We start from the raw sequence: 56919 nt of genomic DNA on the forward strand, positions 1-56919 counted from the left end.
TTAAGTCATTATTCTAATTCACTATTGTTAAACCAAAGAGGTCATGGTTTTGGACAAATTTCTCACCTTGGAGAGTTTGTCCTTTTTTGATCATATGCATAACTTTTATTCCAGTAATCACTTTTTTAGCTGTTTGCAATGATTTTAATCTAAGCATATTAGGGTGCCGCTCCATGTACAGCAAGCTAATATTTTGAAGTATCCCACATCGTGTGCAATTGAAAGGCTTGGTGCTGTACAAGAAGGTGTATTGCGAAATGAGAGACAATTGCCAAACGGTTATGTAAGAGATGCAGTTGTATATAGTATTATTGCAAGTGAATGGCCGGTTATAAAAGAACAACTATTACAAAAACTAGCTGCATATAAATAAGGAACTATGGTCAAATATATAAAACCGAGATACTCCCATTTTTTCGGTTTGAGGGTATCTTGTTTTGGTTCTGTTGCAAAGTTTTTCGAATTGAACTAAACTGTAGGGAAAATGAGATAAGGAGAACGATGCATGGGTTATTTCAAAGGAAAACAATTTTAAAAGGATGTTATTTTAGTAGCCGTCGGCTATTATTGTCGTTTTTCTTTAAGTTATCGTGATGTATCTGAACTTTTGGGAGAACGTGGAATATCGGTTCATCCTACAACCATCAGGTGTTGGGTTCATGAATAGAAACCATTCATGCTATATCTAAACGAAACCGCAGTTTACAGCCAAACTGCGGTTTTTCAACGTACAAGGAACTACATAAATTATTAGTCACTGCCTAAATGGTTCCCCCTCATTTATCAATACCTGTTTCTGCTTTTAAAAACTTTGCAACAGAACCACTCATCCTGAATCGATAGATTCATACAAAAACGCCATCCTTTCTGTATATTTCTACAAAAAGAATAGCGTTTTTTTCGTTTTATGGATACATTTTTTAGCTTGCTGGCGATGGGGTATCGTCACATCGCTATCAAGCTAAGAAAATACAACTACCCCCAGAACGAAAAAATAAACAAAATTCCCATGGACACCTATGAAAAGATGAAATTTCCGCTTTAGGAGCACTTTAAAATGTTAATTTGATGGGCCCCTAGAAGACATTACATTCATTTCTGTTGGCTTTATTAATTCTTTGGTAGTATTTGCAATGGAGTTCATGTTATCACAAAGATAAAAGACATGTTGTATATTTTAGAATTGACATGACATTATATTATTTTTATACTGTTAGTAACATATTACTGTTAACGACAGTATAATGTTATTAACAGTAATGTTATTAATGTTATGATGACAAAAAATATTTTTTACATTTAATCTAGGAGGTTAGATATTTTATGAAACATACAGGGAGACATACAGGTGCTTTTCTTTTGCTGTTTTTAACAGAGGGAGATAGTTATGGAGGGAAACTTCTGCAGAAATGTGAGGAAGAACTTCCCATCAATCCAATTGATAGTGCCATCATATATCGTACACTCAAAAAATTAGAAACAGAAGGTGCTGTTGAATCTTATTTGGACACATCTGATCAAGATAAGCCGAGAAAGATGTACAAAATTACTACAGTGGGAAAAAAACAATTAGAAGAGTTTCAAATAGATATTGAAGAAAAAATTAAAAATTTATCATTTTTCTTAAATAAATTCGAAAAATGGAAGGGGTATAATCATGATTAATGGTACTATCCTTTACACTATAGCTATTATTCTTACCAGTATTTCTTTTATAAAAGATCGAAATAAAACAAAAGATGCTCTATTAAAGTCATGGAAAATGTTTCGTAATCTTATACCTTCCATGCTATCAATTATGCTTTTCGTTGGACTATCACTATCTATATTAACGCCTTCCTTCATTTCTTCCATCATTGGGGAAGAATCTGGATTCATCGGTATTGTTTATTCAGCAATAATTGGCTCTGTTGCACTCATTCCAAGCTTTGTTGTATTTCCTCTTGGAAATACATTGGTCCAAAATGGTGCGGGCCTCCCTCAAGTTGCGGTATTAATGTCTACATTAATGTCAGTAGGAATCACAACTTTACCGATGGAACAAAAGATATTTGGGCGAAGTTTTGCTTATTCTCGTAATGCGTTTGCATTGTTAATGTCTCTCATATTCTCGTATATTATTTGGATGGTGATGGTATGAATGAATTAAAAAGGTATCGTTTCTTTTTCATTTTACTATTGGGACTCATTATATTGACTTTTATAAACCAATCGTTGGGATGGAACGCATTTCAATTAACAGGAAAAAGTATTTTAGATATGCTGTTTCTACTTCCTCCTGTCTTAATATTCGTAGGGTTGTTTGACCAGTGGGTGAAGAAAGAAACATTAATTAAATATATGGGAGAAAAATCTGGAATCTATGGCATCTTATTCTCCCTATTATTAGGAGGAATTGCAGCCGGTCCCCTCTACGTAGCTTTTCCCATTGCGGCACTTTTATTAAAAAAAGGAGCGAGCATACGGTACATTGTATTTTTTTTAGGAGTTTGGACAACCGCAAAATTACCGGTTATTGTATATGAATTTGCCTCATTTGGAGTTGAATTTACACTCATTCACATTTGTTTTGGTTTATTCTTTTTCTATTTAATGGGTGTTATTTTTGAGAAATTTTATGACCATCGACAATTGTTAAAGTATGATATAACTAAAGAAATTTAGATTTAGATCAATAAGTCTTTAAGCTCCTCAATCCCAAATTCTTTTGTAACTGTAGATTTTAAATAGCATTTAATCAAAAATTCTTTATAAACCAGCAGTTTAAGATAGGATAGGGGTCACCTTACATCGCAATCAAGTTAAGAAATTGATTGCTCTCGCTATTTAATTTTATGTAATCGGAGAATTTTGATTAACGTTCTATTGAAGGGGTACCGACCCACATCTATCAACTTAAGAAAAGTAAACACCCTAAAAAGAAAGAATGTGCTTTTTTTGTTACAAATGAACACAAAATTTCGTTCTATGAGCGCTATAAATTTTTAGGTTGATGGAGATGGGCTAGTACCGCATGGCCATCAACCTAAGAAAAGTAATCACCCCAAAAACGAAAAAAAGAGCTGACTTCTCAAAGTAACTAACTGTAGAGAAAGAAACTTTTCAATTTGGGGGTACTTCAAAAGTTTAGCTTGATGGGCATGGGGTTTCCCCCTAATACTATTTTTTTAAAAAGACACATTTACCATTACTATAGTTACCTATAAGTAACCTACGCACATGAAAGTGCATCATTGTCTTTTTACATAAACATAGATACACTTTTAATATAATAAACAACTGAGAAGATTAAGGAGTGTTATACTTGGCAGAATTATTACAAGGTAAAAATGCTTTAATTACAGGAGCAGGTAGAGGGATTGGTCGTGCTGTAGCGATCGCATTAGCGAAAGAAGGCGTAAATGTAGGTCTATTAGCTCGTTCAGAAGAAAACTTAAAAGCTGTAGCGAAAGAAGTAGAAGCAGAAGGCGTAAAAGCTATAATTGCGACTGCTGATGTATCTTCGTATGAAGAGGTAACGGCTGCAATTGAAACGTTAAAAAATGGTTTAGGATCTATCGATATTTTAATTAATAATGCTGGTATTTCTAAGTTTGGTAAGTTTTTAGAACTAGAAGTTGCTGATTGGGAAAAAATCATTCAAGTGAACTTAATGGGTGTATACTATGCAACTCGTGCCGCTTTACCGAGCATGATTGAACAACAATCTGGTGATATTATTAATATTTCATCTACAGCAGGACAAAAAGGTGCACCTGTAACAAGTGCATACAGTGCTTCCAAATTTGGTGTTCTTGGTTTAACAGAATCGTTAGCGATGGAAGTTCGTAAACATAACATTCGTGTAACAGCTTTAACACCAAGTACAGTAGCGACAGATATGGCGGTAGATTTAGGGTTAACTGATGGAAATCCTGATAAAGTAATGCAAGCAGAAGACATTGCAGAATTTATCGTAGCACAGCTGAAATTAAATAAACGTACATTTATTAAATCTGCTGGACTTTGGTCTACTAATCCGTAAGGGCTAAATTTATAAGCAAAGAAGGGATATCTATTCTGTAATGGAGTGGGTGTCCCTTCTTTATTTTTTATGTATGAAACAGAATTTTCGGTATAATTAAATGTGAATGGTAGAAAAGCATTAAAAACTTGAAGGGATGGTATTTCCATGAGTACGATTGAGAAATGGACGGCTGTTGATCAATATATGAGTGATTGTATTAATACCAAAAGATTCTACATTAGAAGAAGTTCTTCAAGCAAACGCGGTAGCTAATTTGCCGGCACATGATGTATCGCGAACTCAAGGGAAGTTTTTACAACTATTAGTACAAATTCAAGGAGCTCGTAATATTTTAGAAATTGGTACTCTAGGTGGATATAGCACAATATGGCTTGCAAGGGCATTGCCATCAGGAGGACGAATTGTTACATTAGAAGCAAGTGAAAAGCATGCTGAAATTGCTCGTAGTAATATTGAATGTGCCAATTTGAGTGATAGTATTGAAATACGAGTAGGATTAGCTTTAGATTCTTTACAGCAAATAGAAAACGAGAAGTATGAACCGCTTGATTTTATTTTCGTAGATGCTGATAAACAAAATAATCCTGCTTATTTTGGATGGGCACTGAAACTATCACGCCCTGGTACTGTAATTATTGGGGATAACGTAGTACGTGAAGGAGAAGTGATTGACAATACTAGTAGTGATCCTCGTGTACAAGGGATACGTCGTTTCTATTAATAGCTGCTGAGCCACGTGTAAGTGCTACAGCGCTTCAAACGGTAGGAAGTAAAGGGTACGATGGATTTGTAATGGCAGTCGTAAAAGAATGATGTAAGGAGACAAAAGGGATGAAAAAGAAGTTTCAAAAATTATAACGTGTATCGTGTGTAGCGTATGTAGCTCGTGGACCTCCAACATACATAGCACCATATATATATTAAAAAATTGGAGGTTATAAGTAGATGAGAACTGAAAGAGAAATGCTAGACTTAATTATAAATACAGCAAAAGAGGATGAAAGAATTCGAGCTGTCATCATGAATGGATCACGTGTAAATCCACATGTGAAAAGAGACTGTTTTCAAGACTATGATATTATTTATGTTGTAAAAGATATACAATCTTTTACGTCTAATCATAATTGGACTCATAGATTTGGAGAAATAATGATCGTACAAATGCCGGAAGAAATGTCATTAGTTCCAGCAGATGGAGACGGGAAATTTCCGTATTTAATGCAGTTCATGGATGGGAATCGTATTGATTTAACGCTAGTTCCAGTGAATTTAATAAATAAGTTCGTTGGACAAGATAGTTTAAGTAAACTGCTTCTTGATAAAGATGATTGTATTGAAGAATTTCAATCATCAAGCGATAAGGATTACTTAATAAAAAAGCCTACAGAAAAAGAGTTTTTGGATTGCTGTAATGAATTTTGGTGGTGCAGTACAAACGTAGGGAAAGGACTATGGAGAGAAGAACTTTCTTATGTGAAAGGGATGCTTGAAGGTCCAGTACGAGATATGTTAATCATAATGCTAGAATGGCATATTGGTATGAAAACAGACTTTACAGTTAATGCAGGGAAGTTTGGTAAGCATTTTGAGCAATATGTTGACAAAGGTATGTGGGAGCAATTTAAAAGGACATTTTCAAATGCAGAATATGAAAACATTTGGCAGTCATTCTTTGTAATGGGAGATCTGTTTAGGAAAGTTGCGAACGAATTTGCTAACACTTATGGTTATCAATATCCGCAAGATGATGATGACAAAGTGACGAGCTATTTAAAACATGTGAAGGCTTTGCCGAAAGAGAGTACAACGATATATTAATTTTATAAAGTAGTAAGACTGTCCTAATTACGGACAGTCTTATTTTTGTTCAGGAATAAGAATTTCTCTAACAAAGTGCATATAAACGACATATGAAATTTTAGGGAGGTTTTTTATCATGTGTTATTTTTATATACCAGAAATTTTCGTTCCATTTCAATGGGGACTAGAACGAGATATTTCGTATGCTTATATGCCATATAACTCATTTTACTATGGAGACTATATAAGCACATTGCCATACGCATTAAATATCCTTCAAAATTATGAAGTCCAAATGAAAGAAGAGGAGCGGGGATCATGGACACCGTTTTCGTGGGTCGAAAAATATGCGTATGCATTTTCAGGACCATACAATAAAGCGGAAGTAGCTCTTACATTTGATGATGGACCAGATTTAGTATTTACACCAAAAATATTAGATAAGTTAAAAAAACATAATGTGAAAGCTACTTTTTTCCTTCTCGGCGAAAATGCAGAAAGGTACCCGAACGTAGTGAAGCGCATAGCGAATGAGGGGCATGTAATTGGTAATCATACGTATAATCATCCGAATTTAGCGAAAGTAAATGAGGCTGAGTACCGTAATCAAATTATAAAAACAGAAGAAATATTAAATCGTTTAGCTGGTTATGCACCGAAGTTTATACGTCCACCGTACGGTGAAATACTTGAAAATCAATTAAAGTGGGCGACAGAGCAAAATTTTATGATTGTACAGTGGAGTGTTGATACAGTTGATTGGAAAGGGGTAAGTGCTGATAACATTACAAATAATGTGTTAGGGAATTCATTCCCAGGTAGTGTCATACTTCAGCATTCAACTCCAGGCGGACATTTACAAGGATCTGTAGATGCGCTAGATAAAATCATTCCGCAGTTAAAAACGAAAGGAGCACGTTTTGTAACACTTCCAAGTATGTTTCAGACATCTAAAGAGAGAAAATAAGACTGTTAATAATTGGAATTCACAAAATTGTATAGTATAATGTAAGTGTAAGTTAGGAGGTGGATATAATTGATGTATGCACTAGTAAATATAGGAATGAGCATGTTGATTGGTGTTATATTTATACTTGCGGCACTTATTCTTCAAAAAAATCCACCGACAGATATTAACGCAGCATATGGTTACCGTACGAAACGATCTATGAAAAATAAGGAATTATGGGATGCGGGTAACAGGTATAGTGCAGAAGTGATGAAACAAAATGGATACATTATTATGTTAATTGGAAGTGTTATTAGTATACTATTTAGATATCCTCATACAACTTTAGTGATTATGGTTGTTATGCTGTTGTTAATCATTCACTTATTTATGCGAGTAGAGAAAAAATTGAAGATACTTGAACAATAATGAAAAAATATGACTCCCTAGTAATATAAACTGGGAGTCATATTTCATGTGCAAACTATTATTTTTTTAACAATTCTGTTCCTTGTTCTACAACAAATTCATAGTATTCAAGATCATACGGATAAATATCTTCAAATGTTATTGTTATCGGCCTACTGTTTAAAACAGAAATAGTCGTTAAAGATGAAATATTTCTTTTTAGTAGTTGCAGAAAAGAAGTTGCATGTACTTTCATCACATCGTCTACTTCTTCACCTGGTGCAAATGGAAGTGGGTTTATTACGTTGTGAAAATACATATGGCAAAACTCACGATCAATAAGATTTGAAATTTCATAATCTATTTTAAAGATACCTTTGTATGCTAAATCAGTAGTTTGAAAAGAAAGCCCCAATTCTTCTTCAATTTCACGTAGGCCACCCATTTGTACATCTTCATCATGCATAATGTGTCCAGCGGATGTAATATCCCATATACTCGGAGCTTCTTTTTTATTTTTAGAGCGTAATTGGAAATATAAGAACATATCCTCTTCATCTTTTTCTACAAACCAGCAATGAAATGTTTCGTGCCAATCACCGTCACGATGCACTTCATCACGTAATTTCTTTCCAAGTGTATTTCTTTCAGGATCAAATATTGTTAACCATTCTGTCATTTTAATTCCCCTTTCTGCAAATTTTATTATACAATATTTGTATTGAATTTTGGAAAAATAAAGAAAAAAGAGGTGGTTATAAGTGGAGATTGAGAGTAAGGAAATAAAATCAATAATTTCAACTGAGGAAGAATTACGACAAATATTGGGGCAACCTAGTGAACGTGCTTTGAAAAAAGTTATTTCATCACTTGATCATCATTGCGTAGATTTTCTGTCCAAATCTCCTTTTCTAGTATTGTCTACTGCAAATAAATTAGGAGAGTGCGATGCTTCACCGAGAGGAGACGCACCTGGATTTGTATATGTATTAAATCAAAATAAAATTGTGATTCCAGAAAGACCTGGTAATCGTCGTATAGACTCTATTTTAAATATTATTTCGAATCCAAATGTAGGGTTAATCTTTCTTATTCCTGGTCTTGGGGAGACACTCCGAATAAACGGCCGAGCATACATTACAAATGATGAAGAAATTTTGAAAGAAATGCAGGCGAATGGACGCAATCCGTTACTTGGAATTGTTGTTGAAATAGAAGAATGTTACATTCATTGTGCAAAAGCTTTTATTCGTTCTAATATGTGGGATCCAGAATCTTGGTTAAATAAAAAAGAGTTACCTTCAGCAGCAAAAATGTTACTAAAGCATGCGAAAGTGAATGCTTCAGAAGAAGACGTTGCACGTTCTTTAGAAGAAAGTTATAGGGAAAGATTGTATTGAAAAATTACTTTATAAATATAGTGTTAAAGTGTATAACTCTTTTTGTTTTAGAAAGAGATTCTAATATGAATATTGTTGGCTTGTATGTAATGAATATATGTGAGAGAGAATAAGTTCATTTTAGGTAATTTATTATCTTAAAATATAATAATGCATTCTCTTAAAAATAGTGAAGAAAAATAGGCTTGCTTTTTAAAATTTTCATAACTATAATAAATTAACAAATAGACATGAACGAAAAAGTAACGATAAGGACATGAGATTATTTTTACGGTTTACAGAGAGGGAAGCCGAGGCTGTGAGCTTCCTAACACGAGAAGTGATTTTACCACCTTTGAACTTCAATAGTGAACGAGTAATCTAGTAATTATTGACGGTATCAGCCGTTATCTGAACTTGAGCAATCTAGAAGGAAATCAGTCTAGGTTGGAACAAGGGTGGAACCACGAAAACACATTCGTCCCTTTACTAGGGATGGATGTGTTTTTTTTATAGGTTTTTAGATTGAAAATTTAAAATAATTAAAAAATATATTGATTTTGTTTTTTATGCGAGTATAATGAATTAACAAATAAACATGAACGAAAAAGTAACGATAAGGACATGAGATCATTTTTACGGTTTACAGAGAGGGAAGCCAAGGCTGTGAGCTTCCTAACACGAGAAATGATTTTACCACCTTTGAACTTCAATAGTGAACGAGTAATCTAGTAATTATTGACGGTATCAGCCGTTATCTGAACTTGAGCAATCTAGAAGGAAATCAGTCTAGGTTGGAACAAGGGTGGAACCACGAAAACACATTCGTCCCTTTACTAGGGATGAGTGTGTTTTTTTTATTACTTTGAAAGGAGGTGCTGTAACATGAAACGATTAGCATGTACGGGAATAACCACCACTTGCATGATTAAAAAGCATAGTAAGGTGATTGATAGGTGTAACAATTAAACTTTTTAGGAGGAGATTAGAAGATGAATAATGTTATTAATGTTGGGGTAATCGGTTTAGGTACAGTCGGAAGTGGTGTTGTTCATATTTTGAAAGAACATTATAAAAAAATCGCTCTTGATACAGGATATGAAGTGAAGGTAAAGACAGTCGTTGTACGTGATTTGGATAAAGAACGTGATGTTTGCATTGATGGAATCGTAGTAACAAGTAATGTCGATGAAGTTCTAAATGATTCAAATATTGATATTGTAGTAGAGGTAATGGGCGGAATTGAGGAAGCAAAACAGCATATTGTTAAGGCTTTACAAAATAAGAAGCATGTCGTAACAGCAAATAAAGATTTAATGGCTGTATACGGTACAGAGCTACTGCAGTTGGCGAATGAAAATAATTGTGATTTATGTTATGAAGCGAGTGTAGCGGGTGGGATTCCGGTGTTAAGAGGATTAACTGACGGGCTAGCTTCCGATCAAATTGAAAAAATAATGGGAATCGTAAATGGAACAACAAATTACATGTTAACAAAGATGAGTCAAAATGGATGGTCGTATGAAGAGGCTTTACAGGAAGCGCAAAAATTAGGGTTTGCGGAATCGGATCCGACAGCAGATGTAGATGGACTGGATGCGGCGAGAAAAGTAGCGATCCTTGCAAACTTAGGTTTTTCGATGAATGTTTCTCTAGATGATGTGCAAGTGAGAGGGATTCGAAAGGTCGAAAAAGAAGATTTAGAAATGGCCGAAAAGTTAGGATTTACTATGAAATTAATTGGCAAAGCGGAGAAGCAAGGATCAGCCATTCATTTAAGTGTAGAACCGACTTTATTACCAAGTCATCATCCATTATCGAATGTAAATAATGAATTCAATGCAGTGTATGTTCACGGTCAAGCGGTAGGGGAAGTGATGTTTTACGGACCAGGGGCTGGGAAGTTACCAACTGGTTCTGCTGTCGTAAGTGATATTATTTCAATCGTTAAAAGCATGAATCAAGTTCCGAAAAATAAAAGTGTGTTAAAAGAACCAGAGCCTTACGAATTACAAGGAGATGAAGAAGTAGTCTCGAAATATTTCTTACGTATCTCATTACGAGATGAGCCAGGGATGTTGCAAAAAATAACAGAATGTTTCGTTAATTATTCTGTAAGTTTAAAAGAGGTTATCCAATTACCTTTAAATCGAGAACTTGCAGAAGTCGTTGTTGTGACACATCGAACTTCAAAATATCAATTCGAACGAGTTTTAGGAGCGATAGAAGCTGTCGCAAGTGAAATAAACAGTTACTACATTATTGAGGAGGAAAAACAATATGTATAAAGGACTATTAAAACAATATGCTTCTTATTTACCAGTGAATGAAAATACACCTGATGTCAGTTTAATGGAAGGGAATACACCTCTTATTCCATTATTAAATATATCAAAGCAATTAGGGATTCAGTTATACGGGAAGTATGAAGGAGCGAACCCGACAGGGTCTTTTAAAGATCGTGGCATGGTAATGGCGGTTGCTAAGGCAAAAGAAGAAGGTTCGGAGGCAATCATTTGTGCATCGACAGGTAATACATCGGCATCGGCTGCAGCATACGCGGCACGCCTCGGAATGAAATGTATTATCGTAATCCCGGAAGGAAAGATTGCGCATGGGAAATTGGCGCAAGCAGTCGCTTATGGCGCCGAAATCATTTCAATAGAAGGAAATTTCGATGATGCACTTAAGGCTGTAAGAAATATTGCTGCAGAAGAGCCAATTACATTAGTTAACTCGGTGAATCCTTACCGAATTGAAGGGCAAAAAACAGCAGCATTTGAAATTTGTGACCAATTGCAAAGCGCACCAGATGTTCTAGCTATTCCTGTTGGGAATGCGGGAAATATTACAGCATACTGGAAAGGGTTCTGTGAATATGAGAAAGAAAAAGGCTATAAGAAGCCAAGAATTCACGGCTTTGAAGCGGAAGGAGCAGCTGCAATTGTAAAAGGACATGTAATTGAAGCACCTGAAACAATTGCAACAGCGATTCGTATTGGTAACCCGGCAAGTTGGTCGTATGCAGTAGAGGCTGCTGAGCAGTCTCATGGTGAAATAGATATGGTATCAGATGAGGAAATATTACATGCATATAGATTGTTAGCAAAAACGGAAGGAGTTTTCGCAGAACCAGGATCCAATGCTTCATTAGCAGGCGTAATTAAACATGTTCAATCTGGAAAAATCAAAAAGGGAGAAACAGTTGTTGCAGTATTAACTGGAAATGGTTTGAAAGATCCTGATATCGCTCTTTCTTCTAATAAATTAGACATTGCAAGTGTTGCAAATGATATAGAACAAATTAAAGATCATATTAAAGGGGTGATTATGTCGTGATACCATTAATCGTTCGTGTTCCTGCTAGTACAGCGAATGTTGGACCTGGATTTGATTCGGTTGGAATAGCTTTGTCATTGTATTTAGATGTGGTAGTAAAAGAAAAAACTGATAAATGGCAAGTAATCCATTCCTTTGAAGATTCAATTCCGACAGATGATAAAAATTTAATCGTTAGCACGGCATGTAAAGTATGTCCTTCTTTATCGCCCTATATAATAGAAGTTACTAGTAATATTCCTCTAACACGGGGGCTAGGAAGTAGCGCATCGGCGATTGTAGCAGGAATAGAGCTTGCGAATCAACTTGGTAATTTGAACTTAACAACTGATCAAAAAGTTCAAATTGCAACAAATTTTGAAGGGCATCCAGATAATGTTGCGGCTTCTATTTTAGGTGGAACTGTAATCGGAGCACTTGATGGAAAGAATGTTTCGGTTGTAAGAATTGAGAGTAAGGAATTAGGCGTAATTTCTCTTATTCCGAATGAGGAGCTAAATACGGATGAAAGTCGGTCTGTATTACCAGAGGTGTTTCCGTTTCATGAAGCAGTTAAGGCTAGTGCGATAAGTAACGTATTAGTAGCTGCGTTATGTCAAAAGCGGTGGGAAGTTGTAGGTGAAATGATGGAAAGAGATCATTTTCACGAGCCGTATCGTTTAGAACTCGTACCGTTATTACCATCAATTCGGAAATGTGCAAAAGAATTCGGAGCGTATGGCACAGCGCTTAGTGGTGCGGGACCATCTATATTTATTTTAACACCTTATGAGAAACGTCAAGAAATTGCTGAGCAATTAGCGAAAGTATTTACAGCTATGAAAGTTTGCGAGCTTGAAATCGATCATAAAGGGATTACTGTAAATAAGGAAGAACATATTGGATTATAAAGGAAGCTAGCAGCGCTAGCTTTTTTAAGTTATTGAGAATCTATTTTTAGCTGGAATTTTTCAGGAGAAATAATGTTTTAAAAAGAGAATATTAAATGAATATTAATTTTGTATAATTGAATAAAGAGCGATTTTGGAGGTGATTATATGAGTTCAGAAGAGTCACCAGAAGAAAAAAGAGAACGTATGAGACAAAGTGAATTAAAAAATAATCCTACCGGTTCTTTGAATGATGGACTCAACAGGGCGGAATCAGGTAACCCCGTTGATATGGCAGGTGGTATGAGTTGGAAAAGCACAGGAGTAATAATTTTAATACTAATTTTAGGATATATTATATACACTTACTTTTTCAGTTAAGAAAAGTTTGTTAAAGATTTGATTTGTTTGGTCTGAAAATTAGTGAGAATGAAAAAAGTACGTATTGTATTACATATTTTTTCTAAAGTAAATTTTGTTATATTCATGAAGTAATATTTAATATTACAAATAGAGCTAGCGATATGCTAGCTCTATTATTTTTTGCCACATTCCTGTAACAAAGCCCCTGTATATTCAGTGGTGGAGGTGCAGAAGATGAAAAAAATGATAGCGATATGTCTTCTTACAACTATGTCATTTTCGACTTTAGTCGGGTGTGATGTAAAAGATAATAATGCTGTACAAGAGTCTAAAATAAAAAAAACGACGTATAAAGATTTTACTTACGATGTAAATCCAGAGACTTTCACGTTAACTGTAGAACATGATGGTGTAAAGGAACAGGCATCACAACCGTTACCGAAAATGAAGGTGTCGAATGTAATAAAAGACAAAGATCGCACATCGTGGGAATATCCAGATCAAAAAGTAAAAGTAAACTTAGAAAAGATAAAAGATCATTTAAATATTGAAGTGGAATCGACTGGTGCAGAAAGCTTTACATGGCCGAAAGTACAAGCTGAAAATTATACACTTCCGTTATGGGAAGGTAAGCAAATTCCAAGTAATGATGAGAATTGGAAGAAGTTTTTAAAGGATGATGCATATTCATTTGCTGAATCATTTTCTATGAAGTTTTTTGCATTAAATGGTTCTAAATATTCGATTGTATATATCGTAAATAATATATTTAACAATGAATTGAAATTTCATTCGGACCCGAAAATAGGGTTTGATTTTATACATGAATTTCCGAGTATAAATAAAAATAAAACATATGGATTTCAGTTATATGTGACAAATAATGATGCAGTAAGCATTGCTAAACTGTATAAGGATAATATTGTTAAAAAAGGTGAATTTAAAACATTACAAGAAAAGGCTAGTAAAAATAAAGAAATCGAAAAACTATACGGAGCGGCTCATTTTTATTTTTGGAATCAAAATGGTTTATCAGAAAGTAACGTAAATTGGCCGAAGGTAAGAGAGCAAATAAATAGCCCTGTGTTTAGCCATATAAAAGGTCTCATTCAAAAAAATAGTTCAGAGCCCGAAGAACTGAATGTTTTTGAACAAGTAAGTAAACAAGATTTCATTGATAAGTATCAAAAAAATGTTATTTTACGCTATGTAAACGAAGCATTATCAATGAAGGAATTGTATAAAGAGGATGTTTTCCCGAAAGTTGATCAGGAAGCTAGTGCGTTTTTAAAGAAAGGTGTAGATCGCTTATCGAAGACAGAGCTGTATAGCTTAAATAAACATTTATTAAAGTCAGCGCTCGGTGATGCGATTGAAGAAGTAAGTAAATGGGGTAACGCAGATGGAACGGATATTATAAAGGAAATGAAAGGAGCAGGAATAGACAAAGCGTGGATTGGTCTACCGAACTGGGAACAAGGATATATGCAACCTAATTTTGTTACAGAAGCTAAGAAGTTGGGGTATTTAGTTGGTCCATATGATTCTTATCACTCTATTCATGAGAAAGGTGATAAAAATTGGAATACAGCTTCCTTTAATGATCCATCGTTATATGAAGAAGCAACTGTAACGAAGAAAAATGGAGAAAAAGTGCAAGGGTTTTTAGGTAGAGGTCGAAAACTAAATCCGACATTATCACTTCCTAGCGTAAAAGAGCGAATGAACGATATATTACAAAATGGCCCTAAATATAATTCATGGTTTATCGATTGTGATGCGACGGGTGAAATTTATGATGACTATTCAACGAAACATATCACGACACAAGAACAAGATTTAAAAGCAAGATTAAAACGAATGGACTATATTGCGCAAGAAAAAGGCATGGTAGTCGGCTCTGAGGGCGGAAATGATTTTGCAAGTAGTACGATTGCATTTGCTCATGGAATTGAAACGCCAGTTATTAAATGGGACGATGAGGATATGAGGCAAAACAAAACGAGCCCGTATTATGTTGGTGGATATTGGTCACCAAATCAAAATGTTCCAGAAAAATATGCAAAACAAGTACCGTTGAAAGAAGAATATAAACAAGTATATTTAAATCCAGTATATTCGGTACCGTTATATAAATTAGTATACAATGATTCCGTTATTACAACACATCACTGGGAATGGGGAAGTTTGAAAGTAAAAGATGAGGTAGGAAATCGTATGTTGTATGAGTTATTGTATAATGTTCCCCCGTTATACCATTTAGATGAAGTAGAGTGGAAGAAGCATAAAAAAGAAATTACACAACACTTGAAAGTTTGGAATGAAGTTCATGAAAAAGCAGTAAAAAAAGAGATGACGAACTTTGCATACCTGTCAGAAGATAAATTAGTACAATCTGCTTCATATGGAAAAGATATTAAAATCATTGTAAATTTCTCTAATGATGATGTGGAAATAGAAAAAACAAAAATAAAAGCAAAATCAGCTTTAATCATTAATAAAGGGAAGCAAATCATGTATACACCAACTTTTAGAAAATAGTATATATAAATTTAATGTTTAATTTTAATGAATAGTGACTTGCCAAAAATAAGCACTAGAGTATAATGTGAAATGGAATACATATTGGATCCATGAAGCAACCTTACAAAATTGTAAGGTAATTGAAAGGAAATTCAATATGAAGATTTATAGACTTACATTATACTAGGGAAAGAGAAAGAGAGGCGAATGGGTATGAGCTCTGAATTAGAACAAAATACGAGAAGTAATAAAAAGCGTTCTAAAAGAAAGTCAATAAAATGGTTCATTATAATTCCATTTTTCCTACTTATTTTTGGAGGAGTAGGATATGGATCGTTAATATATAACAAAGCAAAAGCAGTAGTAAGTGATGCATATGCAAAAATTGATAAATCATCAAAACGTGATAAAGAAGTTGAACCTTTAAAGGATAACATCTCAATTTTAATTATGGGTGTAGACGGAAGTGAAATGAGAAAAAGTCAATACGGTGAAGCTGTTCGAACAGATGCACTTTTATTAGCAACAATTAATAAAGATGATAAGTCTGTTAAGTTAGTAAGTATTCCGCGTGATTCACGTGTTTATATTCCATCTAGAAAGAAATTAGATAAAATTACTCATGCGCACGTATTTGGTGGTGTTGAAAGTACAAGAGATACAGTGGAAAGATTTTTAAATGTTCCAGTTGATTATTATGTGAAGTTTAACTTTGAATCATTCGTACAAATTGTCGATTCACTTGGTGGTATTGATATTGATGTACCAGTTACTTTCACAGAGCAAGATAGTAAAGACCAAGCAGGTATGATTCATTTAGAAAAAGGTTACCAACATTTAAATGGAGAGCAAGCACTTGCACTTGCAAGAACGCGTAAAATTGATAGCGATGCAATGCGTGGTCAAAGACAACAACTTGTAATTGAAGCAATTGCGAAAAAAGCAATGTCTGTTCAATCAATTAGCAAAATGGGATCTTTACTTGATGCAGTTGATAAAAATATGAAAACGAACTTAACATTTGACGATATGCTTGCTATTACGAAAAATATGGCAGGATCTAATTTGGAAATGGAAAAAATGCAAGTAGAAGGTACGGATAAACGTATTGGTGGTATTTATTATTACATTCCAAATGAAAAAAATGTGAAAGAGATTTCAAATAAGTTGAATCAGCATTTAGGTGTAACGCCAAAATCAGTTCGAAACGAATAATAAAAAAAGATTGGCTTTTGCCAATCTTTTTTTATCGGAATGGATTTGTAACTTTTCTGTAACGATTTTTTATTTTAGAGAAATTATACTCATATGTATGAGAATATTGGAGAAGCAAAAAGTAAAGAGAAATAATTAAAATCTGTAATAAGGAAAGATAGCAAATGCAGAAATGGATAAGCATTATGGGAATCGTCTTTATTTTGACTGGATGTAAAATGTCTGAAGCTCCAACAAGTTTAATGGGAGCTCCTGCCAATGAAAAGTGGATCAATGAACTAAAAGAGCAAATAGATAAAGATTTGCCTGTTAATTACCGGTTGCTTACTCCGATGTCTAATAAAGATAAACAGATGATTTGGTCAATGGATTTTAAACAAGATAATAAGAAAGAAGCCATCTTATTTTATAAATTGCCTAATGAAGATTATAGCGTATATTTAGCTGTATATGAGGAAATCGGAAATGGGTGGAAAATAAAGTCCACGCATAAATTTGATGGTGGAGATGTAGATATCGTTGAAGTCGGTGATTTTACAGGGAACGGGAAGCGAGAGTTATTAATTGGAATCTCTGTAAGTCGTGAATCGTTAGAACATGTTATGTATGTTTTTTCGGAAGAAAATGAAGATATGAAGGAGATATATAATCGGCGTTATACGAAGTTATTTATAGAGGATCTAAATAGAAATGGTCTTAATGATATAAGCCTTGTTACTTATGAAAAAGATGAGAAGTTGACAGTTGAGTTTATTGAACAGTTTAAGACAATATCAGAAGTTACATTTGATCCTTTTATAAATAGTATTCAAAGAATACAAATGGGACATATTTCTAAATCATTAAAGGCAATTGTAATTGATGCGGGAATTGGGGCTCATTCAGGTATAACCTATGTAGCAAAATTTAATAAGGATCATTATGAGGTACTACCTATAGAGGGGAAAGAAGATTTATTCAATGAATATGTTGTGGAAAGCAAAGATGTTAATAAAGACGGCATTATTGAATTTGCCCGTACCGTACGTCCAAAAGGTTGGGAAGATAAGTCATATGGTGATAGTCCGCTCTTTGAACGTTACATACAGTGGGGTGAAGATGGAACTAAACCTATAGAAGAAAGATATATCGATATAGAAAAAGGGTATTTTGTGAAAATTCCTGAAGAGTTAATAGGGAAAATTACTATCCCAGATCAGCAAAAGGAATCAAATGTTCAAAAGTTTTTGGATGCAAGTACAAATGAAATATGGCTTGAAGTCCATATTTTTAAGCGGAAAGAATGGTTCAAAATAAAAGAATTCGAGGCAGCGGTGAAAACGGCTTCTCACGTATATGCAGTACCGAAGCAACCAAAGTTTGAAAAAGTGAAAGCATATATAAAACCGCTAGCGGATTATCAACAAGAGTAGGGAGGTGGGAATTATGGCAACAATTTTAGTTTTAGAAGATGAAATAACAATCCGTAGTTTTATTGTCTTAAATTTGAAACGTGCTGGATTTTATGTATTAGAAGCTAGTACTGGCGAAGAAGCGTTACAGACTTTATGTGAACATACTGTTGATGTAGCGTTACTTGACGTAATGTTACCGGGGATTGATGGTTTTGAAGTTTGTAAAGCTATTCGGGAAGAAAATAAAAAAATTGGCATTATTATGTTAACTGCACGTGTACAAGATGGGGATATGGTACAAGGACTAGAAATTGGTGCAGATGATTATATTACAAAACCGTTTAGTCCAGTAGAATTAACTGCACGTATACAATCTTTATTAAGAAGAATAGAAGTACATGAAGAAAAAACGAATACAATCACGTCTGGTCCGTTTTCGTTAAATATCATAGAAGAAAGATTATATAAAGGTGGGCAGTTAGTTGATTTAACCCCTACAGAGTACATGATATTACAGTATTTAATGAATCAGTCTTCCAAGCCAGTTTCGCGTGATGAAATTTTAAATATGATTTGGGGGACCAATTACGTAGGCGAGACGAAAGTAGTAGATGTAAATATGAGACGGTTACGTCAAAAGATAGAATGTAATCCATCAGAACCTGAATTTATCCTTACTGTGTGGGGAAAAGGATATGTGTGGAAGGAAAGTATAAGATGAAACGGAAAGTGACTTTATATTTTATGACGGTCATTACACTTATGCTCATATTATTTGAAGTAGTATTTTCAGTCTCAATTTATCATTATTATTATAATGGTATTGTGCAATATATAGAATCTCATGCGAAGACGAGTACACGATTTTTCTCGGAATACAATTCACTATATTTTATTCGATTGCAAGAATATAGTGGCGACATAATTAGTAGTTTTCAATTAGAAGGAACGGAATTACAGTTAATTGATCGTAATGGTTCGCTTATACAATCTTCAAGTGGTGAAAAGGTAGAAGGTAAAATGAATATTCCACAATCTTTATTGGAAGGGGAAATGTATAATCAAGTTACTACTACGAAAGATAATGAAAAACAACTAGAAGTGTTAAGCCCACTTGTACATCAAGGACAAACTATCGGTGTTTTAAAATATACGACCGTTTTAAAACATGTGAATGCAAAGATTATTGAAATCATTATGTTTACTATTTCCGTAGGTATTGTTATTTCAGGGATTGTCTTCTTAATTAGTAGGCGCTTGGCAAATTCATTTGTTGAGCCAATTGAATCTATCATTCAGGCTTCTTCACAAATCGCAGAAGGAACAATGAAAAATAAAATTAAAGAAGATTATCCTGGTGAATTAGGTGAGTTAGCGCATAGCTTAAACTATATGTCTGATAAAATAGAAAAAGCAGAGAAGATGAAAAACGAATTTATTGCTTCTATTTCTCATGAAATACGAACGCCTTTAACAGGAATTAAAGGGTGGAGTGAGACGTTAAAAACAGTCGATCATTTAACGGAAGAAGAAATAAAGCAAGGCATGGGAATTATTTCAGGTGAGACAGACCGATTGATTCATTTAGTAGAAGAATTGCTAGATTTTTCAAGATTACAATCAAATCATTTTAATTTATATAAACAAAAGGTGCAATTGTACGATATACTAGAGGAGACGATTTGGCAATTAACTCCTAACGCTGAAAAGAAGCAAATTCAATTCATCAATACTATAGAACGAATTGAATTGATGGGAGACCGAAATAGGCTAAAGCAAATTTTCTTGAATATTGTTCAAAATGCTATTAAATATTCACATGAAAAAGGTATAGTACACATTGAAGCGACTAAAAATGAAGGACAAGCAGTGATTAAGGTGAAAGACGAAGGGATTGGAATTGCTAAAGAACATTTACCATATATAGAACAGTCGTTTTACCAGATTCATAATCATGCTGCAGGTGCAGGTATTGGTTTAGCTATCGTTAAAAAAATGGTGGAGCTTCATGGAGGTACGCTTAGTATTATGAGTAAAGAAGGAATAGGAACAATAATTTTGATAAAACTCCCATTATAATACATATAAAGTCTGTTTATATAGTTTAATAAAATAAATAGATGTATAATTATATTGGGTGATTTATATATAAGATTAATAGGGAGAGGAATTCGATAGAATGGAAAAAGCTTTTAATATTAAACGAGTAGTAGTTGTTTTAATAGCGATTGCAGCAGTAGCTATTGGGTATTTTATGTTTCAATCAATTACTTCACCAGCAAAGGCTGTTGCGAAACAAGAAAATGTAGTACAGCTTGCAAGTGAACAACCGAAAGTTGAATTGAATAAAACGGCACCAAGTCGTTTTAATGGAAAAGAAAGAAAAGTTGCTTATCTTACATTTGATGATGGGCCAGGGAAATATACGGCTGAATTATTAAATACGTTAAAACAGCATGATGCGAAGGCGACATTCTTTTTAATTGGAGCGAATGTAAAAGAGTTTCCGGATTTAGTGAAACGTGAAAATGCAGAGGGGCATTATGTAGGCATGCATAGTATGACACATAATTTTGCAAAGTTATATAAAAATGGCGAGTATGTAAATGAGATGAAAGAAGATCAAGGCTTAATCGCTAATATTATTGGAAAATCACCTAAATTAACACGTCCCCCATACGGTTCGATGCCTGGATTAAATGAAGGTCTTCGAAATAAAGTAGTAGAGGGCGGATTTAAAGTATGGGATTGGACAATTGATTCATTAGACTGGAAATATAATAAAATGCCAGTTGATGCAGCTGCAGCACAAATTGCTCAAAATGTATTAACAAATGCAACAAAACCACAGGAAGTAATTTTAATGCACGATATTCATCCGCAGTCAGTTGCTGCTGTACCAGCAATTTTAAAGGGGTTAAAAGAAAAGGGTTATGAGTTTGAAGCTTATCATGAAGAGAGTCACTTCCCAGTGAACTTCTGGCATGATAACCGTATGTAATGGAGGAATGAACGTTGAAGTATGGAAAAGTAGCAGTAGTTGGAGCCATATCAGTAGGGTTATTAACAGGTTGTTTCGGTGAAAAGCCAGAAGAAAATCTATATACAGCTTTTGAAACAGCAGCGACACAAGAAAAGTCTTTAGTTGATGAAGCGAAAAAATTAGAGAATTTAGAGAAGCAAGGTCAAGAACTATATTCTCAAATTTTGCAAGAGGGTAAAGATCATAATGAAGCAGTTATGAAGAAGATAGAGCAAGCTACTGCAAATGTAAATGATCGTGAAAAAGTATTGAAAAACGAGAAAGAAATGCTAGAAAAAGCGCAGAAGGAAACGAAATCAGTTCAAGGTAATATAGAGAAGCTTGAAGATAAGAAGTTACAAAAACAAGCGAAAGTAGTAGAAGAGTCGTATAAAAACCGTTATGATGCATTTCAAAAGATGAATGAAAATTATACAAAGGCGTTAGCGACTGAAAAAGAATTGTATGAAAAATTAAAAGTAAAAGAAACGAAATTAAAAGAGATTGGCGAAAAAGTTAAAGCTGTTAATGAATTAAATGGAGAAGCACAAAAGTCGAAAGAGCAGTTTAATAATTATACAAAAGAGTATAATGACAACAAATTAGCATTTTACAAAGACGCGCAGATTAAGATTAAAGAACAAAAATAAAGAAAGGTCTTAATCGTAATAGAAAGCCGAAAAAACATTCGAAAATGTTTTTTCGGCTTTTGTCATTAAATGAATAGAAAAGGCTGGAATTGATATCATAAAAGAGTTATAGTGAATTATTCGAAGGGAAACATTGTAAAGTAAGGAGAATGAAAGATGTCATATGAATTTTTGTTCAAATTAGGTTTAGCACTCTTTTTAGGATTATTCATCGGGATAGATAGGCAGCTAAAGAATAAACCGCTTGGTGTGAAAACAAGTATGGTTATTTCTGTAGCAAGTTGTTTAATAACGATGGTTTCAATTGAATCAGTGCATGTATATTCTGTTCCAGGACATACAAACATGGATCCAATGCGTCTTGCTGCTCAAATTGTGAGTGGGATCGGTTTTCTTGGTGCTGGTGTAATTTTACGAAGAAGTAATGATGTTATTTCTGGTTTAACGACAGCTTCAATGGTGTGGGCCGCTTCAGCTTTAGGTATTGCAATTGGAGCAGGATTTTATATACAAGCGACCGTTGCTATGATTTTAATTATTTTAGCGATTAACGTACTTCCTCAACTTGTGAAAATTGCAGGCCCGTATTCATTAAGACAAAAGGACTTATCTATAAAAATTACTGTAAAAGAGCATCGAGAATTAGATGGTATATTTAAGCAAATTAAAAATTTAGGTATGCATGTGAAACGAGTGAAAATTAAAGATATTGATAGTGGCGCGTTTCAGCAATTGGAGATGGTTATTTTAGCTCCAGAAGATTTATATACAACTGAGTTATATAGCTCTCTTAAAGAGATTGATCGAGTTGTTTCAGTTGAAGTTGAAAGTAGATAACTGTAATAAAAAAGAGTGAAGTAAATGCACTCTTTTTTTATTTGGATTTTTTAAGGAAATAAATTGATATAATGATGAGTAAACAGGAGGGGGAAAATGATGGAGATACATATTAGAAGAGCGATAAAAGATGATATATCATGTATAGCAAAGGTACACGCTGATAGCTGGAAAACAACATATAAAGGGATATTCGCTAACGAAATTTTAGAAAATGTAACATTTGAACAAAGAAAAAAACAATGGGAAAATATTTTTCAAAAAGAAGAAAATCCACAATACAGATTTGTAGCAGAGACGTTAAATGGAGAGATAGTCGGATTTATCGATGGGGGAACGGAAAGAACAGGTACATATAATTGTGATATAGAATTATATGCAATTTACGTTTTGCAAGAGTATCAAGGATTGAAGGTTGGAAAAAGGCTATTTCAAGCATTGCTATCGGAATGTAAAAAAACTAATATGCAATCGCTATTAGTTTGGGTGGTTACGAATAATCCTTCTAAAAGGTTTTATGAAAAATATAATCCTGAACAAATTGATATGAAATTTTTAGAGAGACTAAATGTAGAAGAAACAGCATATTGTTGGAGAGATGTAAATCAATTATATAATTTGATATAAATAATAGTATTATGTAAACATTGTATTTTTTAAAAAGTATACCAAGTAGTAACTTCGTAATGTAACATGATGTAAGAGTCTCGTTTTGAGGCTCTTTTTTATAATACAAATAACCAAAAATTACCATGTATTTAAATTCGAATTTAACACAATTTATATATATATCAAGGAGGTGATCGGTAATGGCTAGAAATCGTAATTCTAATCAATTAGCATCACATGGAGCACAAGCAGCTCTAGATCAAATGAAATATGAAATTGCACAAGAGTTCGGTGTACAACTTGGAGCTGACACTTCTTCACGTGCAAACGGTTCTGTAGGCGGTGAAATTACAAAACGCCTTGTAGCGATGGCAGAACAACAGCTTGGTGGCGGATATACTCGCTAAATGTAGAAGGTTATAGGAGAAAGGAAGGATTCTTCCTTTCTTTTTTTTTCAATTAATTGGTAAGGATAAATTGTGAACGGGATTCAAAGAATAGAAATAATACTATATTTTACCCAATTTCTTTTGTTGTGAATGGGAAGTAGTAAAGATGTAATAGCCCTGGTGGAATGAAAAATTACGTTCCAGCAGGGCTATTATATGGTAAGAAATATATGATGAAAGGTTCCGAAATCAACATGTTAAAAAAAGAAAACTGTTGTTTGATTGCGCTTGCATCAGTTCCATTAGTTATGACATTAGGGAATTCAATGCTCATTCCAATCTTGCCGACTATCGAAAAGAAATTACATATTTCATCATTTCAAGTATCCATGATTATTACAATTTACTCCATCATTGCGATTTTACTTATACCGATTGCTGGTTATTTATCAGATAGATGGGGACGAAAGATGGTAATGGTTCCAAGCTTACTGATTGCAGCTATTGGGGGAGCGATAACAGGTTGGGTATCTTGGAAAATTGATAATCCATACAATTGGATACTGATCGGTAGAGCGATTCAAGGTATTGGTGCTGCTGGGGCAATGCCAGTTGTAATACCGTGTGTTGGTGATTTATACAAAGATGAAAAACAGGTTAGTACAGGTTTAGGAATCATTGAGACATCAAATACATTTGGAAAAGTGCTCAGCCCTATTTTAGGGTCTGCTCTTGCTGCCATTGTATGGTTCTTACCATTTTGGGCAATTCCAGTTTTATGTGTAGTATCAATTGTTTTATTACTAGTACTAGTAAAGGCGAAAAAACAAGAAGGAGAAGTACCACCATTAAAAGAATTTATTCAATCTATTATCTCTACGTTTCGAGAAAAGGGAAGATGGTTATTTGCCATTTTTGTACTAGGTGCAATTATTATGCTTATTTTATTCGGAATTCTCTTTTATTTGTCGACTATACTGGAGTCTAAGTATGATATTCACGGTATATGGAAAGGATGTGTACTTGCGATTCCTTTGCTTGTTCTATCAGTTAGTTCATATATGGCCGGTAAAAAAATTGGAGATAATCAAAATGTTATGAAGAAGTGTATTTATATTGGTTTTTTACTGGCCGCTGCATCAGTCATAATACCTTTATTTATAAAAGGGATTTATCTACTACTTCTTTGTCTTGTTATTATGGGAATAGGAATTGGTATGGCACTCCCATGTTTAGATGCTCTAATTACACAAGGGATTGAAAAAGAGCAGAGGGGAACGGTTACGTCATTTTATAGTTCCATGCGGTTTATCGGTGTAGCAGCTGGACCACCTCTATATTCTTTTTTTATGAAAGGGGCGGACCATGAAGTGTTTTATTTAACAAGTGTTTTCGCTGCTATTGGTGCTGTTATAGCAATGATTTGGATTAAACCAGCAAAAGATGAAAAGGGAATAAAACAGAAGCCAGAACCGACTGCATAATTTGAAAGAGGATTGCATGGCGTGTAATTAGCGTGCAATCCTCTTAATTTAGTTAGGAAAAAATAACTTGTTTTAACATATAAAGTGCGACACCCCATATGACGAGGCCTGAAAATTTATTTAATAATACGATTGCCTTTCCTGTTGAGTCTAGCCTTTTTAAAAATTTTCCAGCTAAAGCTAAGCTAATAAACCAAATCCAAGAAACGATAATAGTTGCAGATGTAAAAGCCCATTTTTCACTTCCTATGTATTGAATGGAATTTGTTCCAATTACACCGATTGTATCTAAAATTGCATGTGGATTTAATAACGAAACCGATGCAGCGAAAATAATTTGTTTTTTTAAAGGCATGCTTTTTTCTTGTTTTACATCATTGGAAGGGTTACTTTTCCAAATAACAAAGCCCATATATATGAGAAAGAAAAATCCAATTATATATAACGTGCTAGTTAGCCAAGAAAAAGTAAGGAGTACAAGGGAGACACCCTGTACCGCAATTAATATTAGTAACGTATCACATATAGAGGCAGTTAATACTACAGGGGCTACCCTCCAAATATTTGGTTGGCTCGCACCTTGGTTAAAGACGAAAACATTTTGGACACCTAATGGAATGATAAGGCCAAATGCAAGGATGATACCATGAATAATTGCTTCACTCATTATATTACCTCCTACTTTAATTCATTATGATAGTGTATATTGTATAGAAGAAATGAAAATTTGTATCCATCCATAATGGTTGGGGAGGTTACCAACCAAAAAGAATGTAAGGTGATATGATGGAAAGGTTAGTTTGGAAACCTGATATGTCTTTAGCGACTCCTTTGTATAAACAAATAGAAACGTATATAAAAGAAAGAATCGTTAATGGAGAATGGACCGTTGGAACAAAATTACCTTCACAAAGGGATTTGGCTCATACATTTGGTGTGAATCGAAGTACAATTGTAATGGCTTTCGATGAACTAGCAGCAAAAGGGTACATTGAAGGAAATGGCCGGAAGGGAACGATTGTTGTAAATAATAATGAGAATACTCCAACATATGCCCCGCCGCCTAATTGGCAGTCTTATGTGGAAACAGGACTTCATTATCCGAACCTTCCTGCTATTCAAGAGATTAATCAAGCTGAATTTTATCCGCATGTAATTCGTTTAGGAACAGGAGAACTTTCACCAAGTCTCTTACCTGAAAAAAAGATGAAAGTAATAATGAATAAGCTGTTAAAATCAAACGTGACACTTGGGTATGAAGAGCCAAAAGGAAATCTCTATTTAAGGGAGAAAATTGCGGACTATTTAAAAGGGCATGGTGTATATGTATCTCCTGACTCTATTTTAATTGTTTCAGGAGCAATTCAAGCGTTGCAACTTATTTCTATGGGGCTTCTTCCAAAAGGAGCATCGATCTTATTAGAAAAACCATCATATTTATATTCGCTTAATGTTTTTCAATCAGCAGGAATGCGTTTAATTGGAATACCAATGGATGAGAATGGCTTAAATGCATCATATATTGCGAAATATAAGAAGCAATTTAATGTATCTATTTTATATACAATCCCGTCTTTTCATAATCCGACAAACTTTAGTATGAATGCTGAGAAACGAAAAGAAGTGATGGAGATATGTAATGAAATTGGATTGCCTATTATAGAGGACGCAGTGTATCAAGACTTATGGTTTGATGAACCCGTTTCAAGGCCTTTAAAAGCATATGATAAAAACGGAATTGTACTACATATCGGGAGTATGTCTAAAGTGATTAGTCCAGGTTTAAGAATCGGATGGATTGTTGGATCTGAACCAGTGATTCAAAGATTAGCAGACATAAAAATGCAAACAGATTATGGTTCAAGTTCTATATCCCAGCAAATTGCAGCGGAGTGGTTTACAAATGGATTGTATGATGAACATTTACAGTTTGTAAGAACCGAATTGAAAAAACGTAGAAATTTTATGTTAATAATGTTAGAGAAATATTGTCGTGAAATAGCAACATGGTATGAACCGACAGGTGGTTTTTATATTTGGTTACATATGAATGTATCCGTTTCAAATCGAAGTTTATTTGACAAAGCTTTGCAAGAAAAGATTTTATTAAACCTGGGTACTTTGTATGATAGAAGTGCAAACCAATTTTTACGTCTATCTTATTCATATGCAACGTTAGAAGAAATTGAAATAGGTATAAAAAAGCTTGCACAACTAATTAAATTGTAAAAGGAGAAAGTAATGAAACAATATGTAATTTGCCAAATTATCGATGGGGATAAATATTTAGCTGCTTATGCGGAGACAAAGCGGGATGCAATTGAAAAGGCCGAATTGTTAGGATTAAGAACGGGAAATCGTTACATAGTAATTACTGCAGAGGAAGCTGAAGGGCTAACTTATCCATAAGTAATGTGTGTGGTTACGTATGAGATAAATAAGCTTAGTAATATATAATTACTAGGCTTATTTACTATTAAAAAATCAAGCATTCTCTTATGAAAAATAATAGTATTATGAGTCAAGTTGGCGGAAAAATCGATTTGTTTTTCGATCCTGATTTCCGTTTCTATATGCATCAATATATTGTCTGAAGTTCCAAGATTGTAAAAACTTATTAGCAGCGTTATAACCAGAATTATAAAGCCACTCTTTTTCTTCTTTTGTTAGCTCAAAATTTGTATTTGTAATTGTTCCTGTTGGAATTGTAATTGTTCTTGCTTTTGATTCCTTATCTAAATGACGTAAATCATGGGCTTGCATCATTGTTTTAAATAGACCTTTGAACATGGAAATGGGTTCTTTATAATGCGCAGGATCAGCTTGAATTTCATCTTTTACAAAATGAAATCCAAAAGTTGGCCAGCGAGGAGAGGTAGGTGAGTCGAAAATCCAAATTGGGTAATTGCTTAAAATTCCTCCATCCACCATATAACAAGGTTGCTTCCATTTTGGAGTTCTCCATTTCACTGGTTCAAAGAAGAATGGGATTGTACTACTCATTCTTACTGCCTTAGCGATTGAGAAGCGATAGTTTAAAAATCCGTAGTTTGGTAGGTCATCGGGGAAGACAACCATTTTACCATTGCTTATATCAGAAGCGATAATTTTGAGTTTGTTTAAGTCAGGTAAATCTGTAAATAAGTGAACTCCTTTTTTTCGCAGTAATTCTTCAATCCATTCTTCTATAAATCCATTGGAATAAATACCTAGAGTAGACCATGCACTTAGTCCTTTACCGATAAAAGGGATTTTATCAAGAAAAGTTTTCTTCATAAATTTGTTATAATCAATGTCGGTTATTATTGTTTTTAATTCGGAGCAAGAATATCCGGCTGCTAGGAGCGCTGCGATAATAGCGCCAGCTGATGTTCCAGCTACACGCTCCCATTCATACCCTTTTTCGGTTAACGCGCAAATTGCCCCTACATGCGCAATTCCGCGCACACCGCCTCCTTCAAAAACACCATCAATTTTCATAAAACATACTTCCTTTCGAATAAAAGATTTGAAAATGGCAAAAAAGCACGTATTGTACGTGCTTTTTTACAATAGTTTTTGAGTTTACTAGCAGCCTATAAAGCCGCCCCAACAGCTAGCTCCGATGATGATTAGAAGGATAAATAAAACGATTAATAAAGCGAAACCTCCATAACCACATCCACCGCAACTACCGCCGTAACCGTAACCGCCACCGCCACAACTACCGCCGTAACCGTAACCGCCACAACTATATCCGTAACCCATGTGGAATTCCTCCTTATATTAAAAATGAAAATGAACGAGGGGAAAATGTACTGGAAGAAATAATGAACTATCGTGTTTGTAGGAACAATGTATATTATGCTTTTTTAAACTTGTTCGCGTATGAAGGATGAGCCCGTTTTTTTAAGGCTTGTTGATTTTACGATGAATGGAGTATAATCTTTGTGCTATGATACAAATAAGTATAGAAATGTAAGGAGAATTTATGAAAAAGAAAATTGAAGTATTAATTGATAAATATGGCCTGACACATTTAAAAGAGGAGCTTATTAATACTGTATTTCCTTGTATAAAAGTTGTACCAAAACAACAGGAAACGATTGCGATAGGTAGTTCGAAAATGGGGGGAGTTCCTGATTTACCGGATTCATTTAAATATCCAATGTATAAAGGAAATCCGTTACATTTTATTGCTCAATTTAATTTAAGTGATTTACAAAACGTTGGTATGGATCATAATCTTCCTAAGACAGGGATGTTATATTTCTTTAGCATTGAAAATTATTTTGAAGAAGATGTGGATCTAACCAAAGCTGGACGTGTACTTTATTATGATAGCCCTGTAGAGCAATTACGTAGAGCAGATGAATCGCAAGTGAAATATAAACAATGTGCAATTACTTTTGAACTGACGTATAAATTACCTGAGCTTTTCATTGAAGATGAGGCAGATTCAGATCGTTTCTTGCAGTTACTTGAAGAGTTAATCCCAGACAACTATGATAATCATCAAATGCTTGGTGAGCCATTCTCGGTACAAGAGGAAGTATTACATGAGACAGGACAATATATGGGGATAGACCCGCAGCAAATGACGCTTTTATTCCAAATTGATTCAGATCATAAAAATTGTAATATGGTTTGGGGAGAATTAGGAATGCTATATTTCTGTATTGGTAATGAAGATTTGAAAAATCAACGTTTTGAAAATACATGCTGCGTATTACAAACTTGTTAATGAAGAAGGTTGTTCTTTTAAAAAGAACAACCTTTTTTATGTGAATTAATTAATATGCATAATCTCATATGACCTATTTTGAAAAGTATTGTATACTCTGAAACTATACGATACTTTTTCGTATATTAATAGAATGTAAGGAGTGACGAGATGGGAAAGACAAGTAAGTATGTGACAGCTGCCGCACTTTGTTCCACGATTGTAATGGGAGGTTTACACGCATCATCTGTATCTTATGCAGCTACGAATCCAACTGTAGTGACAACACAAACAGATGCTAATTTATTAGATGATTTTAGAAAAGAATTAAAAAAGCATATTGATAATCGAGATGAAAATATTACAATCGCATATAAAACAAAAGATAGAGATATTAAAAAGATTATGAACCAATTGTACGGCGAGTTTAATAAAATCGTAGATGCTGATGAGTATGTAAAATATAATGTAGCCTCTACTAGTTATTCTATAAAAGGGATGCCAGGGAACTATACGTTTACACTACAAGTGAAATACCGTGAATCAAAAGAACAAACACAATATGTGAAATCTCAGGCAAAAGCAATTATAGGTTCAATTGTAAAACCAGGGATGGATGCACATGAAAAAATAAAAGCTATTCACGATTACGTTGTCAAACATGTATCATATGACACTTCTTATCAAGCATATACAGCATATGAAGCGTTAGCGAATCGTTCTGCAGTTTGCCAAGGATATACATTGTTAACATATCAATTACTAAAAGAAGCAGGTATTCAATCTCATATTGTAACTGGAAAAGGAAATGGACAAGCTCACGCATGGAATTTAGTGAACATTGAAAACAAGTGGTATCATCTTGATACTACATTTGATGATCCAGTACCAGATAAAGCTGGTCGCGTAACATATTCATATTTTAATATGTCTGACGAGCAATTAAGTAAAGACCATGAATGGGATCGTAGTAAATATCCAGCGGCAACTACAAGTTACTTTAACGAATTAACAAACAAAATTAAAGCTGGTAGCTCAAAAACTGTCGTATATGAACAAATATTAAAAGAAACAAATTTAAAATACTTATCTGCACAATACGGGGCAGACAATTATAATGAATTTAAGAAAAAGTTACAGCAGCAATTTGCTAGTAAACCAGAAAAAGTAGAAGTACGATATAAGCAGTCCATGGATGGAACAATGCAAGATATAAAGAAAGTATTAAATGAAATAAATTGGCCAAAAGGTGCAAAACGTGTATCTTATCAAGTAGCACCATATAGTGCAATGGCGGGTTATTCATTAGCGACAATTACATTTACGTATTAAGCAATGAAAAAAGGGCATCTGTAAAAGATGCTCTTTTTTTATGCTTGTGCATTATTAGAAATGTTTAGAATTTTATAGTAATATAAAGAGGAGAGGATGTGAAGGCTGAATGAACTTGTTTGAAAGTAATATATTTACATTGATATATACTTGTTTAGTAATCGGACTTATCGTTTTGTTTTTCATATCATTTACTTTGTTTGTTAAAAAATTATTGCAAAACACCTCTGTAAAAAAACAACATGTGATCAATATGAATCAGAAGCTAGATCGAATTATTGAATTGCTTGAAAAAGATAAGAAATAACGCTAGAAGATGTATGGAAAGGGGAAGAGGATGGCCAATTATATAAAAGAGTTACGTGAAAAAGTAGGGCACGACTATGTTTTCTTAAACTTTGCGGGCGGTTGTGTGTTTAATGAATATGGAGAAGTATTACTGCAAAAAAGAGGCGACTTTCATGTTTGGGGATTCCCTGGTGGTGCAATGGAAATAGGAGAATCTGCTACAGAAACTGCGATTCGAGAAATAAAAGAAGAAACAGGATATGATGTAGAAATAAATGAGCTTATTGGAGTGTATACAAAATATTTTCAAACATATCCAAATGGAGATAGAGCACAGACAATTACGATGTTCTTTTCATTCTCAATTGTTGGAGGAGAGAAGAAAGTAGACGGTGATGAAACGTTGGATTTGAAGTTTTTTCCGTTAGACAAAATGCCGCCATTGTTTAATAAGCAGCATGAAGATTGCTTGCGGGATTTACTAGAGAAAAGAGTAGGAGTATATCGTTAATACATAAAAAAGAAGCTAAATGAGATTAGCCTCTTTTTTATGTTCTATTTCCACCAGTCATCAAACATTGACGCTGGTACTTGTCTTTTATGTTCGCTCACTGTGTAACGTTTTTCAATTTTTTCTGCAACGTCAGCTGGAACTGCTTTACCCTCTAAATAGTCATCTAATTGATCGTAAGTAATACCTAACTCTGTTTCATCAGCTTGACCTGGTTTTTCATCTAATAAATCAGCTGTTGGCATTTTTAAGTAAAGTCGCTCGTCTGCACCTAATTCTTGTAGTAAAGCACGTCCTTGGCGCTTCGTTAATCCTGTTAATGGTAATAGGTCTGCACCACCATCTCCGAATTTTGTAAAGAATCCTGTTACAGCTTCTGCAGCGTGATCAGTTCCGATAACAAGTAGACCTTTTTGTCCACCGATTGCATATTGTGTAACCATGCGGATGCGTGCTTTCACGTTACCTTTATTGAAATCAGTTAATGATTCACCTAATAAGTTTTCGTATTGATTTGAAAAGGCATCAACTGTTGAAGCGATATCAAATGCAGCAGATTGGTCAGCTTGAATAAATTGTAATGCTAATTGTGCATCATCTTCATCTTTTTGTACTTTATAAGGAAGACGTACGGCGATAAACGCTGCGTTACCACCTTCATTACGAATTTCCTCAACTGCAAGCTGAGCTAAACGTCCAGCTAATGTAGAGTCTTGTCCGCCACTAATTCCTAGTACAAATCCTTTTGCACCTGTTTTTTTTACATAATCTTTTAAGAAATCGATTCGTTTACGGATTTCTTCTTTCGGATCAATTACAGGCTGAACATGTAATGCTTTCATAATCTGTTCTTGTAATGTCATTATGTTTTCCTCCTATTCATATTAAAGCGGTAAAAATTTTATATGTATATTGGTACATACTTCTATCCTTTATTATTTCGCAAAATTAACGAATATACAATAGGATGGGTGTATGAATATGAATGTAGTCATTATAATGAAACTGCTTCGTTTAAGCAATTTTTTTAAACCTTTCAAAAATGTAAGGTTTTTGTCATTTGAATCGATGGAAGGTATTTCCGTACTTTACTAATATAAGAACATAGTTAGTAGAAGGGCGGAGAAGTAATATGAACATTAGAGAACTCGCATATCGGAATGTAACACGAAATAGACGGACATATTCAGCATATTTTTTGAGTAGTGCATTTGCTATTATGGCCTTTTTTGTGTATTCATTTTTTGCGTTTCATCCGGCATTAAGTGCTGGAGCATTAGGACAGTATGTATTCGTAAGTATGTCTTTTGCACAGTCTATTATTTACTTGTTTACATTCTTCTTTATTTTATATTCAATGGGAATGTTTTTAAAAACGAGAAAGCGTGAACTAGGAATTTTAATGATGCTTGGTATGACGAAATATCAATTAAAGCGTCTTATCTTCTTTGAAAATATTATGATTGGAATAGGGGCAATTATTTTTGGAATTCTTTCAGGTATGTTGTTTTCAGGGATATTAATTTTTATAGCTCCAATGATATTAAAACTAGATATTTCCTTATCCTATTACATACCGATGAAAGCAATTGTTGTAACGAGTATTATGTTTTTCGTATTATTTATGATTATTTCATTGTTCAGTGCAGGAATGGTTCGTAAAAATAAAATTATGAAATTGTTTAGAGGATCAGCAGAGGCGAAGCCAGAACCAAAGGCATCTATAATCTCTTCTATATTAGCAGTAGTATTGCTTAGTGCTGGCTATGCAGGAGCGCTACTGTCACATGGTGTAATGGTATTTGTAATGATGATTCCTGTTACAACGGTAGTCATTATTGGTACGTATTTGCTGTACAAGCAGTTGAGCGTCTTTATTATTCGGCTATGTAAAAAAAGTAAACGTTTCTATTGGACACAGACAAATATTATTACGTTGTCAGATTTAGCGTACCGTATGAGAGATAACGCAAGAATGTTCTTTATTGTAACCATAATTTCAACTGTAGCATTTTCAGCAATAGGTACATTGGTTGGCTTCGCATCAATGACGAAAGGAATTATGGAGAGACCGATTGCTTTTCACTATCAGTCTAAGCAAGGAAATAGTAGTGAATTACAGCATATACAGATCATTGATGAAGGGCTAAAAAAACATAGTATATCAGCTTCAAAAATAAATATTTCATCGAAAAAAACGGAAGAGCAGTCGTTAAGAAGCGCCACTTTTATAAAAGAATCAGATTATAAGGAATATGCAAAGTTAACAGGAGAACCATTTAATACTGTATCAAATAAAGAGGCTTTATTTTTGTCAGTCGAAATACCAGGACCACCGATGAAAGAAAGAAAAGAAATTACTTTACCAAATATGAATGAACCTTTAGAAGTGAAAAAAATTAATACTTCTTCACTGAGTAAAATACTAAGAGGTAATGTTTATGTAATCTCTAAAGATCAATATGATTCATTACAAGATGGATTTAAAGAAGAAAAAGATTATATGTATAAAACGAAAGGTACGAAAGATGAAATTGAGGTTGGTAAAGAGCTTACGCATCAGATTAAGCCTTATCAAGAACATTCAACGTTTAGTGCAGAAGAGTACGATCAAAATCAAAGTTTACAAATCGCAGGACCTATTTTATTTGTAGGTTTCTTTATCGGAATTGTATTTTTCGTTTGTGCGGGAAGTTTTCTTTACTTCCGTTTATTCTCTGATTTAGAGGACGATACTCGGTTGTTCGCAATGATTCGAAAAGTGGGGTTAACGGGCGGTGAACTAGCGAAAGTAGTGACAATCCGTTTAGCGCTTTTATTCTTCGTACCAATTGGTGTTGCAACATTACATGGAGCAGTAGCGTTAACTGCGCTAGGACAGATGTTTGAGTACTCACTGTTTAAAGAAAATGCGATTGTATTAAGTATTTTCATAGGAATCCAAGTTGTATACTTCTTAATGATACGATTTCGTTACTTAAAACAATTGAAAGAGAGATTGCGTATTCGTTAACTGTTTTATTTTAACTTGAGTACAAAATTTTCTAAAAAGAGACAACTATTACCAAAAAGTGATAAAATGGAAAAAGCGAGGTGAAAAGATAAATAGAGAGTAAGGGGGGAGTAATATGAAAGCAACAGGAGTTATTCGAAAAGTAGATGAATTAGGACGAATTGTTATCCCTAAAGAATTACGAGATGTATTAGGGATACAAATCAAATCACCACTTGAAATTTTCGTAGAAGAAGACAAAGTCATTTTACAAAAATATCAGCCTTACAATGCTTGTCAAATAACAGGTGATGTTTCAGGACAGAACATATCATTAGCAAATGGAAACATTACTGTTAGTATAGAGGGAGCGAAGTATTTAATAGAAGAAATAGAAAAGTTTTTAAACAAGAGTGAGGTTTAGTCTTAATTTATATGATTTTTAAAATTATATATCATTCTTTTAAAAAACTATAAAAGGGCCATTTAATGGTCCTTTTATTTTTATATATTCGTTGAATCATTCGAACTGTTATTGCCTGCAAATTGCGGGATAAATGTTGGTAAATTATATTGAGAAATATTTGAAATGAAGGAGAATAGAACAGTTAAAACGAATGTTAAATTTAAACCTATTTAATAGTGGTCTGAAATGAAAATAATACATTTTCAGGAGGGATTACGATGAACAGTAGTACAGCGAATAAACAAAAAGGTATCCAATTGATTCCGTTTACCGTAAATAAGGTGGTTGAACAAGTAAATGAAATTCCACCAGGTGTACAACTGATTCACGCTCCACAAGTATGGGAGAAGAGTGCGAAAGGAAAAGATGTTGTCGTTGCCGTATTAGATACAGGTTGTGATATTAATCATATAGATTTAAAAGATCGTATTATTGGTGGGAGAAATTTCACGAAAGATTATGAAGGTGATCCGAATATTTATCTTGATAATAACGGACATGGTACTCATGTAGCAGGGACGATTGCAGCGACTGAAAATGGTGTCGGCGTTTTAGGAGTTGCACCTCTTGCTAAAATGTTAGTGTTAAAGGTTTTAGCGGGAGATGGTTCTGGAAGTTATGAGCAAATTATTGAGGCGATTCATTATGCTGTTAATTGGAGAGGACCTAATAAAGAGAAAGTAAGAATCATTTCAATGTCACTTGGTGGTCCGCAAGACGTTCCAGAATTACATGAAGCAATTCAAAATGCAGTACAGCAAGATGTTCTCGTTGTATGTGCTGCGGGGAATGATGGAGATTGTGATGATAATACGGAGGAACTAGATTTCCCAGGGGCTTATTCTGAAGTCATTGAAGTTGGCGCTGTTAATTTAGAGCGGAAGATCGCATGTTTTAGTAATTCAAATCAAGAAATTGATTTAGTAGCGCCAGGTGATGAAATATTATCTACGTATCCAGAGGGGAAATATGCTGTATTAAGTGGAACTTCAATGGCAACACCGCATGTCGCTGGTGCATTAGCACTTCTTATTAAACAGTGCGAAAGAGAATATGGCAGAAAGTTATCAGAGCCTGAAATATACGCGCAACTTATAAAAAGAACTGTACCTTTAGGGTATGAACGTACATCTGAAGGAAATGGATTAATAGATTTGTTAAAAGAATAGTAATTACTAAAAAACATCTCATATGAATATGAGATGTTTTTTAGTATGGTTCTGTCGCATATAATACAACGTCTAATAAACCGGGAAATCTAGAATTTAAATCTTCTTCACGAATTGAAATGAAACGTTGTGTTCCTTCAAGGCGTGTATACATAACACCTGATTCACGTAAAACTTTGAAATGGTGAGATAAAGTTGATTTCGCGATAGGAATGTTTAACGAGCCACAAGATTGTTCGTTTTTTTCTAGTAACATATTTACAATTTGTAAACGAATTTGATCGCTAAGTGCATATAAGACAGAAGAAAATTGAATTTCTTCTCGATTTGGATGATAGAGTGTACGCATTTTTTCACCTGCTTGTATAAGTTAAGTTATTTGCACTATAACATATAAAGTGGTATATTTCTATTGTTCGAATATAATCGAACAATAGAAATATAGGGGGAGAAAAAATGAATTATACAAAATTGCAAAAGGCAGGACTAAATATTTCAAAGTTAGGGTTAGGAACAAACGCTGTAGGGGGACATAATTTGTATGCTGATGTGAATGAGGAAGAAGGAAAACGATTAATAGAAGAAGCTATTCAGCAAGGGATTACATTTTTTGATACAGCAGATTCATACGGTTTCGGTAGATCAGAAGAATTGGTAGGAGAAGTATTAAAAGAAAAACGCCACGAATTTGTACTTGCTACAAAAGGTGGAATTCAGCCGTTATTAGATGGGGAAACTTATATTAATAATGAACCAAGTTATTTAAGAAATGCTGTGGAAAATAGTTTAAGAAGATTACAGACTGATTATATTGATTTATATTATTTACACTTTACTAATCCTGAAACAAGTTACATAGATTCAATTGGAGAGCTTACTCGTCTAAAAGAAGAAGGTAAAATTCGTTCAATTGGAATATCCAACGTAAACGTAGAGCAATTAAAAGAAGCGAATCAACACGGACATATAGATGTTGTACAATCACCGTATAATATGTTAGATCGTACTGCTGGGGAAGAACTTTTGCCGTATTGTATAGAATCGGATATTTCATTTATTCCGTATGGGCCTCTTGCCTTTGGAATACTAGGTGGTAAATATACAGAAGATTTTAAATTGAACGAAGGCGATTGGCGTCAAAGTGCAAATCTATTTGAAGAAAATACATATAAGAGTAATTTTAAGAAAGTGGAAAAGTTAAAAGTTTTAGCTAAAGAAAAGAATATCGAAGTATCGCATTTAGCTTTAGCGTGGATCCTAAACAAAAAAGGAATTGATACTGTTATTCCTGGTGGGAAACGAGCGGAGCAAATAAGAGAAAGTGTAAGAGCGGTGGACGTTTTATTGAATGAAACGACTATGAAAGAGATTGAATCTATTTTAGAGATTGGTTAACAAGAGGGATAGTGCCCTCTTGTTAGCCCGCTATTTGCGGGCTAACAATCAGTGGGGGATGGACACCCCCACTGATTAAAGTTTCACTTTATATAAAAGGAGAAGGTTTAAATGAAAAGAGTACTAGTTGTATTCTTTACGATAATGTTTATGATCGGTACAGATACTTTTTTAATTTCACCACTTTTGCCGACACTACAACAGGTGTATCATGTTTCAACTGAGTTGTCAGGATGGATGGTGAGTTCATATGCTTTAGGTTATGCTGGATTTGCGCTTATAGCTGGTCCTATATCAGACGGATTAAATAGAAAAAAAGTGATGGTATTAGGTATGAGCTTTTTTGCAATAAGTACGTTTTTGTGTGGAATGGCACCGAGTTTCTTATGGATACTTACATTTAGATTTTTAGCAGGTGTAAGTGCTGCTTTTGTATCCCCGCAAGTGTGGGCATCTATCCCGCTACTTATGGAGAAGAAGCAAATTGTGAAAGCAATTGGAATTGCAACAGCAGGGTTATCAATCTCCCAAATTTTAGGGCTTCCAGTTGGAGCATATTTAGCAATGATACATTATACAACACCATTCTTCGTCATTGGTATATTATCAGCACTACTTGCCATTCTTATTTATGTAGTATTACCGGAAATACAACCAATTCCTATAGGTGGAAATAAAACAAATATCTTAAAGCGCTATAAACAATTACTTAGAGATTCAAAGGTTTCACTTTCTTATTTTGCATATTTTGTTTTTCAAACTGGTAATTTTGCAGCATTTTCATTCTTTGGTGTATGGCTTTCCATTCAATTTGGCTTACAAGTTCATGAAGTAGGAACAGCTATGCTCGTATTAGGATTAGGAAATTTAACAGGGAATATTTTTGGCCCTAGAATCGTAAATAAAATTGGTTATAATCTTTCTTTCTATGGTGGAATTGTATTTACAGCATTACTTTATGTAATACTTCCCCATTTAAAGGACATTATATTTGTTGAATTATTTTTCTTTGTTTTATTTTTTGTGACAGGAATTTTGTTTGTATTGATGATGGGGCACTTACAAAATATGTCTGCTATAGCAAGAGGAACAGGAGCTGCTCTGGCGAATGCTTCGATGTACATTGGCCAAATGATTGGAGCAGCAATGGCAGGAATGTTATTTGCAGCATCTCACAATTTTATACTTGTAGGTAGCTTTACTGCATTACTATATGTTGTAGCTTTATTTTTGTTTAAAAAAAGTGAAAAGCTTAATGGAAATAGTGAAACAGGCATTGCATCATAAAGTTTTTACAAATAAAAAGTGCTTTTCTCTTTTATTGAGGTGACATCGAATAAAACGAGTTCGAGAAGTTCAGTTATGCTACCAGTGATAAACTTAGTTAAAAACCAAATATGAAACAGAGTGAATTAATATTAGAAGATTAGTGAGGAAGAGAGGTAGCGTTAATGCTGGGCTCTCTTCTTTTATAATAGACAAATAGTATGCAGTTCAGAAAAATAAGGGGAACAATACTTGAAGGAGTTTTTGAGTGTAGAGGTTAAAGGAAGTATGAAAATATTAGAAAGGTATTGTAACAAAATTATGGGGGAATCCTAAAAATAAAAAATCCCTACAGAGATAGGGATTTATATATCGGCATATAGTTCCTTGGAAAAGGATATACTTAGCTTACCATACTAAAGTACGTATATTTGTGAAATAGATGTGAAACTAATGTGAAAAGTGCCGTAATAAAAAGCACTGTTTTAGCTAAAACAGTGCTTTTCTCTTTGATTGAACAGTTGCTGCATTCTCATCATGTATGCCTGCATCTTTAATAATTCGTTGTTTTGCTTTATTTAATAGATGGTTTACTGCTTCACCAAAATAGTTAGCTTCGCTTTTTGTGCGGGCTTCTCGTAAACATTTATAGTTTTCTAGCAGTTCCTCTTTTTCGGTGTTTGTTAAGAAATCTTCTATTTTCTTTTTTGTCATACGAAACACCCTTTCTTCTGACAAACGACGCAATAGAAAATATTTATTTTTCATTATAACAATAATTTTAAAAGAAAGTATAGACTAACGTCGCAATAATTTGTCAATTTCTTGAATCTTCTCATCAGCTTTTCCAATTTGCGTATTTTTAGCCTGTTCACCACCTAAAGCTTGGTGAAGTAAAAAAGTCTGACCGGAAATAGCGGTCACAATGGATACTTTTATAATTTCTTTTATTGAGGTGACATCGAATAAAACGAGTCCAAGTAGTGCAGCTAGGCTACCAGTAAAAATATCAGTTAAAAATCCAAAATGAAAAAAAGTTTTCAAACGGCGTGGAAGCAATAACTTACCTTGGTTATTGATTAGATGGGAAACGAAGCCAGTAATGCCACCAACGAGAACTGCGGTTAGCCATTGATACATTTCCATCGAATCCACTCCTTTTAGTGAATAAGATTCGATTTTTTCATATTGATTCCTTTTAATATTTCATATAAGCATATTGAGAAAATTTGTTTAGGCTATTTGCTTGCTTAATTTAATTATAACAGAAAAATCTGATATATTTCAGTCTATTATATGAAGCGTTTATTTATTAATATAAATTCAGAAAGGGGTGCGTGATATGTATATAGATTATCGAATAAGAAGTGTAGATGGTTATACAAAAAATATAGGAGAACTAGTAAGTATGCTGGAGCATACGAGGGCGGTTACATTACAGGAAATAGAAAATCTATCAGTTGAGCAATTAGATTTAATTATGCCGAGTGGTGGAAATTCAATTGGCGCCTTATTAAAACATATAGCAGCTATAGAAAAAGCCCATCAGCTTATTTCATTTCAAAATCGTGACTTTACAAAAGAAGAATTAGAAATATGGGAAGATGCACTGTATTTAGGGGAGGCGGGGAGAACGATTCGTGGTCATGAAATACAGTATTATGTACAACTTTTGCAAAGTGTTCGAGAAGAGTCGCTGAAGTATTTGAGTAAAGTAGATGATACATGGCTAATGTCAGAAAGAAAGTGGCCTAACGGTGTAGCGTATAACCAGCACTATCTTTGGTTTCATGTGCTAGAAGATGAAATTAGTCATCGTGGACAAATTAGAATGTTAAAGGGAAAGTTATTCGAAAATTACGTCAAATAAAGTAGCTTTTTAAATCGATATTCCATATAATGAGAGTAATTAAAATAAGATCGGAGTGATGTATTATGGCGAATATGGCTGAAATGAATAATAAATTAAATACAAAGGTGGATGGAAAGGGCGATATTATATAAGGTAGTTCGCAATCCTTCCACTTAGTACAAACTAGGGAGGATATTGATTTGAATCAAAATATTTTAGAATCATTCGGCTGGGATTCATTTTTTGAAGAGCAAGCTGTAGAGAAGAATTATGAAGTAGGGCGTATTTTACTTGAGCATAAGCATATATATCGCATTATTTGTAATGACGGTGAATATATGGCAGAACTGTCTGGGAAGTTTCGGCATGAAGCGGTAACGAAAGGGGATTACCCAGCGGTTGGTGATTGGGTGTATATAAAGAAAATAGAAAATGAGAAAAAGGCAATCATTCATCGTATTTTTTCGAGAAGAAGTTCTTTTTCAAGACAAGAAGCTGGTAATAGAACTGAAGAACAAATTATTGCAGCAAATGTAGATTATTTATTTTTAGTAAATGCACTTAACCATGATTTTAACGTAAGAAGGTTGGAGCGTTATTTACTATTAGCGTATGAAAGTGGTGCAATGCCTGTTATTGTATTAACAAAAAGTAGTTTATGTGAAGATGTGGAACAAAAAATTGTAGAAACGGAAGCTGTTGCAATTGGTGTTCCGATCTTCGTCGTCGATAGTTTAGAGCATAGAGGTATTGACTCGTTACAACAATTTGTTGCTTCAGGAAAAACAATTGCTTTAGTCGGCTCATCGGGGGTTGGAAAATCTACTTTGTTAAATGCACTCGTAGGAATTGAGATAGCGAAAACGGGAGATATACGTGAGGAAGATAGTAAAGGGCGGCATACGACAACTCATCGTGAGCTGTTCCAACTACCGAGTGGGGGCTTAGTCATTGATACTCCTGGCATGAGGGAGTTACAGCTGTGGGAAGGAAGTGATGCAATTCAAACAACATTTTCTGATATTGAAGAACTAGCAAAAACATGCCGTTTCCGGGATTGTAAACATGAAAATGAACCAGGGTGCGCAGTGCATAATGCAATTGATAACGGACTTATTACGATAGAGCGTTTGCAAAGCTATAAAAAGTTACAAAGAGAACTGGCGTATTTTATGAGAAAACAAGATGCTATTCTCGCAAGAGCAGAGCGTGATAAATGGAAAAAGATTTCTAAACAGCATAAAAAAATGTAAAAAACCAAAGGACTATTCCTTTGGTTTTTTTGTATTTATAAATTTTATAATAATGTTATTCGTATATATGGACAAAAGGAAATTATTTGTTTAAACTTTACAAAGTATTCATCAAAATAAGTTATAAAATAGTAATTTGGGATTGGATATATTCATAATTAACTCAATGTAATTTGAAAAATGTAAAAGTAGGAGGTTCGTAATGGGGAAACTATTAAATTGGCTTCGCGATATGAAAGTAGCGAAAAAGTTATTAATTTCATTTTTTGTGATCTTAATTGCGGCAGTCTCTATTATTGGAGGCATGTCTTATCAAACGGCTAAAAAGAATTTTGAATCACAAATTACGAGTAGTGCTCACGATAATATAAAAATATTAGATAATTTAATCAATCAAATGATTGAGGCGAAATTTAACGATGTGAATACTTTTGCACGGGTAATTCAAGGAAATATGTATCAAGGAGATAATCAAGATGAATTAAGGAAAATGCTATCTCAATATATCAACTTGAATAAAGATGTTGAACAAGTATATGTTGCAGGAAATGATAAGAAGTTTATGCAAGAACCAAATATACAAATGGCAGCAGACTATGACCCAACAGAGCGTTCTTGGTATAAAGATGCGGTGGCAAAACAAGGCGGTATTGTTGTAACTGAGCCGTATAAGGCACAAGGAAATGGGCATATTGTCGTAACGATTGCAAAACAAACAAAAGATAAAAACGGTGTTGTTGCGGTGGATTTAAGCTTAGACAATCTATTAAAAACAACAAAGTTAATCAATATTGGTAAAAAAGGATATGCTTTCATTTTAGATGGAAAACAAAAAATAATTGCGCATCCCCAAGAAAAATCAGGGGATAGAGCAGCTGACTCTTGGGCGAAGAAAATTTATGAAGATAATCACGGTACTTTTTCATACTCTTATGGCGATAGTGAAAAGAAAATGGTATTTGCTACAAACTTAAAAACAGGCTGGAAAATTGGTGGGACGATGTACTCAAGCGAAGTAATTGAAGCAGCCCAACCCGTATTTTATAATATGTTAATTGTTATGTTTATTTCATTAGTTGTAGGAGGAGCACTTATTTATTTTGTGACACTTTCTATCACAAAGCCTTTAAAGAGATTAGTTGTCACATCAAAAGAAATAAGTGAGGGAGATTTAACTCAAACAATTGAAATCCATTCTAATGATGAAATTGGTCAACTTGCAAAAGGTTTTAATGAGATGACAGATTCACTACGAACGTTAATTGGAAGGATTAATGATTCGGCTGGGCATGTTGCAGCGGCATCAGAAGAGCTAACTGCGAGTGTAAGACAAGCGAGTGAAGCCACGGAGCAAATTACAATGGCAATGGATGAAATATCAAGTGGGGCAACGACGCAAACAACAAGTGTAGAGAGTGGTGCGATGTTACTGTTTGATGTAACAGAAGGGATTCAGCATGTAGCCAATAGTTCATCATCTATTAATACGGCTTCTGCTCATACTCGTGAAAAAGCAGAAGATGGCGGAAAGCTAGTAGGAAAAACAGTAAATCAAATGCAGTCTATTGCAGACTCTGTTTCACAATCGGATGCAGTTATTCAGTTATTAAATAATAAATCGAAGCAAATTGGTGATATATTAGAAGTAATCCAAAATATTGCAGATCAAACAAATCTTCTTGCTTTAAATGCTGCAATTGAAGCTGCAAGAGCTGGTGAGCACGGAAGAGGGTTTGCGATTGTTGCAGATGAAGTACGTAAATTGGCAGAGCAATCTAGCGTATCTTCCAGCGAAATTAGTAAATTAATAGGTGAAATACAAGATGATATGAGTAAGACAGTAAAATCTATGAATCATGTAAATGAAGAAGTTCAATCTGGACTAGTTATTGCAAATGAAACGAAGCAAAACTTTGCAGAGATTTTACAATCTACAAATGAAATAGCTAATCAAATAAAGACGATGGTTGAAACGGCTAACGGAATGTCAAAAGGTGCAAATGAAGTATCTATTTCAGTAGGCCAAATTGCAATGACAGCACAAAATAATGCGACTAGTACACAAAATGTAGCAGCGTCAGCTGAAGAGCAACTAGCTTCGATGGAGGAGATAGGCTCTGCAGCTGGTACATTATCTCAAATGGCTGAAGAGTTACAAGTATTAATTGAAAGATTTAGAGTTTAAAAGAGAACAGACTGTCGCACGCATAGCAGTATGCTAGTGAGGCAGTCTTTTTTATTAAGTAGGATCAGATTGATGTAGGCTAAATATTAATGAGGATGGAGATTCCCCTTAGGATGTTTAAAACTGTATTTCACATAAAGTGAAACTTTGATCAGTGGGGTTTTGTCCATCCCCCGCTGATTATTAGCTCACACCAATCGGGCTTTTACGGGCAGTTGATCTCCCACCTAACTCCCTCGCATTCGCCGAATTTTGAGGTGGGAGTCTTACTGCCCGTTAATGCGGGATAAAATTTGTCGAAAAATAGAGGTATTTGTTAACTTTGTGTATAATTATTATCATATAGAATACAAATAAAAGGAGATTAATATGGGAGTGTATTGGGGTACAAAAAGACATTCTTGGCTTAGTTATGTCTCATTTTGGCTAAGTATTTCATTTTTTGTTGTTTTTCTAATTGAAGTGTTTGTATTAAAAACACTTTCGAATAGCTCGGTACAAATTGTTAAATATTTTTATTTTATACTTGTGCCAGTAAACATTTTTCTTAGTTTAAGGTTACTATTTAAGAAGAATGAAAAGAAAGCATTACCCATTTTCAGTTTCATTGTATCATTATTATTTACCATTTTAATTATAGTACTAGCATTAGCGGCTACCGGGAAATTCTTTTAGGGAGAGTGACAGAAGTCACTCTTCTTTTTTGTTGTTTGCTCGCAAAAAATTTGATTTTATGAATTGTTGTGAACAAATAATGAGTGAATGTAGGATAAAACTTTCATTGATTAAATTTTGACGTTATTTCAAAAAATTAGGAGAGTATGAAGTGATGAGGTAAGCCATATAATAATGAAGATGGAAGAAAGTGTTTTGTATATACTTATGAAGCAAATGAATACGGTAAGAACGGTGATATATGGTACAATAGCTATGGAAAGTGATAGAGATAAAGGGTATATAAAATACTCATCGTTTTTTAGTAAGAGAGGGGTTATCTTATGCTATACGAGGATTTGATGACATTATTTCAAACAGCTCCGAAAGAAGAAGGTAGAGGCGGCTGGAAATATATAATCCAAGAACAAAATGATACATATGAAATTGTTGATGAAATGTTGAAAAATCAAATGAGTGTCGAATTGTATTTTAATGAATATGATGAGGTGAAAATCACTTTATATAAAGATGGAATTCCCATTACGACTATGCAAAGAATTGTGATTTTAAAAGTTGAATTAGACGAAGATGAAGAAGGCATTCAATTCGTTTTAGAGCGCATGCCAAGTCGAATGATTCGGTTGCAATTAAAGCCATATTTAGCATTGGAAATGGGGCCGTATTGGGAAATATGTGATGATTGTGAATGAACATAAAAAAGCATCCAATAACATGGATGCTTTTTATGTTTTTTGAAGTTGTTTAAACGCAATGATCGGAAGTAGAATGATGCTTACCCATCCGATGATAGGATATAGAATGTGGAGTAGTTCACTGTAACCGATGTAACTAAAGCAATAACTAATTAGTAAAATGAAGAAAATAATATTGTTATTTTTCCACCCAGTGATAGATTGCATTTGCTTTGTCATTCCGAACACATTACCAACTAAAGTTGTGAACACTTCACCGAAAATAACAAGAACGAAGAAAAAGTGAAAAGTTGCATTAAATCTTCTTATGACTTCAGCCATTGGGATGTTGTATTGATAAAATTGATCGACTGATAAGATAGCTAAATGGCTGCATAATAAAATTAAAGAAAGTCCTGCACCACCTAAAATTCCACCCCATAAAATGGCTTTTCGATCCTTTACCTCACTTGCTAATGGGACGAGAACGCTTTGGGCGAGAGAAAGATTTAAGGCGACATATGTAATAGGGCTAGTAATCCACTTCATATTCCAGCTCTCTGCAGGAATGGTGTTATTAATAGAGGGTGTACCGTGGAAAAAGGTTGTAATAGCAAGCCCGATAATAAAAATCATCATAATAGGTACGACAAGTGTATTTACTTCAAAAACACCTTGTAATCCGCGGCCACCTATAATGAGACAGGCGATAACTGTAATGAGAATACCGAGTTGTCTAGGTAAACGGAGTTGCTCCTCAAATACCGCCCCAGCTCCGGATAACATAACACTCGTTACGCCAAATAAAACGAGTAATAATAGTGTGTTTACAACATTTCCGAATACATCTCCAAATAAATATTTGTTGAACTCTTGCGCTGAAAACGCCCCGATTTGTGATGAAAGTAGCATCATCTTTGTACCGAGCCATATAAAAAAAAATCCACTTACACATATGCCAATGGTCCCGTAAAATCCGTTCACTGTAAAAAATTCAACAATTTCTCGACCAGTAGCAAATCCAGCTCCAACGACAGTTCCGATATAAGTAGCAGCGACTTTCTTTGCTACTTGCCATTGTTGATTGTCCATGTTATCCCTCTTTCTTCTATGATGAGCTTGACTTACTATAATGCATATGTATGAGCTTGGACAATTAGACATATGAAGTGCTTGAAAAAATACATGAATTGTATGATATTAGGGAAATATTAAAGGTGTTAAAACTTTGTTACATATAAGCTAATCGTTCGAAAGGATAGGAAATGTATGGTAAAATGCAATTAGGTTATTAAAAGATAAGCATTACAAAATGATAAGAGGAGTGGATTGTATGAGTACGAAAACAAATGTTGTTGAAGTATTAAACAAGCAGGTAGCAAACTGGAATGTGTTATATGTGAAACTACATAATTATCACTGGTACGTGACAGGACCACACTTCTTTACATTACATGAGAAATTTGAAGAGTTCTATAATGAAGCCGGAACGTATATTGATGAGTTAGCAGAACGTATTTTAGCGTTAGAAGGTAAACCATTAGCGACAATGAAAGAATATCTCGCTACATCTAGTGTCAACGAAGGGACAAGCAAGGAGTCGGCAGAGGAAATGGTGCAAACATTAGTGAATGATTACTCTGCACTTATTCAAGAATTAAAAGAAGGTATGGAAGTTGCTGGTGAAGCTGGTGATGAAACATCTGCTGACATGTTGTTAGCAATTCATACAACATTAGAACAACATGTATGGATGCTAAGTGCATTCTTAAAATAACAGTAAATATATTAAAGAAAAATCCATTGAAAAATTCTTTCAATGGATTTTTTTGTGATTTTTCAGTTTTCTTTTATGCTATAATATAGTAAAAGGGAGGCGATACGATGTTTCGCTTTTTCAAAACTGGAAAAGAAGAGCGGGAAATTACGAAAGATGAATTAGAACAAGCAATGGCTAAGTTTCTAGAAACAAATGCTAATATCGTTTATACAGTATTAGTAAATGATGATTATACAGTGAATTATGATTTGTTAAAGCCGTATTTACCTGCATTTCCAACAAATGTTTTTCTCATTACGAAGGAAACTCTTGAGGTATTTGAACATACAGAAGAAAATTTAAACCTAGTTAAAGAAATTGATATCGTACAAAAGGCAGTAGATCAATACGTAACAGAAAAAGAAATGTTTCCAATTGTTGAAGGTAGTGAAGATCGCCTCATATGCGGAATGAAACTAGGGCCTTACTTAAATCGTCTATTAAAAAGAAACTTATATATTTCAGAAAAACATTATTTAGTTTCAAGTGAACCAGATAGGAAAAAAAAGAAGAGTGGATAGATGTAATGAAAACAACAATAAATATATTGTTGTCTTTTTTTGTTTGTGAAAATATTGATTTTTCAGTTTATTCGACTTTATAATAAACTTATTGGACAGGGAGGAGTAATTATTAAGTATCATTCTGAGAATAAAGCATTGTTAGCATAAGCTATATACAGTGACCGCAGAATGGTATATAAATTCGAGAAGTAAATAATATAAAAGGTTCTGGGGGAATTGCAATATGAAAAATAGTATGAGTTATATTCAGTTATTAAATGAAACGTTACATTGTTATGCAAATAAAGGAAGTTTTGAAGCGTACACTTATATAATGGAGCATGCTAAAGGTGTAGTGGGGAATGAGGCACAAATATTTAATTTTAAATATGCATTAGCAAGTGCAGCAGGGCTTGAAGAAGAAGCGTTACATTTAATGAAGGAAGCCATTATAGAAAATGGTTTTTGGTATGGAAATGAGTATTTAATTTCCGACGACGATTTAAAACCACTACATAAATTTGAAGAGTTTCATAAAATGGTTCAATTATGTAAAGAAAGAGAAGAATTAGCAAAGAAAACAGAACGAGCAGACGTGAAATATATTTACAGCAAGAAAAAGGGAAATCTACTACTTACAATGCATGGTGATCAAGAAAATATAGGAATAATAGAACCATATTGGAAATCAGTTTTGACACAAGATTATACGTTAGCTTTACCACAGTCTTCGCAAATTCAATTTTCAGATGGGTTTGTTTGGGATGATATACATAGAGGAAGAGAAGAATTAAAAGAGCATTACGCTAAGTTTATAGAAAATCATACAGTAGAAAATGTAATAATAGGTGGTTTTTCTGCTGGAGCAAGAGTAGCGTTATATACTATTTTACAAAAAGATATAGATGTAAAAGGTTTTATTTTTATGGCACCGTGGCTTCCAGAGATTGAAGAATGGAATGAGTTGCTGGGGATGTTACAGGATAAAGATATAAAGGGATATATAGTATGCGGGGATCAAGATGAAGATTGTTTCGAATGTACACAGCAATTTGTACAATTATTAAGAGATAAGAATATAGAACATGAGTATAAAGTTGTGCCTAACTTAAATCATGATTATCCTAATCATTTTGATGAGTTATTAAAAGAAGCTATTGAATATATAGAAGGAAAAAATAATAAGTAGTAGGAAAGGGAGGTGCATCGCAGTTGATGTATCTCCCTTTTACAATTATAAAGTGAAACTTTAATCAGTGGGTTTTTTGTCCATCCTCCACTGATTATTAGCCCACACCAATCGGGCTTTTACGGGCAGTTAATCTCCCACCTAACTTCCTCGCCTGCGCCAAATTTTGAGGTGGGAGTCTTACTGACCGTTAATGCGGGATAAATTAAAAGCATTTGCTAGTAAGCGATAAGAATTCAATTTATCTTCAAATCGATGAGTAATCGTGACAATCATAAATTCTTCAGTATTGTATGCTTTGCTTAAGTTTACTATTTTTTCTTTCACAGATGAGGGATCACCCACGATCATACGTTGACGATTTTCTTTTATACGGAATAAATCATAAGCACTATATGAATAATTTTGAGCAGTTTCGATAGAAGGAGTACCAGTAGTTCGTTTTCCTTGCTCTAGTAATAAGATTGATAGATCTAAACTAGAAGCAATTTTTTCCGCTTCTTCATTTGTTTCTCCGCAAATAACAAAAATAGCGACGATTGATTTTGGTTTTTCTCCTAAAAATGAAGGCTGGAAATGTTCCTGATAAGCCTTCATAACTTCTGGGCCCCCGAAACCATTAATAAATTGTGCAAATGCAAAAGAAGCTCCATTGTTTGCCGCAATCTTAGCGCTTTCTCCGCTAGAACCGAGCATCCACATTTCAGGAGATGTTGGAATAACTGGAGTAGCCTTTAAATTTGCATAATGATGGTTTTCTGGTACTTGATCATGTATGTACATTGCAACATCTGCAATTTGTTCTGGATATTGATCAAGTGAGACCATTTTTCCTTCTTGTAGTGCCCGAGTTGCTATTGGCATACCACCAGGTGCTCTACCAACACCCAGGTCGATGCGGCTTGGATAAAGCGCTTCTAAAACGCGGAAGTTTTCGGCAACTTTATATGGACTATAATGCGGCAACATAACACCACCTGAACCGACTCTGATATGATCTGTTTTCGCTGCAATATGAGAAATAAGTATTTCTGGACTTGAGCCAGCTAAGCTTACGGAATTATGGTGTTCGGATACCCAAAAACGTGTGAATCCGAGTTTTTCAACTTCTTGTGCAAGCTTAACTGTATGTGAAAAAGCTTCAACTGCTGTGCTACCATCTGAAATAGGGGATTGGTCTAATACACTTAATTTGATCATAGAATATACCTCTCAATCTTAATGTACATCCTATTATATATTTACTTACGAATAATGCGTAATGAAATGCTCAAAATGAAAAGTGGATAATCTTATATCCACTTTTAACGAGAAAATCCTCGTTCATAATGATTCATTTCGACTAGGTTTAAAATATATTCGTAGTTGTCAATTTCATGTTTTATTTGTTCACGTTCTTTTTCAGATAGTTTCATATTACTAAGTTTTTTGCATAGGTGTTGTTTCTTTAATTCTAAATGCTTTTTTGTAGCGTGGTAATCATAAGTATGTTTCATTTTCAACCACTCCTTCTTTGCAGTTGCTATATTATACGAAGTATGAAGAGATGTGAGAGCTATCCCTTATGTACGTTTAATGAATATTCCAATTGCTATGGTGTTATGTTTATGGGGATTTATGAATAAAATGCACTAAACCACTAATGCACATTTTATGAAGTAAGGGGTGGAATTGTGCAGAAAGATATAATGTATAACACTGAAATGGATGAAACGTTAAAAGTTATAAATAAGGGATTGAAGAAGACGACACGTCCGAAACAAATTATTGTAGTAGGGGCTGGTATGGCTGGATTAGTTTCGGCATCTTTATTAAAGGCTGCAGGACATGAAGTGAAGATTTTTGAAGCGAACAACCGTGTAGGTGGCCGCATAGAGACAGTTAGAATGGAAGACACCGGATTATATTTAGATGTTGGAGCGATGAGAATTCCGTATTCACACACATTAACAATGGCATATATAAGAAAGTTTGGGCTACAGGTGAGCCCTTTTATTAATAGGAATGAGACAGATATTATCTACGTAAATGGTCGGAAAACAACGTTGAAACAATATGAAAAGGACCCAAGTATTTTAAGGTATCCTGTGGAAATGAATGAAGAGTGGAAAACGTCTGAGGAACTATTATTGTTAGCGGTACAGCCCATTATAAATTTTATAAAAAAGAACCCAGAGAAAAATTGGGATGTTGTAGTAAAGGATTTTGGGAGATACTCTACAGGACAATTTTTAAAGTATCACCCTTATCAATATAATACGTATTTTTCGCCAGTAACGATTGAGATGATTGGTGTTCTATTGGATTTAGAGGGCTTTTTAGAAAGGTCATTCGTTGAGACGTTACGATTTTTATACATTATGCAAGAGGAAAGCGGATTTTGCGAAATAATAGGTGGAAATGATAGATTACCAAAGTCTTTTTTACCACAATTAGAAGAAAATATTATATATAATCAAAAACTAATGAAGCTTCATCAACATGCTAATGGTGTGACAGCTTACTACCGGAATGAGGAAACTTTTGAATATAGTAGTATTACAGGGGATTTAGTTATTGTTACAATTCCGTTTTCGACAATGCGTTTTGTGGAAGTAGATCCATTTGATTCTATATCTTATGAAAAATGGAAAGCAATTCGTGAATTGCATTATATGCCTGCGACGAAAATAGGAATTCAATTTAAAAGCCGATTTTGGGAAGAACAAGGGCAATTAGGCGGCAGAATTATAACAGATTTACCAATTCGTTACGCCTATTATCCAAGTCATGGAATTGGAGAAAAAGGGCCTGCTATGATGTTAGGAAGCTATACATGGTCTTATGATGCGTTGTTATGGGATGGGTTATCAAAGGGTGATCGTATTTATTACGCATTACACAACTTAGCAACGATATTAGGTGGTCAAGTATATGACGAGTTCTTATCTGGAATATCAAAAAGTTGGACATTGGATCCATATGCGCTTGGAGGGTTTGCACTATTTCAGGCAGGGCAAGAATCGGAGCTACAACCAGCGATTGTAAAGTCAGAGGGAAGAATATTCTTTGCCGGAGATCATACAACGTTATATCACGGATGGATTCAAGGTGCAATTGAATCGGGAGTTCGTGTAGCGATAGAAGTGAATGAATAAAATGTATAAAATTCAGAAATTTCTTTACTGTATAACTTGAGATGGATATTATTATATATAAAAGAATTATAGGGAGTGTTTACAGTGAATCCATTATTATTCGATTTTCCTTCTGAATTTTATACTGAAAGGCTTCTTATTCGAATGCCGAAACCAGGGGATGGTAAAGTTGTATATGAGGCAATTCAAGCTTCTATGCAAGAATTAAAACCATGGATGGTGTTTGCCCAAAAAGAGCAAACAGAGGAAGAAATAGAAGAGAGTATTAGAAAATCGCATATTCAATTTTTGCAGCGTGAGGATTTAAGATTACTAGTATTTTCGAAAGAAACAGGTGAATTTATTGCATCTGCTGGAGTACATCGTATTAATTGGGATATACCTCAATTTGAAATTGGGTACTGGATTGATACAAGGTTTAGTGGAAAAGGCTATATGGTAGAGGCAGCAAAAGGTATAACGGATTACGCTTTTTCTGAACTGAAAGCAAACCGCGTAGAAATTCGTTGTGATTCTCTAAATAAGAAAAGTAGAGCGATACCTGAGAAATTGGGATTTAAATTAGAGGGTACTTTAGAAAGTGCTAGTGTTGCTGTAGATGGAAATGGATTAAGGGATATGTGTGTATTTGCAATGACGAGAAATACATATGAAAAAGAAGAGCTGTAAGAAACGGCTCTTCTTTTTGTACATTATGGTACAGGATGTCCATTAGAGCTTTCAAAAATTGTAAACCATTGTTGACGATCTAAGTTAACTTTTGTAGCAAGTGCGGCCGTTTTTACACGATCTATTTTACCAGATCCAACGATTGGCATCATGTTAGTTGGATGTGCAAGTAACCAAGCGTACATAATGATATCTATGCTATCAACACCTTGCTCAGCAGCAACTTTTTGTAGTGTTTCACGTACACGTACAGCACGTTCAGTTTGGCCAGTAAAGATTTCGCCACCAGCAAGAGGTGACCAAATCATTGGATTGATTCTTTTTTCCTGACATAAATCAATTGTACCTTTTTCAAAATGTTCAAGTTGCATTGCAGATACTTCAATTTGATTTGTGATAAGTGGGAAATCTAAATAAGAACTTAACATATTAAATTGAGAAGGTAAAAAGTTAGATACACCGAAATGACGAACTTTTCCTTCTTGTTTTAAGCGTGAAAATGCTTTTGCAACTTCATTTGGATCCATAAAAGGATCAGGACGATGAATGAGTAATACATCGATATAATCTGTGTGTAAATTTCTAAGTGAGGATTCCGCACTTTGTATAATATGTTCTGTACTTGTATTATAGTGGGCGACATATCGCTCCGGGAATTTTGGTGATGGGGGAGCGATTCCACACTTTGTAATAATTTGCATGTTTTCACGTAAGGAAGGCTTGAGTTGTAATGCTTCTCCAAACAATCCTTCACACGTATATCCGCCATAAATATCAGCGTGATCGAAAGTAGTAATCCCCATATCCATACATTCTTCAATGAAAGAAAGTAATTCTTGCTTCGTCATATTCCATTCTGCTAAACGCCAAAATCCTTGAATAATACGAGAGAATTCTAGAGTTTCGGCCATTTGAACTCGTTCCATTATATGTACCCCCTTGATGAATATTGTTATTTTTTGAAAAGGCTTTCTTGCTACATATTATTATATAGTTACAGAGGTGTACATACAATAAATATGTTTTGCTACAAAAACGATTTTCTCTATATGCTATAATGAAGAAACATATAGCTATAAGGAGAGGTACGAAATGATTCCAGTAACAATATTAACTGGTTTTCTTGGATCAGGGAAAACGACTTTATTAAATCGTATTTTATCAGAAGATCACGGTAAGAAATTAGCGGTGATTGTAAATGAAATAGGGCAAATCGGTATCGATAATCAGTTGATTATGAATGTTGAAGAAGAAATTATGGAAATGACAAACGGCTGTTTATGCTGTACAGTGCGTGAAGATTTGCTCGTTGCTTTAAAACAATTACTGGACGTAAAAGCAGAAGGGAAAATGGACTTTGATGATTTAGTAATTGAAACGACTGGCCTTGCAAATCCAGGTCCGATTATTCAAACATTCTTTTTAGATCCAGTTATTCAATCTGCATATCAAATTAACGGTGTTGTAACGGTGGTAGATAGTTATCATATATATAAACATTTTGAAAAAGGATTAGAGGCAAAGGAACAGATTGCATTTGCTGATGTAGTATTAGTGAATAAATTAGATCTAATTGACGAAAGTGAAAAGGAAAATCTCTTGCATGAACTGCAAGCAATTAATCCAACTGCAAAGTTAATCGAGGCGACTAACTGTGAGGTAGATATACCATCATTACTACAAATTCAAACGTTTAAAACGAAAGATACGTTACAAATTTATCCACATAAAGAACATAACCATCTAGAAGGTGTAAAATCGTTTGTACTACGCGAAGAACGTCCGTTAGATTTACAAAAACTGAATGAGTGGATGTCAGCTGTTGTGCAAGAGCTAGGGGAGTATCTGTATCGTTATAAAGGGATTTTATCTATTGACGGAGTAGATAAACGTATTGTGTTCCAAGGTGTACATACATTATTTGCAGCTTCGTACGATAGAGAGTGGCAAGAGGGTGAAAAACGAGTAAGTGAAGTAGTTTTCATCGGTAAAGATATTAATAAAGAATGGTTCCAAGAACATTTTCAAGAGTGTGTGAAATAAGTCTGCGTAATTGCAGGCTTATTTTTTGTTTACTAATTATTGGGTTTTGTATTAAAATAGTTTAAAAATACTAAAAATTTAGTATTTTTAAAAGGGAGGTGCGGAATAATGCGTCTAATGGCTCTTGGCCTACTTACTAAAAGGGATTCGTTATCTGGTTATGAAATACAACAGGCTCTAGATATGGTGCAAAGTAGTAAATGGGCAGAGGTTTTTCCAGCATCTATATACCACGCACTGAAAAAAATGACACAAGAGGAATTAATCCGAGTAAAAGCAATTGAAATGACCGGTAAACGGTCGAAAACGATATATTGTATTACAGAAAAGGGAAGTCAAGAATTTAAAAGGTTACTAAAGGAGTCGTTTCAAAAAACTTCAGTTGTGTTTCCGAAACACCTATATACAGCGCTAACTTTCCTGTCAGAAGAAGAGGGGATGAGAGAAGAAATCTTAGAGGCTTTAGAAGAGCAGAAAAGTGAAATACGGTCTACTTATGAAGAAATGCGGGCGGGAGAAAGACTGAAAGATAATGCGCCAGAGTATGTGAAACTTATTTTCGAAAACATGTATGAACAATGTGAGATGCAACTTCGATTTATTCATAAGTTAGAAAAACTATTAAAAAACTAAAAATATGGTGGGAAGAATATGAAAATTGATCATCTTGTTGTAAATGTAAATAAAGAAATACAAGAAAATAAGGAAACGATTAAAAATGTACATTCTATCGGGCTTCCATATGTTCCGAAATGGGGAAAGGGAACAAAAGGATTTAAAGTATCTAACATATGGATTGGGAAAGAATATTTAGAATTAGTAAGGGTAAAAACGAAAGACGGAGGTGGTTGGGTACAAGACTGGGTTCGGAAATATAATGATGGCCATAGAGGGCTTATCGGATTAGCAATTGATGTTGAAAATATAGATAATACGTATGAAAAAATGATTAGAGATGGAATTAAAGTTACAAAACCAGAACCATTGCAATTCAGGTGGTTTTTTAATTTATTTAAGAAAACAATGCCATGGAAAAATGCATACATACAGCCGATGAAGGGGATGCCGTTTCAATTTTTTCTACAACAAATGAAAGATCAAAAGAGCAGAGAATATATGGAGAAATATATGTATCCAAATAGTGTGGAAGAGGGCGTCACGGGAATTGTTGCGGTGAAATTGTATGGAGAAGTAACAAATGAAGATCGGAACATTATTGGATGTCTATTTTCAGATGTTACAAATGAGGAAAAAGAAATAATTATCCGTTTAAAAAATCAAGTGATTCATCTAATTCAATCGAATGAGCATTTCATTGAGATAATGCTAGATTCCAACAACGAAGCACATAAGGGAAAGAAACTAAACATAGAAAACATAACATTGATAAATGTATAATAAAAAGCCTGTTTTCACAGGCTTATATTTTCATCTATAAGTAATTCCATTACAACACCTACAACTGGACCCTCATCATCAATATCCCCGTTTAAACGGAACCCAAATGATTCATATAGTCCCATTGCGTGTTTGTTGTCTGGG

The 56919-nt window shown here is 34.2% G+C and carries 61 protein-coding genes, 5 pseudogenes and 2 other annotated features (2 of these 68 running past the window's edge); of the genes and pseudogenes, 52 read left to right on the forward strand and 14 right to left on the reverse strand.

The window, feature by feature from the left end; genetic code table 11:
- Positions 1-17, forward strand: partial view of an aromatic amino acid transport family protein gene (locus ACQKNR_RS18960; RefSeq protein ID WP_427319591.1) — the 3' portion only. It extends 1303 nt beyond the left edge of the window; the window shows 17 of its 1320 coding nt (coding positions 1304-1320); its start codon lies off the left edge, out of view; its stop codon occupies positions 15-17.
- On the opposite strand, the pseudogene ACQKNR_RS18965 reads toward ACQKNR_RS18960, so the two are convergent.
- Positions 14-172: pseudogene (locus ACQKNR_RS18965) on the reverse strand (IS6 family transposase); the annotation flags it as partial. The gene ACQKNR_RS18960 and the pseudogene ACQKNR_RS18965 overlap by 4 nt on opposite strands.
- Positions 173-214: 42 nt before the next feature.
- Here ACQKNR_RS18965 and ACQKNR_RS18970 point away from each other — a divergent pair.
- The 10 genes and pseudogenes from ACQKNR_RS18970 to ACQKNR_RS19015 all read left to right on the forward strand — a co-directional run.
- A pseudogene (locus ACQKNR_RS18970) lies at positions 215-373 on the forward strand (GNAT family N-acetyltransferase); the annotation flags it as partial.
- 171 nt (positions 374-544) lie between these two features.
- Positions 545-664, forward strand: a pseudogene (locus ACQKNR_RS18975) (IS6 family transposase); the annotation flags it as partial.
- A 659-nt stretch (positions 665-1323) separates the two neighbouring features.
- Entirely contained in the window at positions 1324-1665 is a 342-nt protein-coding gene (locus tag ACQKNR_RS18980) for a PadR family transcriptional regulator (protein WP_427319593.1), read from the forward strand.
- A complete protein-coding gene (locus ACQKNR_RS18985; protein ID WP_427319595.1) occupies positions 1658-2140 on the forward strand; it encodes a hypothetical protein in 483 nt (160 codons plus the stop codon). The genes ACQKNR_RS18980 and ACQKNR_RS18985 overlap by 8 nt, the downstream gene beginning before the upstream one ends.
- Complete coding sequence (locus tag ACQKNR_RS18990; protein WP_427319597.1) at positions 2137-2664, forward strand: permease; 528 nt, start codon at positions 2137-2139, stop codon at positions 2662-2664. The genes ACQKNR_RS18985 and ACQKNR_RS18990 overlap by 4 nt, the downstream gene beginning before the upstream one ends.
- Before the next feature lie 640 nt (positions 2665-3304).
- Positions 3305-4024 carry a 3-ketoacyl-ACP reductase gene (locus ACQKNR_RS18995; protein ID WP_142322811.1) on the forward strand — a complete coding sequence of 240 codons (720 nt, stop codon included), beginning with the start codon at positions 3305-3307 and terminating at the stop codon, positions 4022-4024.
- A 147-nt stretch (positions 4025-4171) separates the two neighbouring features.
- Positions 4172-4840 (forward strand): annotated as a pseudogene (locus ACQKNR_RS19000) (O-methyltransferase).
- Positions 4841-4972: 132 nt separating this feature from the next.
- A complete protein-coding gene (locus tag ACQKNR_RS19005) occupies positions 4973-5845 on the forward strand; it encodes an aminoglycoside 6-adenylyltransferase (RefSeq protein WP_427319599.1) in 873 nt (290 codons plus the stop codon).
- A gap of 118 nt (positions 5846-5963) precedes the next feature.
- On the forward strand, positions 5964-6794 hold the full coding sequence (locus ACQKNR_RS19010; RefSeq protein WP_427319601.1) for a peptidoglycan-N-acetylglucosamine deacetylase: 831 nt from the start codon (positions 5964-5966) through the stop codon (positions 6792-6794).
- Between the two features lie 72 nt (positions 6795-6866).
- Positions 6867-7205 (forward strand): SdpI family protein, encoded by a 339-nt coding sequence (locus ACQKNR_RS19015; RefSeq protein ID WP_427319603.1) that lies wholly within the window; start codon positions 6867-6869, stop codon positions 7203-7205.
- Between the two features lie 58 nt (positions 7206-7263).
- Here the strand turns inward: ACQKNR_RS19015 and ACQKNR_RS19020 are convergent, their stop codons facing one another.
- A complete protein-coding gene (locus ACQKNR_RS19020) occupies positions 7264-7863 on the reverse strand; it encodes an NUDIX hydrolase (protein WP_427319605.1) in 600 nt (199 codons plus the stop codon).
- A gap of 82 nt (positions 7864-7945) precedes the next feature.
- On the opposite strand from ACQKNR_RS19020, the gene ACQKNR_RS19025 reads away from it, so the two are divergent.
- The 16 genes from ACQKNR_RS19025 to ACQKNR_RS19100 all read left to right on the forward strand — a co-directional run bounded on the left by ACQKNR_RS19025 (position 7946) and on the right by ACQKNR_RS19100 (position 25257).
- Positions 7946-8584, forward strand: coding sequence for a pyridoxamine 5'-phosphate oxidase family protein (locus ACQKNR_RS19025; protein WP_427319607.1), 639 nt, complete (start codon positions 7946-7948; stop codon positions 8582-8584).
- A 236-nt stretch (positions 8585-8820) separates the two neighbouring features.
- Positions 8821-9052 (forward strand) — a binding site (T-box leader).
- 115 nt (positions 9053-9167) lie between these two features.
- Positions 9168-9399, forward strand: a binding site (T-box leader).
- A gap of 156 nt (positions 9400-9555) precedes the next feature.
- Complete coding sequence (locus ACQKNR_RS19030) at positions 9556-10851, forward strand: homoserine dehydrogenase (RefSeq protein WP_427319609.1); 1296 nt, start codon at positions 9556-9558, stop codon at positions 10849-10851.
- The gene (gene thrC, locus ACQKNR_RS19035; RefSeq protein WP_427319611.1) at positions 10844-11902 is read left to right on the forward strand and encodes a threonine synthase; all 1059 of its coding nucleotides are present in this window, start codon (positions 10844-10846) and stop codon (positions 11900-11902) included. Before ACQKNR_RS19030 ends, thrC begins: the two co-directional genes overlap by 8 nt.
- On the forward strand, positions 11899-12792 hold the full coding sequence (gene thrB, locus ACQKNR_RS19040) for a homoserine kinase (protein ID WP_427319613.1): 894 nt from the start codon (positions 11899-11901) through the stop codon (positions 12790-12792). Before thrC ends, thrB begins: the two co-directional genes overlap by 4 nt.
- Before the next feature lie 147 nt (positions 12793-12939).
- A complete protein-coding gene (locus ACQKNR_RS19045; protein ID WP_427319615.1) occupies positions 12940-13152 on the forward strand; it encodes a DUF6366 family protein in 213 nt (70 codons plus the stop codon).
- Between the two features lie 216 nt (positions 13153-13368).
- On the forward strand, positions 13369-15675 hold the full coding sequence (locus ACQKNR_RS19050; protein ID WP_427319617.1) for a glycoside hydrolase: 2307 nt from the start codon (positions 13369-13371) through the stop codon (positions 15673-15675).
- Between the two features lie 195 nt (positions 15676-15870).
- Positions 15871-16872 (forward strand): LCP family protein, encoded by a 1002-nt coding sequence (locus ACQKNR_RS19055; protein ID WP_427319619.1) that lies wholly within the window; start codon positions 15871-15873, stop codon positions 16870-16872.
- A gap of 164 nt (positions 16873-17036) precedes the next feature.
- The gene (locus ACQKNR_RS19060) at positions 17037-18284 is read left to right on the forward strand and encodes a hypothetical protein (protein WP_427319621.1); all 1248 of its coding nucleotides are present in this window, start codon (positions 17037-17039) and stop codon (positions 18282-18284) included.
- Between the two features lie 13 nt (positions 18285-18297).
- Positions 18298-18987, forward strand: a complete 690-nt coding sequence (locus tag ACQKNR_RS19065; RefSeq protein WP_427319623.1) for a response regulator transcription factor — start codon at positions 18298-18300, stop codon at positions 18985-18987.
- Entirely contained in the window at positions 18984-20345 is a 1362-nt protein-coding gene (locus ACQKNR_RS19070; protein ID WP_427319625.1) for an ATP-binding protein, read from the forward strand. The genes ACQKNR_RS19065 and ACQKNR_RS19070 overlap by 4 nt, the downstream gene beginning before the upstream one ends.
- 100 nt (positions 20346-20445) lie before the next feature.
- Entirely contained in the window at positions 20446-21267 is an 822-nt protein-coding gene (locus ACQKNR_RS19075; protein ID WP_427319627.1) for a peptidoglycan-N-acetylglucosamine deacetylase, read from the forward strand.
- Positions 21268-21281: 14 nt separating this feature from the next.
- Complete coding sequence (locus ACQKNR_RS19080; protein ID WP_427319629.1) at positions 21282-21938, forward strand: YkyA family protein; 657 nt, start codon at positions 21282-21284, stop codon at positions 21936-21938.
- A gap of 156 nt (positions 21939-22094) precedes the next feature.
- Positions 22095-22775, forward strand: a complete 681-nt coding sequence (locus tag ACQKNR_RS19085; RefSeq protein WP_427319631.1) for an MgtC/SapB family protein — start codon at positions 22095-22097, stop codon at positions 22773-22775.
- Between the two features lie 96 nt (positions 22776-22871).
- Positions 22872-23402 carry an N-acetyltransferase family protein gene (locus tag ACQKNR_RS19090; RefSeq protein WP_427319633.1) on the forward strand — a complete coding sequence of 177 codons (531 nt, stop codon included), beginning with the start codon at positions 22872-22874 and terminating at the stop codon, positions 23400-23402.
- A gap of 182 nt (positions 23403-23584) precedes the next feature.
- Entirely contained in the window at positions 23585-23791 is a 207-nt protein-coding gene (locus ACQKNR_RS19095) for an alpha/beta-type small acid-soluble spore protein (protein ID WP_000113545.1), read from the forward strand.
- A 236-nt stretch (positions 23792-24027) separates the two neighbouring features.
- On the forward strand, positions 24028-25257 hold the full coding sequence (locus tag ACQKNR_RS19100) for an MFS transporter (protein WP_427319911.1): 1230 nt from the start codon (positions 24028-24030) through the stop codon (positions 25255-25257).
- A gap of 52 nt (positions 25258-25309) precedes the next feature.
- Here ACQKNR_RS19100 and ACQKNR_RS19105 read toward each other — a convergent pair whose 3' ends face one another.
- A complete protein-coding gene (locus ACQKNR_RS19105; RefSeq protein ID WP_427319635.1) occupies positions 25310-25924 on the reverse strand; it encodes a LysE/ArgO family amino acid transporter in 615 nt (204 codons plus the stop codon).
- Positions 25925-26043: 119 nt separating this feature from the next.
- Here ACQKNR_RS19105 and ACQKNR_RS19110 point away from each other — a divergent pair, with 119 nt between their 5' ends.
- Together ACQKNR_RS19110 and ACQKNR_RS19115 are read left to right on the forward strand one after the other, a co-directional pair.
- Complete coding sequence (locus ACQKNR_RS19110; protein WP_427319637.1) at positions 26044-27486, forward strand: PLP-dependent aminotransferase family protein; 1443 nt, start codon at positions 26044-26046, stop codon at positions 27484-27486.
- A 12-nt stretch (positions 27487-27498) separates the two neighbouring features.
- On the forward strand, positions 27499-27666 hold the full coding sequence (locus ACQKNR_RS19115; protein WP_427319639.1) for a DUF3933 family protein: 168 nt from the start codon (positions 27499-27501) through the stop codon (positions 27664-27666).
- A 105-nt stretch (positions 27667-27771) separates the two neighbouring features.
- Here ACQKNR_RS19115 and ACQKNR_RS19120 read toward each other — a convergent pair whose 3' ends face one another.
- A complete protein-coding gene (locus ACQKNR_RS19120; protein ID WP_427319641.1) occupies positions 27772-28737 on the reverse strand; it encodes a patatin-like phospholipase family protein in 966 nt (321 codons plus the stop codon).
- A gap of 87 nt (positions 28738-28824) precedes the next feature.
- Positions 28825-29004 (reverse strand): YjcZ family sporulation protein, encoded by a 180-nt coding sequence (locus ACQKNR_RS19125; RefSeq protein WP_427319643.1) that lies wholly within the window; start codon positions 29002-29004, stop codon positions 28825-28827.
- Between the two features lie 223 nt (positions 29005-29227).
- On the opposite strand from ACQKNR_RS19125, the gene ACQKNR_RS19130 reads away from it, so the two are divergent.
- From ACQKNR_RS19130 to ACQKNR_RS19145, 4 genes are all read left to right on the forward strand, one after another.
- A complete protein-coding gene (locus ACQKNR_RS19130) occupies positions 29228-29980 on the forward strand; it encodes a YwqG family protein (protein WP_427319645.1) in 753 nt (250 codons plus the stop codon).
- Between the two features lie 150 nt (positions 29981-30130).
- The gene (locus ACQKNR_RS19135; protein WP_427319647.1) at positions 30131-31291 is read left to right on the forward strand and encodes a transglutaminase domain-containing protein; all 1161 of its coding nucleotides are present in this window, start codon (positions 30131-30133) and stop codon (positions 31289-31291) included.
- Between the two features lie 109 nt (positions 31292-31400).
- Positions 31401-31598: a DUF4083 domain-containing protein gene (locus tag ACQKNR_RS19140; RefSeq protein ID WP_427319649.1), complete on the forward strand. Its 198-nt coding sequence runs from the start codon at positions 31401-31403 to the stop codon at positions 31596-31598.
- Positions 31599-31628: 30 nt separating this feature from the next.
- The gene (locus ACQKNR_RS19145) at positions 31629-32090 is read left to right on the forward strand and encodes an NUDIX hydrolase (RefSeq protein ID WP_427319651.1); all 462 of its coding nucleotides are present in this window, start codon (positions 31629-31631) and stop codon (positions 32088-32090) included.
- 44 nt (positions 32091-32134) lie between these two features.
- Here ACQKNR_RS19145 and nadE read toward each other — a convergent pair whose 3' ends face one another.
- A complete protein-coding gene (gene nadE, locus ACQKNR_RS19150; RefSeq protein ID WP_427319653.1) occupies positions 32135-32953 on the reverse strand; it encodes an ammonia-dependent NAD(+) synthetase in 819 nt (272 codons plus the stop codon).
- Positions 32954-33222: 269 nt separating this feature from the next.
- On the opposite strand from nadE, the gene ACQKNR_RS19155 reads away from it, so the two are divergent.
- The 3 genes from ACQKNR_RS19155 to ACQKNR_RS19165 all read left to right on the forward strand — a co-directional run bounded on the left by ACQKNR_RS19155 (position 33223) and on the right by ACQKNR_RS19165 (position 36717).
- Positions 33223-35103: an FtsX-like permease family protein gene (locus ACQKNR_RS19155; RefSeq protein ID WP_427319655.1), complete on the forward strand. Its 1881-nt coding sequence runs from the start codon at positions 33223-33225 to the stop codon at positions 35101-35103.
- A gap of 115 nt (positions 35104-35218) precedes the next feature.
- Entirely contained in the window at positions 35219-35506 is a 288-nt protein-coding gene (locus ACQKNR_RS19160; protein WP_427319657.1) for an AbrB/MazE/SpoVT family DNA-binding domain-containing protein, read from the forward strand.
- Between the two features lie 260 nt (positions 35507-35766).
- Entirely contained in the window at positions 35767-36717 is a 951-nt protein-coding gene (locus tag ACQKNR_RS19165; protein ID WP_427319659.1) for a serine protease, read from the forward strand.
- Positions 36718-36757: 40 nt separating this feature from the next.
- On the opposite strand, the gene ACQKNR_RS19170 is transcribed toward ACQKNR_RS19165, so the two are convergent.
- Complete coding sequence (locus ACQKNR_RS19170) at positions 36758-37066, reverse strand: ArsR/SmtB family transcription factor (protein WP_427319660.1); 309 nt, start codon at positions 37064-37066, stop codon at positions 36758-36760.
- Between the two features lie 107 nt (positions 37067-37173).
- On the opposite strand from ACQKNR_RS19170, the gene ACQKNR_RS19175 reads away from it, so the two are divergent.
- On the forward strand, positions 37174-38112 hold the full coding sequence (locus tag ACQKNR_RS19175) for an aldo/keto reductase (protein WP_427319662.1): 939 nt from the start codon (positions 37174-37176) through the stop codon (positions 38110-38112).
- A gap of 111 nt (positions 38113-38223) precedes the next feature.
- On the forward strand, positions 38224-39399 hold the full coding sequence (locus ACQKNR_RS19180; RefSeq protein ID WP_427319664.1) for an MFS transporter: 1176 nt from the start codon (positions 38224-38226) through the stop codon (positions 39397-39399).
- A gap of 468 nt (positions 39400-39867) precedes the next feature.
- On the opposite strand, the gene ACQKNR_RS19185 is transcribed toward ACQKNR_RS19180, so the two are convergent.
- Both ACQKNR_RS19185 and ACQKNR_RS19190 read right to left on the reverse strand, forming a co-directional pair.
- Positions 39868-40092 carry a hypothetical protein gene (locus ACQKNR_RS19185; protein ID WP_000162606.1) on the reverse strand — a complete coding sequence of 75 codons (225 nt, stop codon included), beginning with the start codon at positions 40090-40092 and terminating at the stop codon, positions 39868-39870.
- Positions 40093-40176: 84 nt separating this feature from the next.
- Entirely contained in the window at positions 40177-40524 is a 348-nt protein-coding gene (locus ACQKNR_RS19190; protein WP_070757522.1) for a DUF4257 domain-containing protein, read from the reverse strand.
- Between the two features lie 196 nt (positions 40525-40720).
- On the opposite strand from ACQKNR_RS19190, the gene ACQKNR_RS19195 reads away from it, so the two are divergent.
- From ACQKNR_RS19195 to ACQKNR_RS19220, 6 genes and pseudogenes are all read left to right on the forward strand, one after another.
- Positions 40721-41248, forward strand: a complete 528-nt coding sequence (locus tag ACQKNR_RS19195; RefSeq protein WP_427319667.1) for a DinB family protein — start codon at positions 40721-40723, stop codon at positions 41246-41248.
- A gap of 182 nt (positions 41249-41430) precedes the next feature.
- The gene (gene rsgA / locus ACQKNR_RS19200) at positions 41431-42483 is read left to right on the forward strand and encodes a ribosome small subunit-dependent GTPase A (RefSeq protein WP_427319669.1); all 1053 of its coding nucleotides are present in this window, start codon (positions 41431-41433) and stop codon (positions 42481-42483) included.
- A 304-nt stretch (positions 42484-42787) separates the two neighbouring features.
- A pseudogene (locus tag ACQKNR_RS19205) lies at positions 42788-43726 on the forward strand (HAMP domain-containing protein); the annotation flags it as partial.
- A gap of 123 nt (positions 43727-43849) precedes the next feature.
- Entirely contained in the window at positions 43850-44668 is an 819-nt protein-coding gene (locus tag ACQKNR_RS19210) for a methyl-accepting chemotaxis protein (protein WP_427319913.1), read from the forward strand.
- A 369-nt stretch (positions 44669-45037) separates the two neighbouring features.
- Entirely contained in the window at positions 45038-45343 is a 306-nt protein-coding gene (locus ACQKNR_RS19215; RefSeq protein WP_427319671.1) for a hypothetical protein, read from the forward strand.
- A 323-nt stretch (positions 45344-45666) separates the two neighbouring features.
- Positions 45667-46035 (forward strand): DUF3979 family protein, encoded by a 369-nt coding sequence (locus ACQKNR_RS19220; RefSeq protein ID WP_427319673.1) that lies wholly within the window; start codon positions 45667-45669, stop codon positions 46033-46035.
- 33 nt (positions 46036-46068) lie between these two features.
- Here ACQKNR_RS19220 and ACQKNR_RS19225 read toward each other — a convergent pair whose 3' ends face one another.
- Complete coding sequence (locus ACQKNR_RS19225) at positions 46069-47109, reverse strand: YkvI family membrane protein (RefSeq protein ID WP_427319675.1); 1041 nt, start codon at positions 47107-47109, stop codon at positions 46069-46071.
- Between the two features lie 241 nt (positions 47110-47350).
- On the opposite strand from ACQKNR_RS19225, the gene ACQKNR_RS19230 reads away from it, so the two are divergent.
- The 3 genes from ACQKNR_RS19230 to ACQKNR_RS19240 all read left to right on the forward strand — a co-directional run bounded on the left by ACQKNR_RS19230 (position 47351) and on the right by ACQKNR_RS19240 (position 49528).
- On the forward strand, positions 47351-47794 hold the full coding sequence (locus ACQKNR_RS19230; protein WP_000105198.1) for a Dps family protein: 444 nt from the start codon (positions 47351-47353) through the stop codon (positions 47792-47794).
- Between the two features lie 107 nt (positions 47795-47901).
- Positions 47902-48357 carry a DUF3939 domain-containing protein gene (locus tag ACQKNR_RS19235; protein WP_427319677.1) on the forward strand — a complete coding sequence of 152 codons (456 nt, stop codon included), beginning with the start codon at positions 47902-47904 and terminating at the stop codon, positions 48355-48357.
- A gap of 226 nt (positions 48358-48583) precedes the next feature.
- Positions 48584-49528, forward strand: coding sequence for an alpha/beta hydrolase (locus tag ACQKNR_RS19240; RefSeq protein WP_427319679.1), 945 nt, complete (start codon positions 48584-48586; stop codon positions 49526-49528).
- 180 nt (positions 49529-49708) lie between these two features.
- Here ACQKNR_RS19240 and ACQKNR_RS19245 read toward each other — a convergent pair whose 3' ends face one another.
- Both ACQKNR_RS19245 and ACQKNR_RS19250 read right to left on the reverse strand, forming a co-directional pair.
- Entirely contained in the window at positions 49709-50728 is a 1020-nt protein-coding gene (locus tag ACQKNR_RS19245) for an LLM class flavin-dependent oxidoreductase (RefSeq protein ID WP_427319681.1), read from the reverse strand.
- Between the two features lie 104 nt (positions 50729-50832).
- Positions 50833-51024, reverse strand: a complete 192-nt coding sequence (locus tag ACQKNR_RS19250; protein ID WP_427319683.1) for a DUF3896 family protein — start codon at positions 51022-51024, stop codon at positions 50833-50835.
- Positions 51025-51201: 177 nt separating this feature from the next.
- Between ACQKNR_RS19250 and ACQKNR_RS19255 the strand changes: the two genes are divergently transcribed.
- Entirely contained in the window at positions 51202-52665 is a 1464-nt protein-coding gene (locus tag ACQKNR_RS19255) for a flavin monoamine oxidase family protein (RefSeq protein WP_427319684.1), read from the forward strand.
- Between the two features lie 84 nt (positions 52666-52749).
- The gene (locus ACQKNR_RS19260) at positions 52750-53334 is read left to right on the forward strand and encodes a GNAT family N-acetyltransferase (protein ID WP_427319686.1); all 585 of its coding nucleotides are present in this window, start codon (positions 52750-52752) and stop codon (positions 53332-53334) included.
- 23 nt (positions 53335-53357) lie between these two features.
- Here ACQKNR_RS19260 and ACQKNR_RS19265 read toward each other — a convergent pair whose 3' ends face one another.
- Positions 53358-54260, reverse strand: a complete 903-nt coding sequence (locus ACQKNR_RS19265) for an aldo/keto reductase (RefSeq protein ID WP_427319688.1) — start codon at positions 54258-54260, stop codon at positions 53358-53360.
- 166 nt (positions 54261-54426) lie between these two features.
- Here ACQKNR_RS19265 and ACQKNR_RS19270 point away from each other — a divergent pair, with 166 nt between their 5' ends.
- From ACQKNR_RS19270 to ACQKNR_RS19280, 3 genes are all read left to right on the forward strand, one after another.
- Positions 54427-55377, forward strand: a complete 951-nt coding sequence (locus ACQKNR_RS19270; RefSeq protein WP_427319690.1) for a CobW family GTP-binding protein — start codon at positions 54427-54429, stop codon at positions 55375-55377.
- A gap of 108 nt (positions 55378-55485) precedes the next feature.
- Positions 55486-56010, forward strand: coding sequence for a PadR family transcriptional regulator (locus ACQKNR_RS19275; RefSeq protein ID WP_427319692.1), 525 nt, complete (start codon positions 55486-55488; stop codon positions 56008-56010).
- An 18-nt stretch (positions 56011-56028) separates the two neighbouring features.
- Complete coding sequence (locus ACQKNR_RS19280) at positions 56029-56775, forward strand: VOC family protein (RefSeq protein WP_427319694.1); 747 nt, start codon at positions 56029-56031, stop codon at positions 56773-56775.
- Between the two features lie 14 nt (positions 56776-56789).
- Here ACQKNR_RS19280 and ACQKNR_RS19285 read toward each other — a convergent pair whose 3' ends face one another.
- On the reverse strand, positions 56790-56919 hold the final stretch of the coding sequence (locus ACQKNR_RS19285; protein WP_427319696.1) for a GNAT family N-acetyltransferase. It continues 341 nt past the right edge of the window; 130 of the gene's 471 nt are visible here — the last part of the coding sequence; its start codon lies off the right edge, out of view — the gene reads right to left on this strand; its stop codon occupies positions 56790-56792.

It is taken from the genome of Bacillus sp. NPDC094077 (genome assembly GCF_050279465.1).
Classification (GTDB): domain Bacteria; phylum Bacillota; class Bacilli; order Bacillales; family Bacillaceae_G; genus Bacillus_A.

Bases quoted from the DNA above. Each gene is read 5' to 3' on its own strand.
- ACQKNR_RS19015 (WP_427319603.1), top strand. From the start codon at position 6,867: ATGTATGCACTAGTAAATATAGGAATGAGCATGTTGATTGGTGTTATA.
- ACQKNR_RS19160 (WP_427319657.1), top strand. From the start codon at position 35,219: ATGAAAGCAACAGGAGTTATTCGAAAAGTAGATGAATTAGGACGAATT.
- ACQKNR_RS19115 (WP_427319639.1), top strand. From the start codon at position 27,499: ATGAAACAATATGTAATTTGCCAAATTATCGATGGGGATAAATATTTA.
- ACQKNR_RS19165 (WP_427319659.1), top strand. From the start codon at position 35,767: ATGAACAGTAGTACAGCGAATAAACAAAAAGGTATCCAATTGATTCCG.
- ACQKNR_RS19145 (WP_427319651.1), top strand. From the start codon at position 31,629: ATGGCCAATTATATAAAAGAGTTACGTGAAAAAGTAGGGCACGACTAT.
- ACQKNR_RS19070 (WP_427319625.1), top strand. From the start codon at position 18,984: ATGAAACGGAAAGTGACTTTATATTTTATGACGGTCATTACACTTATG.
- ACQKNR_RS19230 (WP_000105198.1), top strand. From the start codon at position 47,351: ATGAGTACGAAAACAAATGTTGTTGAAGTATTAAACAAGCAGGTAGCA.
- ACQKNR_RS19090 (WP_427319633.1), top strand. From the start codon at position 22,872: ATGATGGAGATACATATTAGAAGAGCGATAAAAGATGATATATCATGT.
- nadE (WP_427319653.1), bottom strand. From the start codon at position 32,953: ATGACATTACAAGAACAGATTATGAAAGCATTACATGTTCAGCCTGTA.
- ACQKNR_RS19060 (WP_427319621.1), top strand. From the start codon at position 17,037: ATGCAGAAATGGATAAGCATTATGGGAATCGTCTTTATTTTGACTGGA.
- ACQKNR_RS19185 (WP_000162606.1), bottom strand. From the start codon at position 40,092: ATGACAAAAAAGAAAATAGAAGATTTCTTAACAAACACCGAAAAAGAG.
- ACQKNR_RS19010 (WP_427319601.1), top strand. From the start codon at position 5,964: ATGTGTTATTTTTATATACCAGAAATTTTCGTTCCATTTCAATGGGGA.
- ACQKNR_RS19055 (WP_427319619.1), top strand. From the start codon at position 15,871: ATGAGCTCTGAATTAGAACAAAATACGAGAAGTAATAAAAAGCGTTCT.
- ACQKNR_RS19195 (WP_427319667.1), top strand. From the start codon at position 40,721: ATGTATATAGATTATCGAATAAGAAGTGTAGATGGTTATACAAAAAAT.
- ACQKNR_RS19275 (WP_427319692.1), top strand. From the start codon at position 55,486: ATGCGTCTAATGGCTCTTGGCCTACTTACTAAAAGGGATTCGTTATCT.
- ACQKNR_RS19250 (WP_427319683.1), bottom strand. From the start codon at position 51,024: ATGAAACATACTTATGATTACCACGCTACAAAAAAGCATTTAGAATTA.
- ACQKNR_RS19235 (WP_427319677.1), top strand. From the start codon at position 47,902: ATGTTTCGCTTTTTCAAAACTGGAAAAGAAGAGCGGGAAATTACGAAA.
- ACQKNR_RS19215 (WP_427319671.1), top strand. From the start codon at position 45,038: ATGGGAGTGTATTGGGGTACAAAAAGACATTCTTGGCTTAGTTATGTC.
- ACQKNR_RS19140 (WP_427319649.1), top strand. From the start codon at position 31,401: ATGAACTTGTTTGAAAGTAATATATTTACATTGATATATACTTGTTTA.
- ACQKNR_RS19210 (WP_427319913.1), top strand. From the start codon at position 43,850: ATGGATGAAATATCAAGTGGGGCAACGACGCAAACAACAAGTGTAGAG.
- ACQKNR_RS19175 (WP_427319662.1), top strand. From the start codon at position 37,174: ATGAATTATACAAAATTGCAAAAGGCAGGACTAAATATTTCAAAGTTA.
- ACQKNR_RS19065 (WP_427319623.1), top strand. From the start codon at position 18,298: ATGGCAACAATTTTAGTTTTAGAAGATGAAATAACAATCCGTAGTTTT.
- ACQKNR_RS19170 (WP_427319660.1), bottom strand. From the start codon at position 37,066: ATGCGTACACTCTATCATCCAAATCGAGAAGAAATTCAATTTTCTTCT.
- ACQKNR_RS19120 (WP_427319641.1), bottom strand. From the start codon at position 28,737: ATGAAAATTGATGGTGTTTTTGAAGGAGGCGGTGTGCGCGGAATTGCG.
- ACQKNR_RS19050 (WP_427319617.1), top strand. From the start codon at position 13,369: ATGAAAAAAATGATAGCGATATGTCTTCTTACAACTATGTCATTTTCG.
- ACQKNR_RS19105 (WP_427319635.1), bottom strand. From the start codon at position 25,924: ATGAGTGAAGCAATTATTCATGGTATCATCCTTGCATTTGGCCTTATC.
- ACQKNR_RS19245 (WP_427319681.1), bottom strand. From the start codon at position 50,728: ATGATCAAATTAAGTGTATTAGACCAATCCCCTATTTCAGATGGTAGC.
- ACQKNR_RS19220 (WP_427319673.1), top strand. From the start codon at position 45,667: ATGCTATACGAGGATTTGATGACATTATTTCAAACAGCTCCGAAAGAA.
- ACQKNR_RS19110 (WP_427319637.1), top strand. From the start codon at position 26,044: ATGGAAAGGTTAGTTTGGAAACCTGATATGTCTTTAGCGACTCCTTTG.
- ACQKNR_RS19030 (WP_427319609.1), top strand. From the start codon at position 9,556: ATGAATAATGTTATTAATGTTGGGGTAATCGGTTTAGGTACAGTCGGA.
- ACQKNR_RS19100 (WP_427319911.1), top strand. From the start codon at position 24,028: ATGTTAAAAAAAGAAAACTGTTGTTTGATTGCGCTTGCATCAGTTCCA.
- ACQKNR_RS18980 (WP_427319593.1), top strand. From the start codon at position 1,324: ATGAAACATACAGGGAGACATACAGGTGCTTTTCTTTTGCTGTTTTTA.
- ACQKNR_RS19270 (WP_427319690.1), top strand. From the start codon at position 54,427: ATGATTCCAGTAACAATATTAACTGGTTTTCTTGGATCAGGGAAAACG.
- ACQKNR_RS19280 (WP_427319694.1), top strand. From the start codon at position 56,029: ATGAAAATTGATCATCTTGTTGTAAATGTAAATAAAGAAATACAAGAA.
- ACQKNR_RS19005 (WP_427319599.1), top strand. From the start codon at position 4,973: ATGAGAACTGAAAGAGAAATGCTAGACTTAATTATAAATACAGCAAAA.
- ACQKNR_RS19190 (WP_070757522.1), bottom strand. From the start codon at position 40,524: ATGGAAATGTATCAATGGCTAACCGCAGTTCTCGTTGGTGGCATTACT.
- ACQKNR_RS19095 (WP_000113545.1), top strand. From the start codon at position 23,585: ATGGCTAGAAATCGTAATTCTAATCAATTAGCATCACATGGAGCACAA.
- ACQKNR_RS19225 (WP_427319675.1), bottom strand. From the start codon at position 47,109: ATGGACAATCAACAATGGCAAGTAGCAAAGAAAGTCGCTGCTACTTAT.
- thrC (WP_427319611.1), top strand. From the start codon at position 10,844: ATGTATAAAGGACTATTAAAACAATATGCTTCTTATTTACCAGTGAAT.
- ACQKNR_RS19020 (WP_427319605.1), bottom strand. From the start codon at position 7,863: ATGACAGAATGGTTAACAATATTTGATCCTGAAAGAAATACACTTGGA.
- ACQKNR_RS19085 (WP_427319631.1), top strand. From the start codon at position 22,095: ATGTCATATGAATTTTTGTTCAAATTAGGTTTAGCACTCTTTTTAGGA.
- ACQKNR_RS18985 (WP_427319595.1), top strand. From the start codon at position 1,658: ATGATTAATGGTACTATCCTTTACACTATAGCTATTATTCTTACCAGT.
- ACQKNR_RS19125 (WP_427319643.1), bottom strand. From the start codon at position 29,004: ATGGGTTACGGATATAGTTGTGGCGGTTACGGTTACGGCGGTAGTTGT.
- ACQKNR_RS19155 (WP_427319655.1), top strand. From the start codon at position 33,223: ATGAACATTAGAGAACTCGCATATCGGAATGTAACACGAAATAGACGG.
- ACQKNR_RS19180 (WP_427319664.1), top strand. From the start codon at position 38,224: ATGAAAAGAGTACTAGTTGTATTCTTTACGATAATGTTTATGATCGGT.
- ACQKNR_RS18990 (WP_427319597.1), top strand. From the start codon at position 2,137: ATGAATGAATTAAAAAGGTATCGTTTCTTTTTCATTTTACTATTGGGA.
- ACQKNR_RS19135 (WP_427319647.1), top strand. From the start codon at position 30,131: ATGGGAAAGACAAGTAAGTATGTGACAGCTGCCGCACTTTGTTCCACG.
- ACQKNR_RS19130 (WP_427319645.1), top strand. From the start codon at position 29,228: ATGAAAAAGAAAATTGAAGTATTAATTGATAAATATGGCCTGACACAT.
- ACQKNR_RS19045 (WP_427319615.1), top strand. From the start codon at position 12,940: ATGAGTTCAGAAGAGTCACCAGAAGAAAAAAGAGAACGTATGAGACAA.
- ACQKNR_RS19240 (WP_427319679.1), top strand. From the start codon at position 48,584: ATGAAAAATAGTATGAGTTATATTCAGTTATTAAATGAAACGTTACAT.
- ACQKNR_RS19265 (WP_427319688.1), bottom strand. From the start codon at position 54,260: ATGGAACGAGTTCAAATGGCCGAAACTCTAGAATTCTCTCGTATTATT.
- ACQKNR_RS19075 (WP_427319627.1), top strand. From the start codon at position 20,446: ATGGAAAAAGCTTTTAATATTAAACGAGTAGTAGTTGTTTTAATAGCG.